A 52,541-nucleotide genomic window follows, 5' to 3' on the forward strand; every position below is an offset into this window, starting at 1 on the left:
CGCTTTCGCCGTGGTGGATGCGGGCGCGCCCGGTGTCGATATCCTTTTGGAAAACCGCCCCATCGGCCAGACCAACCGCCGCGGCAAGATATTGCTTCCGAACCTGCGTTCCTATGACGTCAACAACATCACGCTCGACCCGAGCAATCTTCCGGTCGACGCCCGCATCGACCGGACGAAACAGACGGTCAGGCCGACGCAACAGGCCGGCGCGGTGGTCAATTTCAAGGTGGAAACCGAGGGTCAGGTGGCGCTGGTGACGCTGAAAGACGAGAGCGGCCAATTCATCGAAACCGGATCGACCGGCAAAATCGACGGCAAGCGCGATTTCATCGTCGGTTATGACGGACAGGCCTATCTCGAAAATATCAGCAAGACGCATCGGCTCCGCATCATGCAGCCGACGAAGGGCGAATGCGAAGCCCAGATCACCGTGCCTTCTGCCGGCAATTCACGCGCAACTTTCGAAACCCTATGCAGGAGCATTCCATGAAGGTCCTGACCCGCACCGCCCTTGCCATCGCCGCTTTCCTCCCGGCTTCACCGGTACTGGCGCAAAGCTGCACCTTCAGCATGTCGGATATGAATTTCGGCTTCGTCAATCTTGCAAGCGGCAGCGCCGTGGACACGACGGCGACATTGTCAGTCACCTGCTCCAACCCCCTGTCGCTGGCGCTTTCCATCCGCATCTGCCCCAACATCAATGCCGGAAGCGGCGGGCAGTCGGGCGGCATCCGTCGCATGCTTCAGGGCAGCAGCATCCTCAATTACCAACTCTACCAGAACGCGGCGCGGACAACCTCATGGGGATCGGTCACGCAGCCCGCACTCGGCTCGCCTCCGCCAATCGATATGGCACTGCCGCTCCTTATCAACACCACGAGCCGTACGGTCTATGGCCGGATCAACGCCGGTCAGGCCTCGGCAGCGCGCGGCCTTTATCTTTCCAGCTTCGCCGGCGCGGAAACGAGCTTCACCTATACGACCTTTACCCTGCTTGCACCGAGCTGCTCTTCCGTGACCCAGAACCCCACGCAGGTGCCGTTCAACGTGTCGGCCGCCGTGGCGCCCACCTGCATCATCTCGGCCCAGAACATCGATTTCGGCAGTCACGGGGTGCTGAACACGGCAGTCAATGCGACCGGAGCGATCAATCTGACCTGCACCACCAATCTGAACTACAGTGTGGCGCTCAATGGCGGCCTGAGCAACAGCCCGCCCGCCACGCGCCAGATGGTGCAGGCGGGTGGTTCGATAACCTATGGTCTCTACCGCGATGTGAACCGCACGAATGTCTGGGGAAGTGCGGCGGGCGAAATAGCCACCGGCACCGGAACGGGCAGCCTGCAGACATTGACAGTCTATGGCCGCGTCCCGGCGCAGAACACGCCAGCGCCGGGAAACTACTCCGATACGGTCGTCGTGACGGTGAACTACTGAGCGCCTGAACGCATCTCTGACTTCCCAAGTTCCAGCCGCCTTTCGATGCCAATGGCGGCGAGGAACGCCTCATCGTGGCTGACCACCAGCAAGGCGCCGTCATAGGCCTGAAGGCCAGCCTCCACGGCCGCAATGGAATCGATATCCAGATGGTTGGTCGGCTCGTCGAGGATCAGCAATTGCGGAGGCTGCGGGCCTCCCAGAACACAGGCGAGACCGGCCCTGAGCATCTGCCCGCCCGAGAGCGTTGAAACGATCTGCAACGCGGCATCGGCACGAAACATGAAGCGCGCAAGCGCAGCCCTGCAGGCATTCTCCCCGGCCTGCGGGTTAAGGCGAAGGAAGTTGTCGCGGATGGACAGGCTCGCGTCGAGCAGGCTGACCTGCTGGTCGAGAAACACGGCCTTCACCCCGACATGCACCGCGCCTTCGAATGGCGGCAATTCCCCGGTGATCACCGAAAGCAGCGTCGTTTTTCCCGATCCGTTCGGACCGGTGACGGCAACGCGTTGCGGCCCGATGATCTCGAAGGACAGATCGCGAAGCACGGGATGTTCGGCCTGATACCCCGCAGTCAGATTTTGCAGGCTGAGCACGGTTTTTGTCGCGTGCAGCCCGCTGGGCGGCAATGTGACACTGACGCCCTGCAGGATTTCGATCCGCTCACGCGCCGTCTTCAGGTCTTCCGTCGCCTCGGCTGTCAGGCGGCTGGCCAGGTGGGCGTTGTCGCCGCTCGTCTTTTCGGCACGCCTTTTCATCGCACCGACAAGGATACGAGGCATGTCTCCCCTCGCCGCTTTTGCAGCACCCCTGCTATCGCGGCGGGCTTTACGCTCAAAGGCTTCCTGCGACCGGCGCTTGACATCCGACAAACGCTTTTCCGCATTCGCAAAGTCCTGTTCGGCGGCGGCCAGTTCCAGCGCTTTTTGTGCGCGGTAGTGGCTCCAGTTGCCGCCGTAACGGGTGGCGCCGAGCGTGGTCATTTCCACAATCGCATCGAGGGTTTCGAGAAGCTCCCGATCATGGCTGACGACGATCGCTCCGCCGCGCCAGCCCGACAGAAAATCGGCAACGAAAAACCGTCCGTCCCGGTCGAGATTGTTCGTCGGTTCGTCGAGGATCAGGAAATCCGGCGCGGCATGGATTTGAGCAGCGAGTGCGACCCGCGTGCGCTGTCCGCCGGATAGCGCCGAAAGCGGCGTGGAGGGCAAGGCGTCCAGCCCGACCTGCGCGAGCGCTCCGGCAATTTTCTCCTCCAGCATCCAGTCGATGTCTTCAAGCTCTTCCAGAGTGGCCGTTCCCGCCTGCGCACGGGCAAGCACGTCCAGCGCCTCGCGCGCTTCGAACAGGTCGGCGACGGTCTCGTCGGACACAACCTGCACGCTCTGGCGCAGAAGATTGACGCTGCCCGAGACGGACACCGTGCCCGCGGACGGCGACAGTTCGCCGGCGATCAGTTTCAGAAGCGTCGTCTTGCCGACACCGTTACGCCCAACGAGGCCGGTGCGTTCGGGTCCGAAGCGAAGATTTATGTTAGAAAAGAGCGGATGACCGTCAGGTGTCGACCACGAGAGGTCCGAGAGAGTGATGGAATGCGGCATGGATATGGGTTTCCCTGATGACAAGGCGTTGCGGCTTTGTGATCGGGTGGAAATCCATGGTTCACCGTCCTGTTGGTGTTGCGCAGAACACGCCCTTACGCGAAAAAAGCGGCGTGTTCGTGGCGCGGGGTCAATGTTCGGGAAGGGAACGCCGGGAGGATGCCCCCGGCGTTTCGTTTTTTCAGGCCACCAGGCCCTTGGTCAGCTCCAGCGCCTGCCGTTCGAACAGCCGGCGGTAGATGCCGCCATTGAGGCGGATCAGCGCCTGATGGTCACCCTCTTCGACAATCCTGCCCTTGTCGAAGACCAGCAGCCGGTCCAGCGCCCTGACGGTGGAAAGCCGATGGGCGATGACGAGCGTGGTGCGGCCGACCATCAGCCGCTCCATCGCCTGCTGGATCTGCACTTCGCTTTCGCTGTCGAGGCTGGAAGTGGCCTCGTCCAGTATCAGCACCGGCGCATCCGCAAGGAATGCACGGGCGATGGCGACGCGCTGACGCTCACCGCCGGACAGCTTGACACCGCGTTCACCCACCATCGTCTCATAACCCTTGGGAAGGGACATGATGAAATCATGGGCGCTGGCCTGTTTCGCCGCCTGCTCGATCTGACGCCGCGTGGCGTCCGGCCGGCCATAGGCGATGTTTTCCGCCAGCGTGCGGTGGAACAGGATGGGCTCCTGCTGCACGATGGCGATCTGGCCGCGCAGGCTCGATTGCGTGACGCCTGCGATATTTTGGCCGTCGATGCGGATCGCGCCCGACCCGATGTCGTAAAGCCGCTGGATGAGCTTGACGAAGGTTGTCTTGCCCGAACCGGAATGGCCGACCAGACCCACCCGTTCACCCGCCTTGATGGTGACCGAAAAGTCATCGTAAAGCGGCGTGGGATGCGCGCCATACTGGAAGGTGACGTGATCGAAGACGATCTCGCCCTTTCCAATTTTGATAGGCCCCGCATCCGGCCTGTCCTCGATGCCGAGCGGCGTCTTGTCCAGCAGCACCAGCTCTTCCATGTCGTTGACGGCGCGTTGCAGGTTGCGGATATCCTGCCCCACATCGCGCAGATAACCCTGCAGCACGAAGAACATCGCCAGCACGAAGGTAATGTCGCCCGGCGTCGCCAGCCCCTTTTGCCACATGATGAGGCCCGTGCCCAGAATGCCGGCCTGCATGGAGACCATCATGAAGCTCTGGATCGTACCGTTGAGCGTGCCACGCTTCCATGTCCTGCGCGTGCGGTTGTCCCACTTCAACAGCACATGGCCCAGCCGCGTTTCTTCGCGGGTCTCGGCGCCAAAGGCCTTGACCACCGAATTGCAGCTGATGGCATCCGCCAGCGCGCCGCCAAGTCTGGTATCCCAGGCATTGGCAAGCCTTGCCGCCGGCGACACATACCCCATGGAAAGGCCGACCGTAACGCCGATATAGATCAGCGATCCGAGACCGACGATCAGGCCCATGACCGGCCAGTAGCTGCCGAGCACGATGGTGGCGCCCACCAGCATGACGATGGATGGCAAAAGCGCGACGAGCAGCAGGTCGTTGAGCGAATCCAGCGCCCACATGCCGCGCGTGATCTTGCGGACCGTGGAGCCGGCGAAGCTGTTGGCATGCCAGTCGGTGGAGAAGCGCTGCACCTTGTGGAAGCCGTTATTGGCGACATCCGCCATGATTTTCAGCGTCAACCGGATGATGCCGTTGAAGATGAACCAGCGCAGCACAACGCTCACCAGCCCCAGCGCCACCACGATGACGAAGGCGCGCAGCGCCTTATCCGCCCCATTGCTCACGCTGGCGCCACCGGCAATGGCATCGACGATCTGGCCGGAAAAGACCGGCACCATAACTTCGGCCAGCGTGCTGGCAATCACCAGAACGATGATGAAACCCACCAGCGCCGGCCGATGACGCCAATGGTTGAAAACAAAGCCGAGCACATGTCGATAGGCATCGGCGCGGAAATCGAGCTTCTTGCGAGTCATTTTTACCAGCCCAGCGCCATATAATCGGCGACCGGTCCTCAAAACGGAAGTTGGATGGCACAGCCCGGGCGGGAGACGAAGTGATCCCGTCAGATCAATCGGGCTATGGGGGAAAGTAAAACCGCATGTCGGGCGCGCTCAGGGCGGGCCGCGAATGGATATGACCTAGTGTCGGGTCATTCCCTGCGGGAGGGTTTCGAAGAATGCTGGTGTCATGCAACGCCTCCCTTTGTTCGATCTGACGCGGTAGTGAGATTTGTAACTCAGCCGTCGGAGCTTGCCAAGCGGGTTTTTGCAACCGGCTGGTGAGTGATGCGGAATGGCCACACCGGTTGGGTGCGTCACTATGAATCGCGGCCGATGCGACAGCGGCATCGGCCACGATTTCGTCAGGTCGTTATTTCCGTCCGCAACCGGCAGGATGTGCGGCGGAAAATCGGATGGTATCTGCCGTTACCGGTCAGTCCATCTGCACATTCGCGTCCTTGACCACCGGTCCCCACTTGGCGATTTCCGCCGCAACGTGGGTTTTCAGCTCATCCGGCGAAGAGGCGACGATCTTGGCGCTGAATTCCGCCATGCGTGCGGCAACTCCCGGATCGGCAAGCGCCTTTTTGGCCGCGGCATTCAGCTTTTCGACCACCTCGGCCGGCGTGCCGGCAGGCGCAAAGAGCGCATTCCAGGTGTAGGTCTCATAACCCGGCACCGTCTCGGCGATTGTCGGCAGATCCGGGAAGGACGAGGCGCGCTCCTTGGTCGTGACGCCGAGCGCCCGCAACGTGCCGGATTTGATATGTCCGGACGACGACGGCAGATTGTCGAACATGATGGAAATCTGGTTGCCGAGCAGATCGTTGAGCGCCGGGCCTGCGCCCTTGTAGGGAACATGCTGCATGCTGACGCCGGCCATGCTCTTGAACAGTTCGCCGGAAAGATGCAGCGGGGTGCCATTGCCGGAAGAGGCATAGGCATGTTTGTCCGGCTCGGCCTTCAAGAGGGCAATCAGTTCCGCCACGCTGTTGACGTTGAGCTTCGGATTGACGACCAGCACATTCGGCACCACCACGAGCAGCGAAACCGGCGTGAAATCCTTTTCCGGATCGTAAGGCTTGGTCTTGAGAATGAGCGGGTTGAGGGCGTGGGTGGCAACCGTTCCCATCAGGATCGTATAGCCGTCAGGATCGGCGCGGGCCACGCGGTCGGCACCGAGATTGCCGCCGGCCCCGGCGACATTTTCAACGACGATCTGCTGGCCGAGCTCATCACCCATCTTCTGTGCGATAACACGCGCGACCACATCGGTGGAGCCGCCCGCCGCGAAAGGAACGACCAGAGTAATCGTTCGATCGGGGAAGCCCTGCGCGAGCGCAGCCGTTCCCAGCATGCCGAAAGAAACCGCCGCCGCGGCAAGTTTCAAAACCATGCGCCGTTTTGAAGACCGGTAAATCATGAACCCTCCTGTAACATGGCCTCCTCGCCATGGGCGCATAGTAGCTAAAATGCACCTTAGGGCAACCCGCAGGCGGCCGGCCGCTGCCGGCAGGTTTCGGGAGAAAGAGGATCGTTATGATTTCAGGCGCTCTTCGACAACCCGCCAGTTGACCAGCTTGTCGAGCACGGCGCGAATATGCTCGGCCTTGCGATTTTCATAATCGACGTAATAGGCATGCTCCCATATGTCGATGCCGAGATAGGCCGGGCGACCGACAGCGACGGGATTTTTGCCGTCCTCATATCCGATCAGCGCGAGCCGGTCGTCGTCGCCGCGCGTGAGCCACACCCAGCCGGTGCCGAAGACCGTATCGGAAACATCGACCGCACGTTTGATGAAACCATCATAGCCACCGAAGGTCTCGTCTACCGAAGCGGCGAGATCGCCCGTCGGCCGGTTCGGCCCGCCCGGTACGAACTGATCCCAATAGGCGACATGGTTCCACGCCTGTGCGGCATTGTTGAAGATCTTGACGTCGGCCGCCTCTTTCGACTTGGCGGATGTCGTCACGATATCTGCAAGCTCCATGTCGGCATAGGGCGTGCCGGCGGCAAGCGCATTCAGCTTGTCGTAATAGGCCTTGTGGTGTTTTCCGTAATGAAGACCCACCGTTTTCGCCGAAATCACTGGCGCGAGATCGGCATCGGCGAAAGGAAGTTTGGGCTGCATCAAGGGCAGTGCGGCACGCGCGACGTGCGGGCGGGGAAAGATTGCAGCGGCGGCGGTTGCTGCACCGGCGGTGAGAATCGTGCGTCTGGTGATGTCCATCGTATCCTCCTTATGAACGGTGATACGGGACTAACCCCGAACTGCCGTCCGGGTTTCCTCACATCGAAGGCAATTCTGTCTAAGCCCATGCTGATTTGCAGCAGGGACGCTGTATTCACACCTTCCCCGAGAGCGGAAGGACCTCACCGGCCCATATGAGAAAGGCCCTCCCGACGTGGAGAGGGCCTTGCCCGATCAGTATCGATAATAATCGCGACGATCGCGGTAGTCGCGATAATCTCTGCGGTCGCGCCACTCACGCCATTCGCGTCTGGCCTGACGCTCGCGCCATTCACGGCGAGCTTCCCAGCGGTCGCGCCGGTCCCAGCCGCGCTCATAACGCGGTCCGTTCGGACGGCAATAGCCGCGCGGGGTCAAATGGAAGCCGCGTCCACAGGCATAATCCACCTTTTGAATGTGGGATGCCGAAGGTGCAGACGGTTGACCGACAGGCATGGCGTTGGCGCCGGTGCCGGTGCCGAACAGGGCGCCGAGAATTAATCCGGCGGTTAGAATCATCTTGCGCATCTTATCTCCCTCCTTGTGGGATGAGAGGATTTAGCGCCCCGCCGGGTGAACTGCGGCTGAATGAATCGTGATCTTTTCGTGGCAGCAGGCCACAGTTACGCCGAACATTTCGGCCGCTCGGCGGAACCCTGCGGAGGTTCGGACATTTACCAGTGCAAGCCAAAAAAGGGAGAGCACCAATGGATTGGAACCGCGTTGAAGGTAACTGGAAGCAGATGAAGGGCAAGGTCAAGGAGCAGTGGGGTAAACTCACCGACGACGACCTCGACGTCATCAACGGCAAGCGCGAACAGCTCGAAGGCAAGATTCAGGAGCGCTACGGTTACGAAAAGGACCGGGCCAGGAAAGACATCGACGACTGGTATGGACGTCAGCCCTGGTAAGACAAGACCCCGCTTCGGCGGGGTTTTTCTTTGCGGCAGATTCTCCGGTCAGCTGGCCGCGGCCAGAACGGCAGCAATAACGATCAGCAGAGGTCCCATCCATCTGAAGTGACGAACAACCGGCGGCTGACTGACCATGTTTTTTGACAGCGGCAGATAACCGAAGCCGACACATGTCATCCATAGGCCGGCACAGAACATGATAAGTTCGTCGATATAGGCTGCAATCATCGCTCCCCTCCCTCCAATCCAATCGCGATCACTCTACCTGCCCGGCAACGCCTTGAGTAGGGCCTGCTTTCGAACGGCGACACGAACAGTGTGCGCCGGCGATGCTGTCGGCAGCAACCGTCACGAAAGCGTTATGGAAAGACATTAGAACCGCCGCCGGCCCGTTCAAAAAATGCACGGCTGTGCAACGACCGGCCAGAGCCTTCCCCATCTTCCCCGGGGTCAGCGCTCAGCAGTTCCACTCGCGCCGAAAACATCGGAGACATAGATGAAACGCCGCACCTTTATGATGTCCGCCGCAGGCGCCGCCGCCGGTCTCGCCCTTGCACCGCGCATAAGCTTCGCCGCTCCGGGCACGATCGACTGGTACACCAGTTCGGATACGAATATCCTCGATTTCTGGTCCAATACGATCAAGCCCGCCTTTGAAGCCGCCAATCCCGGCCTGAAGCTCAACCTCGTCGATGCCGGCGACAGCGCGGGTATCACCGCCATCGGCGAGCGCGCCATCGCCGCAAAGCAGACGGGCACCGATCCGCAGGCCGATTATTTCGAAACGGCCGATCCGCTGCTGCCCACCGGCGGCATCGATGCCGGCATCTATGTGAACATGGCGAAAGCCGGCCTCTCCAACTATTCGCGCGTCAATCCGCTTGCCATCCGCAGCGAATATAGCCTGCCCTATCGCGGCAGCCAGGTTCTGCTCGCCTATGACACCAGCAAGCTCAAGCCGGCGGATGCACCGAAGACCTGGGATGAGCTCGTCAAGTGGATCAAGGCCAATCCCGGCCAGTTCGTCTATAACCGTCCCGACAAGGGCGGCTCCGGCGGTAACTTCGTCCGCCGCGCCATCCACCAGGCCAACGGCCTCGACCCCAAGGCCTTCACGGTCGATAATTACACGCAGGAAGCCGGTGACAAGGCTCTCGGCAAGGCATGGGCGCTGCTGAACGATATCGCCCCGTCGCTCTATGACAAGGGCGCATATTCCTCCGGCAACACACAGTCGCTGCAGCTGCTTTCGCAGGGCGTCGTCACCATGACCCCTGTCTGGTCCGATCAGGTGCTGAAGGCCATCGATCAGGGCGTTCTGCCGCAAGAAACTGGCCTCGTCCAGCTTCAGGATCTGGCGCTTTGCGGTGATTTCTCGCGCGCCGTGGTGCTTGCCAACGGCGCCAATCGCGATGCTGCCCTGAAGCTCGCCAATTTCGTGCTGTCGGAAGAAATTCAGGGCGCGATCCTCACCGAACTCGGCGGCTTTCCCGGCGTTTCCTGGGACTATGTGCCGGCCGAACTGCGCAAGCGTTTCGCCGACATCATCCCGCAGACCATTCCGACCTTCCCGGCCGGCGAATGGGAAACCGCCATCAATGATGGCTGGTATCGCAACGTCGCTCCCAACGTCGACCGCAAGTCGTGACCGAGGTTGCGGAAGGAGCGGTTCGCCCGCACATCGACAATTCGGCAGGCAGGAGGCCAGTCGGCCTCCTGCTCGTCGCCATCCCCGTGTTCCTGATGATCTGGCTCGTCATCTGGCCTGCCATCAACGCCATCGGCCGCACCGTCTGGCGCACCGGAGCGAACGGTGAAACGGGTTTCGATCTTTCAAGCTACGGCTTCTTCTTCTCGGACCGCTACAGCCTCGACAATCTTGCCGTGACGTTGTGGACGACCATGGTCTGCGCGATCCTCCTGCTCGTAATCTGCCTGCCGATCGCGCTCTACCTGCGCTTTTCGCAAGGTCGCCTTTCGGCTTATGTGCAGGCGCTCGCCATCTTCCCGATGTTCGTGCCCTCGATCATCCTCGCCTTCGCCTTCATCCGTGTCCTCGGGCCCAACGGCATGGTGGATATATTGCTCAATGCGGTCGACCTGCCGAAAATCCGCACGCCCTATCTCACCCCGTGGGGACCGGTCATCGGTCTCGTCTGGGACAATATTCCGCTGACCGTTCTCATCCTGCTCGCGGGGCTTGGCAGCGTCGCCAACCAGTCGGTGGAGGCAGCGCGGGATGTGGGCGCAAATGCGCTTCAGGTCTTCTGGCATATCATCCTGCCGCGCATTTCCAATTCCATCCTCGTGGCGCTTTCCTTTTCGGTGCTCGGCATTTTCTCCTCCTTCACCCTGCCCTATCTTCTCGGACCGGCCTCTCCTGAAATGCTCGGCCCCTTCATGCAGCGCACGCTGCGCGAAGTGCAGGATCCCATCGGCGCCATGACCCAGGCCGTCATCGCTTTCGGTTTCTGCATCGCATTCGGCCTGTTCTACGTGCGTTCGGTCGCACGCAACCAGGGGAAATGACATGACGACCCTCACGCCGGCGCGAACGCGCATGGACTGGCCCGGCATATTTTTCGCCACCCTTCTCACCGTCGCCATCGTCGGGCCGCTGCTTGTCGTGGGCACCTGGGCATTCACCGAGGTCTGGCGTTTTCCCAACGTCATTCCCCAGCAGTTCGGTTTCCGCTTCTGGGGCCAGACGCTCGGCCGCGCCGACGTGTGGAACGCGCTGATGCTGAGCCTGCGGCTGACAACGGTGGTAACGCTGCTTTCAGCGATGATCTGCCTTCCCGCCGCCTATGCCTTTGCGCGCATGAGCTTTCCCGGCCGCAACCTGCTGTTCTTCTCCTTCCTTGCCGGCCACGCCTTCCCGAAATTCGGGCTTCTGGTGGCGATTGCCGCCATTTTCCTGCAGCTCAACCTCATCGGCACGTTCTGGGGCGTCGTTCTCATCCAGCTAGTCGGCACGCTGATGTTCATGATCTGGATTCCCGTGGCGGCATTTCAGGCTGTCGACCGGCGCATGGAAGAGGCGGCCCGTGATGTTGGCGCCAGTCCGCTCAGGGTCTTCTGGTCGATTACGCTGCCGCAGGCGGGACCGACCATCGCCGCCGCCGTGCTGCTGAGCTTTGTCGGCACTTTTTACGAGACGGAAGGTGCATGGCTGATCGGTGCGCCCGGCATCCGAACGATGCCGGTGCTGATGATCAGCTACATCAACAACCAGATGGTCATCCAGTATGGCGCGGTCCTGTCCGTCCTGCTCTGGGTGCCGTCCTTCATTGCCCTCATGTTCGCCCGCCGCGTCATCGGTGGCGGCGCATTCGCCCGCGGTTTCGGCGGTTAGGAAATCATCATGTCCGTACTTCACATCCGCCAGGTCACGAAAACCTATTCCGGCGGGACCAAGGCAGTCGACAGCTTCTCGCTAGATGTCGCCGATGGTGAACTCGTCTGCCTTCTCGGCCCCTCCGGTTCGGGCAAATCGACGCTGCTGCGCATGGTCGGCGGCTTCGAGCAGCCGACGGGCGGGCAGATCACCATCGATGGCGAAGACGTCACCCACCTGCCGCCGGAGCGGCGGCCGACCGGCATGGTGTTTCAGAGCCACGCGCTCTGGAGCCACATGAACGTCTTCAAAAACCTAGCTTTCGGCCTCAAGCTGCGCCGCATGCCGGCTGCCGTCATCAGAGAGAAAGTGGAGGCCGTGCTCGAGCTCGTCGGGCTTTCCGGTTATGGCGAGCGCGCTACCGGCCAGCTTTCCGGCGGCCAGCAGCAGCGCGTAGCGCTCGCCCGCTCGCTGGTTCTCGAGCCGAAAATACTTCTGCTCGACGAACCCTTCGCCAGCCTCGACCAGCATCTGCGCGAGCGGTTGCGGGAAGAGGTGCGCGATATTCAGCAACGTCTCGGCATCACCACGCTGTTCGTCACCCACGGCCAGGATGAGGCCCTTTCCATGGCCGACCGCATCGTCGTGATGGCGAACGGCAAGACCGAACAGATCGACCGGCCGAACGTCATCTACCGCGAACCGCAGACCCCGTTCGTCGCCGGCTTCATCGGCACCATGAACCTGATAGAGGGCGCGGTTTCAGACGGAAACTTCATGCGCGCCGACTTCAGCCTGCCGCTTCCGGTCTCCGACGGACCGGCCATTCTCGCCGTTCGCCCGGAAGCCATCGATCTGACGATTTCCGAAACGCCGGAAGCAAATGTGCACCGGGTGACGGATTATGGCACCCATGGCCTTGTCGACCTTGATCTTGCCGATGGTACAAGGATCAAATCCATGGTCGCTCACCCGGATATGTTCCAGACGGGACAGGGCGTACAGATTTCGCCCCGTGCCGTCACGGCCTATCGCGACAACCGCCCAATCTACCGGAGCTGACATGAGCCAGCCGATCCTTATCGACCGCGACGGCCATAGAACATGGCTCAAATGGCATCGCGCCCGCCGCCGCGCTGGCGATCCGGTCTTTACCGGCGAGCGCATCATCGAGGCGATGCGGCTCGGTGCAAGCATCGAGGTCGATCTCGTCATCCATGCCGACCATGGCTGCGCCGTCCTGCATGACCGGACGCTGGAGCGGGAGACCACCGGCACCGGCCGGGTGCGCAACACATCCGCCGCCACCCTGCGTAAGCTCCACCTGCGCGACAATGACGGCCAGCCCATCGATGCGAAGGTAATGCTGCTCGAAGACCTTTGCGCCCTGCTTGCCGAGGGCACCGTTCATCCTGACGCCCTGCTTCAGCTCGATTTCAAGGAAGACCGGCAGGCGCTTACCCCGCAGGTGGTCGCCGGCTTCGGGGCGAGCGTTTCGCCAATAGCAAAGTCGGTGATCCTGTCGGGCGGCGATTTCGACGCCATCGCGACGCTTGCCGGCTCAGCCCCCGGCCTTCGCACCGGATATGATCCCTGCCATCGCGGCACGCTAGCCGCCCTGAAGGCAAGCGGAAACTATCCGAGCTTCATCGCAGACGCCCTTGCCACGGCCCCCGATGCCGACATGATCTACCTCGCCTACGAGATCGTGCTTGCCGCCGAGGATGCGGGTGTCGATATCATCGCCCCCATCCATGCCGCCGGCCGCCGGGTCGACGCCTGGACGATCAACAGCGTCACACCGCAATCCATAGAACAGGTGAAACGCCTCCTGCGGCTTAAGGTGGACCAGATCACCACCGACGATCCGGAAGGGCTCGCCGAGGTTTTCAGCCGATGACAGTCAATTACAGCACCATCCTCAACCATATGGTCGCCACCGCCCGCGAAGCCGGCGCATTGACGCTCGACCATTTCAGGCGCTTCCGCGAGATCGAAATCGGCGTCAAGGGACCGGGAGACTTCGTTTCCGATGCGGACAGGGATTCCGAAACGTTGATCCGCGACCGCCTGCTCGGGCAATATCCCTGGGCACTGACCGGCGAGGAATTCGCGCCTGTCGAAGGGGCGGATCAGGATCACCGCTGGCTGGTCGACCCCATCGACGGCACCACCAATTTCATCTTCGGCCAGCACTATACAATTACCATCGCGCTTCGCCGCGGCAATGAAACGATCTGCGGGCTGGTCTACAATCCCGTTTCCGACGAGATGTTCACCGCGATCAAGGGAGACGGCGCCTATCTCAACGGCGAGCGGCTGCGGGTCAATGCCAGCACCGATGTCGCCCTGATGTGCGTCGGCACCGGCCTGCCCACGCCCAATCTCCAGCTTTATCCCGGCGCCTATCAGCGCCTCGACGCCATTCGCGCGCCCATTGGCGCGGTCCGCGTGGTCGGCAGCGCCGCCAATTCCTGCGCTTACGTCGCCTGCGGCCGGCTGACCGGCTATTATGAGGAAACGGGCTTCGTGGACACGGCAGCCGGCATTCTGCTGGTGCAGGAGGCCGGCGGCATCGTGACCGACTGGTGGGGCCGCGGACCCGAGTTCTATGAAAAGACCGGTACGCTGATCGTCGCCAATGCCGCGACCCATGCCTATCTTATGGAGCACCTGCGCGGCGTTCCGCCCAAGAACCCCGCATAGCGGCTTCTTCTTCGGAGCATTCATACAGCAGCCGTCGTCTCAGGCCACCTGCACCAGGTGGCCGGGCGAAACCGTCCTGTAGTTTCGCACCGGCGTTTCATATCCCATGGCCCGTATCGGGCTTTTCAGCTCGTCATTGGATATGCCGCGCCTTATCCCGCGCCTTGCCGGGTCCGGCACCGGAACGGCGGACATCAGCTTTTTCGTATAGGGATGCTGCGGATTGTCGAAAACCGCCGCGCGCGGCCCGATTTCGACAATCTCCCCGAGATACATCACCGCCACACGATGGCTGACGCGCTCCACCACCGCCATGTCATGGCTGATGAACAGGAAGGCGAGGTTGAGGCTCTGTTGCAGGTCGAGCAGCAGGTTGCAGACCTGCGCCTTGATGGAAACATCGAGCGCCGAGACGCTCTCATCGGCGACGATAACCTTCGGATCGAGCGCAAGCGCACGGGCAATGGCAATGCGCTGGCGCTGGCCGCCCGAAAATTCATGGGGGTAGCGGCTGGCCATATCGGCGGACAGGCCTACCTTTTCAAGAAGATCGGCAGTCTTTTCCTTCGCCTGTCTGCTGCTGCCGAGTTTGTGCTTGATGAAGGGCTCGGAAATAGCCGTGCCTATCGTCATGCGCGGATTGAGCGAGGAGAACGGGTCCTGAAAGATCATCTGCACGGATTTGCGCATATTGCGCAGGCCGACCGTATCGAGCCGCATCACGTCGTAACCATCGAGCGACACGTCGCCGGCCGTCGGCTCCACAAGCCGCATGATCGAGCGGCCGGTGGTGGATTTTCCGCAGCCGGATTCACCCACCAGCGACAGCGTTTCACCCTGAAACAGATCGAAGGAGACGTTTTCGACGGCGTGAACCGCACCCGTCTGGCGTGCCAGCAGGCCGGAACGGATGGCAAAACGCGTCACCAGGTTTCGGACCGACAGAACCGGCGTCTGCCCGCTCGCAACTGTTCCGGCCACCTCCTGCGGCTCGCTCGAAAGGCCGGTTTTCATGTCGAGCACCGGAAACCGTGTCGGCCATTGCCGGTCGCGCATTGAGCCGAGCTTCGGCACCGCCGAAAGCAGCGCCCGCGTATAGGGATGCTTGCCACGCCGGAAGATGTCCTCGGTCGGTCCGGTCTCGACTTCATCGCCGCGATACATCACGATCGTCCGGTCGGCGATTTCGGCCACGACGCCCATGTCATGGGTGATGAAGAGGACGGACATGCCCTCCTCTTCCTGCAACAGTTTTATCAGGTCGAGTATCTGGCCCTGAATGGTGACGTCGAGCGCCGTCGTCGGCTCGTCGGCGATCAGCAGTTTCGGTCGCGAGGCGAGCGCCATGGCGATCATCACCCGCTGGCGCATGCCGCCGGAAAACTGGTGCGGATATTCGTCGAAACGGCCGGAGGCGTTGGGAATGCGGACCTTTTCCAGAAGCCGCACCGTCTCCGCCCGCGCCTCCTGCCTCGAAAGCCCCTTGTGCCGGATGAGCACTTCGGAAATCTGGCGGCCGATGGTGAAGATCGGATTGAGCGAGGTCATCGGCTCCTGAAAGATCATCGAGATATCGTTGCCGCGCACGCCGCGCATTTCTCTTTCGGAAAGCGCAAGAAGATCGCGCCCGTTGAGCAGCACTTCCCCCTCGATCCGGCTGGAGGCCGGAGCAAGCAGGCGCATGAGAGACAGCGACGTCACCGATTTACCGGAGCCGGATTCACCGACAATCGCGACGGTTTCGCCGGGCGCGACATCGAAGGACACGTTGCGCACCACGCTCTTCCACGCGCCATCAACGAGGAAGGAGGTGTTGAGGTTACGGACGGAAAGGACGGGTTTTGTCTCCATGGTGTCACCGCCCTACCGCATAGGCCTGCATCAGCCGCGGTGTTGCGGCGGCGCGCAGTAGGCCGTCCGCATCGCGACGCGCGGCGGTGAGCCGCCCGACCGACCATGCATCGGCAACCGTGACGCGGTGCCCGCGGCGGCGAAGCTCCTGCAGGGTCGCTTCGCCCACCGTGCTCTCCACGGTGATTTCACCCGGCGAACTGGTGCGTGGATAAAACGAACCCGGAAAATGCGCGGTGTGGAACAGCGGCATATCGATGGCGGCCTGCAGGTTCTTGCCGTGATGGGCATATCGCAGGAAGAAGGGCAGCTGCCACTGGTCCTGCTGATCGCCGCCCGGCGTGCCGAACACCATGGAGGGACGCCCCTGATGAAGCGCAAGCGAAGGCGTCAGCGTGGTGCGCGGGCGTTTGCCCGGTGCAAGTGAGGTCGGCAGGCCTTCCTTCAGCCAGAACATCTGGGCGCGGGAATTGAGCGCAAAACCAAGGCCGGGCACGATGGGCGACGATTGCAGCCAGCCGCCCGACGGCGTGGTGGAGACCATGTTGCCCCAGCGGTCGATGACATCGATATGCACCGTATCGCCGCGCTTCTCCGTCAGATGCGACATGGTCGGCTCGTAGACCGTGCCGGTGCCGCTCATCTCGGCCAGCATGGCCATGGTGGCGTCCACCTGCTTTTCGTAACCCGGCACGGTGCCGGGGCGCAGTTCCAGCGAGGCCTCGCCGCTTATCAGCGCGCGGCGTCCGGCATTGTAGCTTTCCGACAGGAGATATTCCGTCGGGATCTGCCCGAATTCCGGATCGCCGTAATAGACCTCGCGGTCGGCATAAGCGAGCTTCATGGCTTCGACGATGGTGTGGATGAAATCGGGACCGGAGGGGTCCATGGCCGCAATGTCGAAGCCTTTCAGAAGCGCAAGCGATTGCAGCAGAACCGGACCCTGCCCCCAGGCGGGCGTCTTGGCAATCGTCCAGTCGTGATAGTCGAGCGTCTGCGGCGCTTCGACGGTCGCGCTCCACCCGGCCATATCCTGCGCCGTCAGCACGCCCTTGTGCCGTGCGCCGCTGGCATCCATGACTTCCACTGTCCTCACGTAACCGTCGATAGCTTCCGCTACGAAACCCCGATAAAAGGCATCGCGTGCCGCCTCGATCTGGTTTTCGCGGCCGGAACGCGCTTCGGCTTCGGTAACGATCCGCTGATAGGTCGCGGCCAGAACCGGATTGCGGAAATTGGCGTGAGGCTCGGGTGCCGCGCCACCCGGCAGCCACGTCTCATGGGATGTCGGCCATTCCTTCTCGAAGAAATCGGCCAGACCCTTGATGGTGGCGGAGACGCGCGGCAATGTCGGATGCCCGTGCTCGGCATAGTAGATGGCGGGTTCCAGCACGTCGCGCACGCTCATCGTGCCATAGTCGCGCAGCATCAGCATCCAGCCGTCGAAAGCGCCGGGAATGACGGTGGCGAGCAGCCCGTCGCCGGGGATCAGCTTCAGCCCTTCCGACGTGTAATGTTCAATCGTCGCACCGCTCGGGGCCGGGCCCTGTGCGCAGATGACTTCCACCTTGTCCTTCTGCTTCGAATAAAACACGGCGGGCATATCTCCGCCCGGACCGCACAGATGCGGCTCGACGATCTGGAGGACGAAACCGGTGGCGACGGCCGCGTCGAAAGCATTGCCGCCTTTTTCGAGGATCGCCATGCCGACGGCCGATGCGATCCAGTGCGTTGAGGTGACGACGCCGAAGGTGCCAAGGATTTCAGGGCGTGTGGTGAATTCATTCATTCGGATATTTCCTTGTAAAAGATCATGCTTCGCGCGGATCGAGCGCGTCGCGCAGGCCGTCGCCCAGAAGATTGAAGCCGATGACGACGAGGAAGATGGCGATGCCGGGCCACATCGTCATCCACGGCGCCTGGCTGAGGAAATTCTTCGCGGTATTCAGCATCGAACCCCAGGAGGGCGCAGGCGCCTGCTGGCCGAGGCCGAGGAAAGAAAGGCTCGCCTCCGCGATGATGGCGGTCGCCACCGTCAGGGTCGCCTGCACGATGATGGGGGCGAAGACATTCGGCAGGATGTAACGCGTCATGATGTCGATTTGGTTGAGGCCGATGGACCTGGCGCCTTCGACATAATCTTCGGTCTTGACCGCCAGCACCTGCCCACGCGTCAGCCGCACGAAAATCGGCATAGCGGAAAGGCCGATGGCGATCATCGCATTGGTGAGGCTCGGGCCGAGGAAGGCGGCAAGCGCAATCGCCATGATGAGAAACGGCATGGCCAGCAGCGCTTCGGTGATGCGGGATATGACCATATCCACCCAGCCGCCGAAATAGCCTGAAATCAGGCCAAAGGGCACGCCGATGACCACGGCGATCATCACCGAGACCACGCCCGCCATCAGCGAGGCGCGCGCGCCATAGATCATGCGTGAAAGGATGTCTCGGCCGAGATCGTCGGTGCCGAGCCAATGGGCGGCCGAGGGCGCCTTGCGGATGGCCGACCAGCTGGTCGCCACCGGATCGGCAATCGGCAGGATCGGCGCGGCGATGGCAAGGACTGCGAAAAACAGCACGATAACCATGCCGACAAGCGCCGATTTGTTGCGCTTCATCTTCTTCCAGGCGCGGCTTTCCTGCCGCGTTACCGCTACGGAGAGGTTTTGATCGAGAACGGTCATGATATCGGGGCCTCAGATCGTCGCCCTGAGGCGGGGGTTGAGCAGGACATAGGCAATGTCGGCCAGAAGGTTCATGAGGATGAAGCCGACGGCGGTGCAAAGAACGATGCCCTGCACGACGGCGTAATCACGGGTGAACACCGCATCGACCGTCATCTTGCCGAAGCCGGGAATGGTGAAAATCTGCTCCGTCAGAACCGCCCCGGCCAGCAATTCGCCGAAGAGCAGCGCCAGCAATGTGATGACTGGCAGAAGCGCGTTGCGGAAACTATGCGACAGGATGATCTCGCGCGGAGAAAGACCCTTGGCGCGGGCGGTGCGGATGTAGTCGGAACTGAGCACCGCCACCATCGCCGAACGTGTATGGCGCATCAGCGTCGCCGCAAGCGCATTGCCCAGCACGAAGGCCGGCATGATCATGGTTTCGATGGAGCGGACGGGATCGACAAAGATCGATTCATAACCGGATGCCGGCAACCAGCCGAGTTTGACCGAAACCAGCAGGATCAGCATGATGCCGAGCCAGAAGTTCGGGATGGAGAGGCCGGAAAGCGCCACAATATTGGCCGTGTAGTCGATCCATGTGTTCTTCTTGACGGCGGCCAGAATGCCGATGGGAATGCCGATGACCATGGCAAAGAACATCGCCATAACCGCCAGTTGAATGGTGACCGGCAGCTTCTGGCCGATAAGCTCCAGCACCGGCTGGTTGGTGCGCAGCGAAATACCGAAATCGCCCGTCACCACGCCGCCCAGCCAGTTGACATATTGCAGCGGCACAGGGTCGTTCAGGCGATATTTCTCCCGCAGGAATTCAATCGTCGCCGGATCGCGCTCCTCGCCAGCCATGGCAAGGACCGGATCGCCCGGCAGCAGTTTCTGCAGCGAGAAGACGAAGATGGAGATGATCAGAAGCGTCGGGATCGCGACCAGCAGTCGCTTGCCGATATAAACAGGCATGGCATGGCCCTCGTTCGTGCCAATTCGTGAGGGCCGCACGGCAAGGCCGTGCGGCACATGCGAAGCGTTCAGTCCTTGGAGACGCCGAGAAGGCGGATCATGCCATCCGGCGACGGCGCCCAGCCCTTGACCTTGTTGGAAATGGCATAGGCATAGGGCTGGTGACCGAGATAGATGATCGGCATGTCATCGTTGAGGATGACGCTTGCGGCATCGTATTTTTCCTTGCGCACCGCATCCTCGGTCGAGGCGCGGGCCTCGTTCAGCAGCTTGTCGACCTCGGAATTGCAATATTTCACATCGTTGATGCCGCCCTTGCAGGTGACGAACTGATGCAGATTGCCATCCGGATCGATACGTCCCGACCAGTCGGAACGGCTGAGCTGGTAGTTGCCGGCCGTCTGTTCGGACAGAAGAGTCGCGAATTCCGTGGCCTTCAGGGTGACGTTGAAGCCGGCCTCGGCCACCATCGACTGGATGACCTGCATCATCTGCGTCTGCGTTGTGTTGTTGGCGTGCTGAAGCTCGATGTCAAGCTTTTCGTAACCCGCCTCCTTCATCAGCGCTTTGGCCTTGTCGATATCGCGCGCCGGCACCGGCAGATTCTGGTTGAACCACGGGCTTGTGGGCGGGAAGGCCTGATTGCCTGCCTTTGATGTGCCCTCAAAGACGATCTGGCCAATCGCTTCCCGGTCTATCGCATAAGAAAAGGCCTGACGCAGGCGCTTGTCCTTGCCGAGCGGATTATCCGCACGCGAACCATTGTTGATATTGACATACATGGCCATGTAGCCCGGTCCGATGACATCCGCATAGGTCAGATTGGCGTCGTTCTTGACGGACTCGGCATCGGAGGCCGAGATGCGCTCGGCGATATCGAGGTCTCCGGAGCGAAGATTGGCAAGCTTCACGGTCGTATCGGGGATCGGCAGATAAACGACCCTGTCGACCAGAATTTTGTCCTTGTCCCAATAATCGGCGAATTTCTCGAGCACGATACGGTCTTGCTGGATGCGCTCGACGAATTTGAACGGTCCCGCGCAGACCGGCTTCGAACCGAAATTCGCGCCCAGTTCCTTGGCCGCCTTCGGCGCGACGATCATGCCGGCGCGGTCGGAAAGCTGCGCCAGCAGCGTGACGTCAGGCGTCTTCAGGGTGAATTTGACGTCCAGAGGCCCGGTGGCCTCGACCTTTTCGACCGAGGAAAGCTCGCTCTTGCGGCGGGATTCCGGCAGGGTCATGTTGCGCTCGATGGTGGCGACCACAGCCGCCGCATCCAGTGTCTCGCCGTCGTGGAATTTCACGCCGTCGCGGATCTTCATCGTCAGCACCTTGCCGCCCTCGGACCAGGCCCATTCGGTGGCAAGCTGGGGAACGATCTTCATGTCCTGCGAGATGTCGACGAGCTTGTCGCACATGGCGGTATAAACGATACGACCGACGAAGGTGCGCGATTGCGCGGGGTCGAGAACGTCGGCGTCATCGTTAAGGCCGATGCGCAATTCGGACGAAATAGCCGGCGTGGACAGGAATGCACCGGCCAATAAGGCGGCGGTCAATATCTTGATTTTCTTCATGTTCTATCCTCTGGTCTGGTTATCTTTGTTTTTCATTGGCCGGCCCTGAAAGGCCGGCAGCTCTGCCCTGCTGCCTATGAGGCCGGCGTGAGCGGATTATCGGCATCGCCCGTGCTGCGGGCGGCAATGTCTTCTCCGGTTTTCTCCTCCAGAAAGCCGAGCGAGGTGGCGCGGATCAGCCTTTCCTGATGCATGAGAAGGTGCTGGCGCATCGCTTCGCCGGCTCTTGCGGGGTCGCGATCGGCGATGGCATCGACGATCGCTATGTGCTGCTCGAAGGAAGCCTTGCCGTTCGTGCCGCTGCGGCGCGCCAGTTCCCGTATCGATTGCCATGCATCGTCCTGGCGAATGCGGTTGACGACATCGAAGATGGACAGGAACAATTTGTTGCCGGCGCTCTGGGCGATCTGGCGGTGAAGCGAACCATCCCACAACTCCTTGGCGTCGGCATCCGTGCTCTGGCCGGTCTTCTGGACGAGGGCGCGCATGCGTTCCACCTCGGCGGGTTTGGCGCGCATGGCCGCAAGCTGCGCCAGCTGCGGCTCGATGCGCAGGCGCACTTCCATAATTTCCATGATATCCGTGCCGGCGACCAGTTCCGTCACTTGGGCGGACCAATCGTCCGGCTTTTCACCCACAAAGGTTCCCGCCCCCTGCCGTCGCCAGATCAGACCTTCGGCTTCCAGAACCTCAAGAGCACGACGGACCGCACGCCGGCCGACATTGAAGGTTTCCGCGAAGGCCCGCTCCGTCGGCAGGCGACGGTCTTTCGCAAGATCCTGCGTTTGAATGTACTCCCGCAACTTCGCCAGCGCGTAGTTGGAGTTATCGTTGGGGTTCACCGTCAAGTCGCACCATTTACTGAACCAATCCTATATTGGTTCATTTGGTGAGAAATTTTTGCCGTCGTCAAGCTTATTTTTGAGCGGCAATAATTGGCGCTCAAAATATGGGCATACGGCTTTTTTTGAAGGTGAAGGGTGGGCGTCATAGACGCACCCGCCCCTCCTAAAGATCGATGGAGAGCCTGATGCGCCCCGACAGGCGCTCGCCGGGGGCAACCGTCGCGAGACCCGGCCCTTCCCGTTGTAACTGCGGCAAACCAAGCGCTCCGGCGGCCATGGAAACGGGCTCAAGACAGAGATAGCGCTCCATGCGGTGCACGGCGAGATGGCCGAAAACGGTATCGGCTTCGAGCCGTAGTGAAAACCTGTCGAAGTCTACCTGTGCGCTTGACCAATCGGTGAAATGCAATGTGTATCCCGTTGCGGCGGGAATGGCGGGTTTCGGGCGAGGTGCCGGCGGCTGGCCGGTTGGCACGTTCTGCGCGTCCAGAGGATATTGCAGTTTGGCGTCCGTCCGCGCGTCGCAACCGAGCCCGGCGGCAAAATAGGGATGCCAGCCCAGCGACATCGGCGCTGGCCCATTCGCGAAATTGGTTATCGACAGTTCGACGGTAAGGCTGGCATCTTCCAGCAGAAAAGACTGCTCGGCGCGGAAGGAAAAAGGCCACTCTCCGTCAGCCTCGTAGTCCAAGACCAGTGAGACCCAATCCGAAGACAGATATGAAATCTCCCACGGCCGCCGATGAGCCGGGCCATGCATGGCGTCAGGCGCAAGCGCCGGATGCGGCAGCAGGTCATGGCGGACACCTGCGTGGACGAAGGACCCGCCATAGAGCCGGTTGTGATAGGGAAACAGCGGATATGCGCCAGCCCTCGGCCAATTGAACGGCTCGAACTCCTGCTCCGTTGTCGGCACCAGAATATCGCCGTAGTCGAAGTGCCGCAGATGGGTTATTCTGCCACCCCAGGCGGGGCGCAGGCAGGCAGAGAGCCGCCCGCAGGCAATCGCAACGGTTTCAGGCGAAGGCATAGGAGCCGTCAGGCCGTTTCGGCACCCGTCTTTGCCAATGAACATAGCCATCTTCCTGCATGGCTTTTTCATCCATCTCGACACCCCAGCCGGGGCGGTCCGGCCTCAGTTCCAGATATCCGTCCTTCGGCAGATAGGGGTCGACGACATAGCGGGTTTCATCCTCGCGTTTTTCAAGATCGGTGCCGCCATAGACGTAGCATTGCCCTTTCGGCAGCCGGTATTCGAGAATGCGGAAATTCTGCTGGGCGGCGGAGAAGTGCACATTGACGGCGGTGGCGAGCGGTCCCATCGGGTTATGCGGCGCGATGCTGACGAAATGCGCTTCCGCCAGCGTGGCGATGCGGCGCATCTCCGAAATGCCGCCGACGACGCAGATGTCGGGCTGGATGATATCCGCACCCTTTACTTGAAGAAGGCGAAGGAACTCATTGCGATTATAGAGACTTTCACCGGTTGCCAGCGTGCAGTTCAGCCCCTGTTTCAGGTCTCCCCACATCTCGATATTTTCCGGACGCAAAGGCTCTTCGAAGAACAGCGGATCGTAAGGGGCAAGCGCGTTGCCAAGCTGGCGGGCGGCCGCTGGCTCGAAAATCTTGGCATGGGCGTCGAAAGCGATGTCGTAGTCGGGTCGCACCGTTTCGCGAAGCGAGCGGAAATATTCGGCGGAACTGCGCACCACCTCCCCCCAGCGATGGGCGTGAATATCGACGCGCCATGGGCTGAGCTTGAAGGCTGTGAAGCCCCAGTCCTCGTTGAGACGGTCGAATTCCTCCTTTGCCGCCGGCGCATCCGGGGCCGTATAGACACCGGCATAGACCTTGATACGGTCGCGTACTTCGCCGCCCAGCAGCTTGTAGACGGGCACACCCGCCGCCTTGGCTGCGAGATCCCAGAGGCAATGATCGAGCGCCGAGATTGCCGACAGACCGAGCGCGCCGGGCGGAAAGCGGTTCTGCTGGAGCAGGAGATTATAGAGATACTCCACCCGTGTCGGGTCTTGCCCGGCAAGGAAGCTGTAGAGGTAGTCCAGCATCGGTGGTAAGGCGAGATCGGGGCCATGATTGTAACATTCACCCCAGCCGGTCAAACCGTCATCGGTATCGAGAGCGACGATGACGCGGGGCCGGTCCTTGTCGCGGGTGACGAATACCCGCATGCGATCGATTTTCATGCTTTTAGTCTTCCTCGTGAATGACAGCGTGCAACAGACCCGGCACTATCGGGCCACGGCCCCGTTCTTGACTTCTGATGGTTCGACGTAGCGGAATCTGCGGGTACGATCCCGGTCCCGCGGGTCCGGGCGTGGAATGGCGGAAAGAAGCGCCTGCGTGTAGGGATGATCCGGCGCATTGCAGACCTTTTCGGCGTCTCCCACTTCCACCAGCTTGCCGCGATACATCACCCCGACGCGGTCGCACATATAGCGGATGACGCCGATGTCGTGGCTGATGAAGATATAAGCGAGCCCCAGCTCATCCTGCAGCCGCATCAGAAGATCCAGCACCTGGAACCGCACCGAAACATCGAGCGCCGAGGTCGCCTCATCCGCCACGATGATGCGCGGCTTCAGGGTGATGGCGCGGGCGATGCCGATGCGCTGGCGCTGGCCGCCGGAAAAGGCGTGCGGGTAACGTTCACGCCCGGCCGGATCGAGACCCACCTGCTCCATCAGGGCGCAGACGCGTTCATCGAGTTCCCTGCCCCTGGCAATGCCGTTAACCAGCAACGGCTCGCCGATGACCTGCGCCACCGTCATGCGGGGATTGAGCGAGCCGAACGGGTCCTGAAACACCATGCGTAATTCGCGCCGCGCGGCTTTCAGCTCCGCACCCTCGATTTTCGCCAAATCGACCACCGTACCATCCGCACGGCGATAGAGCATTTCGCCGCCGGTCGGGTCGTAGAGACGCATGATGGAGCGGCCCATCGTGGTCTTGCCGGAGCCGCTTTCGCCGACGATGCCGAGCGTTTCGCCGGGAAGCAGCCGGATCGATACGCCGTCCAGCGCCTTCATCTCGCCGAAATGCATGGAGAGGTCGTTGACCTCGAGGATGGGCGCGGCCGCAAGATCGAGCGGCGGGCGGGCCAGGCGGATTTCCGCCTTCTGCTCCAGTTTCAGCACCGAGCCGATCAGCATGCGGGTATAGGGATCTTTCGGATTGTGGAATATCTCGTCGACCGTGCCATATTCCCTGGCGACGCCGTGATGCATGACCAGCACGTCATCGGCAATCTGCGCCACCACGCCCATGTCATGAGTGATGAACAGCACCGCCATGCCGTGCGCCTTTTGCAGCCGCGATATCAGGTCGAGGATTTCGGCCTGTGTGGTGACATCGAGCGCCGTCGTCGGTTCGTCGGCGATCAAAAGCTGCGGTTTGCAGGCCAGCGCCATGGCGATCATCGCGCGCTGGCGCATGCCGCCCGAATATTGGAAGGCGTAACGATCCAGCGCCTTTTCGGGATTGGGGATTTCCACCTGCCGCAACAGTTCGATGGCCTCGGCCCGCGCCTCAGCCTTGCTCATTTTCAGATGCAGGCGCAGGACTTCGGTGATCTGGTCACCCACGGTATGCACGGGTGAAAGCGACGACATCGGCTCCTGAAAGATCATCGCGATATCGGCGCCGCGCACCGAGCGGATGGCCCGGCTGCGCGGATCGAGCTTTGCCAGATCGAGAGACGTGCCGTCGGCGCGGTTGAGGATGATCGAGCCGGACGCAATGCGGCCGGGGCTGTCGATGATCTGCAGGATCGAACGGGCGGTAACGGATTTGCCGGAGCCGCTTTCACCGACGACGCAGAGCGTCTTGCCGGGATCGATGGAGAAAGACAGGTCGTTGACGGCCCGGAAAACGCCGTTTCTGACCGGAAATTCGGTCACCAGATTACGGACTTCAAGCAGCGGCTTGGCTGGCTTCATGGAGAGAATGTCGCTCATCCGGGGCCTCACTTATTATAGGGGTCGGCTGCGTCGCGCAGGCCGTCGCCGAGCAGATTGAGCGCCATGACGGCAATGACGACCGCCACACCGGGCAGGAACAGCCAGGGTGCAGTCGCAATCGAGCGGATGTTCTGCGCCTCGCGAAGCAGCACGCCCCAGGAAATGGTGGGCGGCTGGAGTCCGAGACCAAGGAAGGACAGCGATGTTTCCGCAAGGATCATCGCCGGCACCGCAAGGGTGACAGAAGCGATGATATGGCTCGAAAAACTGGGCAGCATATGGCGGAAGATGATGCGCCCTTCCGGCACGCCATCCAGCCTGGCCGCAGCCACGAATTCTTCGGTCCTGAGCGACAGGAACCGGCCGCGAACGACGCGGGCAAGCTGCGCCCAGCCGGTCAGCGACAGGATGATGGTGATCATCATATATTGCAGCGTGGCAGGCCAGCCCTGCGGCAGAGCGGCGGCCAGCGCCAGCCAGATGGGAATGGTGGGCAGCGACAGCACGAAGTCGATCACGCGCTGCATGACGAAATCGATGCGGCCGCCGTAATATCCCGAAATGCCTCCGAGAACGACGCCAAGCAGCAGTGAGAAGAACACGCCGACAAGACCGATGGACAGGGAGACCTGCGCCCCCTGCACCACGCGGCTGAAGACATCTCGGCCGAGACGATCCGCACCGAAGAGGAAGAGCGGGCGCGTTTTATCGGTGGAGGCCAACAGATGTATATCCGTGGTGAACAGGCCAAATACGGAATATTCGTAACCGCGACCGAAAAGCTGGACCGGAATTTTCTTCGCCGTATCTTCAACGAAGACCGCCGCCAGCGTTTCAGGATTGCGGGTCAGCTTCAGCGGATAATAATGCAGCCCGAGCGAGAAACCCTCGGTGGTATCGATGAAATGGACGCGCTGCGGCGGATGGAAGGTCGCCCGCGCATTCTGCAACACCGGATCGTTGATGGCGAAAAAGCCGGGCACCAGCGCGACGATATACATGGCGACGGTGATGAACAGGGCTGCCATCGCCAGCTTGTGGCGCTTGAAGGCCCACCAGATGAGCTGCCACTGCGAGGCGACGGCGGCGCGGTCCTGCCGGGCATTGGTGGTCATGGTGATATCGCTCATGGCGCCCTCCTATTCGAGCCGGATGCGCGGATCGACCAGCGCAAGCAGGATGTCGCTGATAAGCGATCCGATCAGCGTCAGCGCGCAGATCAGCAGCACGAAAGCGCCGGCGAGATACATGTCCTGCGCCATCAGCGACTGCAAAAGCAGCGGCGCGGCCGTTGGCAGGTTGAGCACGATGGCGACAACCACGGAGCCCGAAATGAGATTGGGCAACAGCCATGCAATGGTGGAGATGAACGGATTGAGCGCAATTCTGAGCGGATATTTCGTCAGCAGCTTGAACTCCGACAAGCCTTTTGCCCGCGCGGTGGTGACATAGGGCTTGGGCAACTCATCCAGCATATTGGCGCGCATGACGCGGATGAGGCTTGCGGTGGAAGACACCGCGAGAATGGCGACCGGCAGCCAGATATGGGCCATGAGGTCCATCATCTTGGCGATGCTCCATGAGGCGGTCTCGTATTCGGCTGAAAACAGCCCGCCGACATCGGCCCCGAACTCCACCGCCGCGACATACATCAGCACCAGCGCCAGCAGGAACGAGGGTATGGAAAGGCCGAAGAAGGAAAAGGCGGTGAAAAGATAATCGCCAATCGAATATTTGCGCACGGCGGAGAAGACGCCGATGGGAAGCGCGATGGCCCAGGTTGCAAGAAGGCTTGCGATGGCCAGAACCAGCGTCAGCGCCATGCGCTCCCAGATGAGGCCTGAAACCGGCTGCTGCCATTCGAACGAAATGCCGAAATCGCCGCGGCTGACGATGCCCCATATCCATTTCAGATATTGCACGATCATCGGGTCATCGAGACCGAAACGTTCGCGCAGCTGCGCCGCCGTATTGTGGTCGATGACCTCGTTCGAGGCGGCCAGTGTGGCGATATAGGTCGTCACATAGTCGCCGGGAGGCAGCTGGATCAGGACAAAGGCAAGGAAACTGACGGCAAACAGGGACGGTATCATCCACAGCAGGCGTTTTACGATAAAAAGCAGCATGTCGTTCTCGCAATCACATTGTGCCGCACGCGCCGCCCTCCACTAAGGAGGCGGCTGTGGGTGGTCGAAACAACCTGAGAGGCGTCGCCGCGTTGCGGCAGCGACGCCCATGTGGCGATATCAGCTTGTGAAGGTGAACTGTTGCGGCAGCGCCGGGCCGGGATTGGGCCACGACCAGCTGTCGGGTTCGGTCTCGGGCACGTTGCGCAGATTGTTGCGGATGATGCCGAAACCGCCCACCGCAAGGCAGAGGCCGATTGTCTCGAACTCTTCCGCCGCAATGTCGAAAATCTGCTTCATCTTCTCGCCGCGCTTGGCAAGGTCGGCCGTCGAGCGCGCCTCATCGAACAGCTTGAAGCGCTGCTTCTGGCTTTCCGGCGGCTCTTCGCCCTTCTGGCCATTCGACGTGTACCAGAGCGCCCACGGAATAGCGTAACGCGACCCCTGCGGATGGAAGGCGAAGAAATCGCGCGGATCGAGCATCGGATCGAGACCGCCGGGACCGGGCCAGACGGCGGCATCATGGGCGTTGTCATCGCCGCGCGTGTAATAGAGCGCGCGTTCGATGGTGTTGACCTTGATGTCGACGCCGATCTGCGCCCATTGCGCCTTCACCAGTTCCAGCGCATCGACCAGATCGGGATAGAGCGTCGGGATGACGTCAATCGAGAAGAAGACGGGCTGGCCGTCAGGCCGCAACCGCATGCCGTTGCCGTTCTTCTTGTCGTAACCGGCTTTGTCGAGAAGCTCGTTCGCCTTGTCCGCATCGTATTCGGTGAATTGCCGCGCCAGCTTTTCATTGTACCAGGGATGTGTCGGGCGCGGCCCGGCCTGATAACCCTCGCTCTGACCGAAATAGACGATGTCGATGATTTCCTGCCGGTTGAGCGCGATGGACAATGCCTGACGGAACGACTTGTCGGCGAACATCTTGCGCATTGCCGGGTCTTTGTGGGTGATGTTCAGGTAGATCTGGCACTGCTGCGCAGCAGACGGCACCAAAGTCAGCAGGCGGTAGTCACCTTTTTTCATGTTCTGCGACAGGGTCGGCTTGTTGGCGAGAACGCTGATATGGCGCTCCTGAATGTCGATCTTGCCGGAAATGACGTTCAGCATCAGCGATTCGACATCCTGCGAAATGCCGAAATTGATTTCGTCGATATAGGGCAACTGGTTGCCTTCGGTATCGACCTGCCAGAAGTAAGGGTTGCGGGTCATAACCACGCGTGTCGCACCGCCGGAATAGGGTTCTTTCACCACCCATGGATCAAGCGTCGGCTTGTCGACATTCGACCAGCGGGACGGAATTTCGATATCGCCGCATTTGGCGCGGAACAGCTCGGTCCAGCTGGAGACACCCGCCGCCTTCACATCGGCATCGAGCGCCGTGTTGTATTTCGGCAGGAACTTGCTGCAATAGTGCTTGGGAAACAGTGTCGGATGCTGGCCGAGCGGCGTGGCGAGGTTTTCGAGATAAAGCGCATTCGGCGCGGCGAATTTGAACTTTACCGTAAAATCGTCGACTTTTTCGACATCGACCGCCTTGCCGGCCACGGAAAGCTGCGCCGGTGTGGCGCTGTAAAGCTCCTTGTTCTTGATGCAGTCCTCGATGGCGAACACCACGTCATCGGCGGTGAAGGGGTGGCCGTCCGACCATTTTGCGCCTTCCAGCAAATGGAAGGTGAATTGCGAGGCATCGTCGTTGACTTCCCATTTCACCGCAAGGTTCGGCAGAACCTCGGTGAAATCCATGTTCCAGCGGACAAGGCCCTGATTGCCGACCATGCGCAGGATGCCGTTATGGTCCGACGAACCGCGCAGGCCACGGCGCAATGTGCCGCCATAGGTGCCGATTTTCTCGTGCGGCGTCACCACCATCGGATTTTTCGGCAGACGTTCGGCCAAAGGCGGCAATTTGCCGTCCTTTACCAGCGCCTCCAGTTCCGGCGCCTGCTTGCCGGCGGCAGCCCGCGCCGAGGTCCCGATGACGGAAAGGGCGGCCACGCCGCCAACACCCGCCATAAAGGTTCGGCGCGTTACGCCCAGTGAAAATGCTTCGCCATCGCGCATCGACAATCCTCCCAAAAAATCACCGGCAGCGAAACGGCTTCCACCGAACCGCGACGGCCCTCCCGGCCAGCCAGCACGCCGATCCTCCATCGGCAGGGGCAGACCATATGAGCGTTTTCAGATGATTACAAGTATTGACAGATTTTTACATCTTTTTTATTTGTAGGCCGGTTTTCAGGATCAGGCTTGAAGAAAAAATCGACACGACAGCCCTCTCGCTCACAAAAACCCCGGTATTTCTGTTGCGATTGAAATGCAGGAAACCCATTAACTTCAGCGATTTGCAACGGAAGGGCTGCTGATGGACAATCACACTGCATCTGCCGCCGCTCGAGGCGAGACTCGGCTGAGCGACATCATCTACGAAAAAATCGTGGGCATGATTTCGGACGGGCGGTTTCCCGTGAACGAGCGGTTGCCATCGGAACAGAATCTGGCGTCGCTGTTTGGCGCGTCGCGGCCGGTTGTGCGGGAAGCGCTGGAGCGGCTTCGGAACGACGAGCTTATCGTTTCGCAAAAGGGATCCGGCTCCTATGTACGCCAGCAGCCGGATTCTTCCGTGTTGCAACAGGTGCCGGTCGGCTCGCTGGCCGACGTGCAGCGTTTTTTTGAGTTCAGGGCCGGATTGGAGGCTTCCGCGGCCGAGCTTGCGGCGCGCAACTGGCAGGCAGCGGACAGGGTGCGTATCGAGCAGGCGATAGCCGCGCTGGAACAGTGTCTCGAGCGCAACGATCTCGGCGCGGAGGAAGACTTCGCCCTGCACGAAGCCATCGCGAAGGCGAGCCATAACCAGTTCCACATCACGGTGCGGATCTGGTTCAAGCCCCATTTCGCCATCGGCCAGTCGGTGACACGCAGCCTCAGCCTCAAGCGGACGCCGCAGCATGTGCGCGAAGTCCAGAACGAGCACACGGCCATCGTGGAAGCGATTTTTGCGCGGCGTGAGCAGGCCGCGCATGACGCGATGAAAGACCACATATTGAAGGCGCGCGCCCGCATGTTTCAGGGCGTCGGCAGCTAGGCCGCACCCTGCAATGTCGAAAACAGAATCATAAAGGGCGGATGAGGGAGAGGAACCAGTGAGCCAGCCACACGTCATAGAACCGAAGCTCCGTTCCCTGATCGATACCCCGCTGAAGGTCGGCGAATCGCCTGCCTGGGACGAGCGAACCGGCGATCTGTGGTTCGTCGATATTCTCGCGCCTGCCATTTTTCGCCTGCATCCCGGTGGAAAACTCGACAGATACGACATGCCCGCCCAGGTGGGCTGTCTCGGCCTTTGCGACAATGGCTTGATCGTGGCGGGCCTCAAGACCGGTGTGCATCTTCTCGATCCCGCGAGCGGCAAGCTCGATCTTCTCTGCGACCCGGACGACGGGCGGCCCGACAGCCGCCTCAACGACGGAAAGGTCGGTCCGGACGGCCATTTCTGGGTGGGGACCCGCGACGAGGCCGCGATACAGACAGGCAATGCCCGCCTCTATCGCGTCGCCCCGGATGGCGGCATCGAATGCATCATCGATGGCGACATGTTCACATCGAACGGGCTTGCCTGGAGCCCGGACGGCAGGCGCATGTACCATTCCGACAGCAGCGGCCTCATGTATCAGGCGTTCGATTTCGATGTCGCGACCGGCAGGCTCGGCCCGGCCGAACGCCTGCACGATTTCGCGCCGGATGAAGGCAGGCCGGACGGTGCGGCGACCGATTGCGAAGGCTGTTACTGGAGCGCCGGCGTTCAGGCGGGACGTCTCAACCGTTTTTCACCGGACGGCGAATTGTTCGAGATTTACAGGCTGCCATTCAAGGGGCCGACCATGCCGTGTTTCGGCGGTCCCGACCTCAAGACGATATACCTCACAAGTCTCGTCACCGAGACGGACGGAATAACCACCGCAGGCACGGTTGTCGCATTCGATGCCCCGGTCGCCGGCACACCCGTTCACAAATTCTCCATCTGAAGATGACTTTTGATCTTAAGGAACCCAGTTGATGACGACATTCGATTTTCGCCAGGCCCTGCAGGGCATCTCCGGTGTTCCGGTAACGGCTTACGATGCAAGCGGCGAAGTGGAGACCGGTGTTACAGCCGAGGTTTACGCCCGCGTCGCGAAGGCAGGCATCCACAATATCGTTGCGGCAGGCAATACGGGCGAATTCTACGCCTTGACGCCCGCGGAAATTCTGAAGGTTTATGAGGCTGCGATAAAAGGCGTCAGCGGCAAAGCCCCGGTTACGGCGGCGATTGGCCGCTCGCAGCGCGAGGCGCTCTCCATGGCGCGTCAGGCAAAAGAAATGGGCGCATCCGCCGTCATGTCGCATCAGCCGGTCGACCCTTTTGCAGCCCCGCAATCGCAGATCGACTATTTTATCGGCCTTGCGGAGGGCAGCGAATTGCCGCTGGTCGCCTATGTCCGGGCGGACGGCTTTTCGGTCGATGACATGGTAAGGCTCGCCGGCCACCCGAATGTCGCCGGCATCAAGTTCGCGACGACCGACATCATGCTTCTGTCGCGCGCGATTGCCGCTTCCGATCCGAACGGCGCTCTATATGTCTGTGGACTGGCTGAAAGCTGGGCGCCTGCCTTCGCGGCGGTTGGTGCGCGCGGCTTTACATCCGGTCTCGTCAATGTCGCGCCGCAATTTTCGCTGCAGGTTCATGACGCTCTGACGGCCGGCAATTTCCCGGCCGCACGGAAGATCATCGAAAAGATCGAATTGTTCGAACGGCTGCGGACACGATATCGCAACGGCGCGAATGTGACCGTTGTGAAGGAAGCCATGGAAATTCTGGGGATGACGGTTGGCCCCGTGCGTGCGCCGGGACTTGCCCGTCTGGACAAAGAAGACCGCGCAACACTCGAAGGACTGCTTGCCAGCTGGCGTTGATGGACGCCTTACCGGCAAGCTGCACGTTTTCGCTTTTATCAGATCATATGCCGGCCATGCGCCGGCATATGCTTTTCGGGCCTGATGGCTCAGCCGAACAGCGCAAGGCTGCTCTTCACGGTAACCCATACGCCCCACAGAAGCGGAATACCGACAGCAACCCAGGCAAGTGCCGCCTTGGTGTCCAGCCCGCCACGTCCGATGCCGAAGGAGCCTGTCGGGCCGGCATTTGCGGCCGCCGTCTTTGCCTGCAGCGTCGCGACCTCCGCATCCGACATGAACCACTTGTCCGAAAGCGGCCGCACGAAGGCATTGGCCACGAGGCCGATCGCCAGCATGCCCGCCAGAATATACATCGTGCTGGTGTAGAGCGCGGGTCCTGGCGCCACGCCCGCCGCGATCTGCGCCTCACGGATGTAGTTGACGACGACAGGGCCGGCTATGCCCGCAGTCGCCCACGCCGTCAGCAGGCGGCCGTGGATTGCGCCGACGAACTGCGTGCCGAAAATATCCGCAAGATAAGCGGGAATGGTCGCAAAACCACCGCCATACATCGACAGGATGATACCGAAGGCCAGAACGAAGAGCGCCTTGTTACCCATCGTCGCAAGCGTCGGCGCCAGCGCATAAAGAATGATGCCGAGAATGAAGAAGCAGAAATAAGTGTTCTTGCGGCCGATCTTGTCGGACATCGACGCCCAGAAGAAGCGGCCGCCGATATTGAACAGGGAAAGCAGCCCGGTGAAACCGGCAGCAATCGCCGCGATCTGCGCCTTCTGCCCTGCATCGAGATCCGCAAAACCCACACCCGGCAAGCCGATCAGCGATCCTGCGAAGATTTCCTGCAGCATGGGCGAGGCCATGCCGATGACGCCGATACCCGCCGAAACGTTGAGGCACAGCACCGCCCAGATGAGCCAGAACTGCGGCGTCTTGTGCGCATCGCGCAGATGTACATGGCGATGGGTTATCATGGCGCTTTTGGCGGAAGGCGCGGTCCAGCCTTCCGGACGCCAGCCCGATGGCGGAATGCGGTAACCGAAAGCGCCCGCCATCATGAAGACGAAATAGATCAGGGCCATGACCACGAAAGTCTGCCAGACGCCGACCGAAACGTCCGTCTTGAAGTTGTTCATCAGCAGATTAGCAAGCGGCGCGCCGATCATCGCACCACCGCCAAATCCCATGATCGCCATGCCCGTCGCCATGCCGCGACGGTCCGGGAACCATTTGATCAGCGTCGATACGGGCGAAATATAGCCAAGGCCGAGGCCGATACCGCCGATGACACCGGCGCCCAGCCACATCAGCCACAGTTGATGCGTGATGACGCCGACTGCCGCCACCAGAATGCCGCCGCACCAGCAGCAGGCGGAAACGAAGCCGGCCTTGCGCGGCCCCACTCTTTCCAGCCAGCCGCCCCAGATGGCCGCCGAGCAGCCGAGAAGAACGAAGAAAAGCGTATAGATCCAGCCAAGATCGGCCACGCGCCAGTTGCACTCAGTGGTGAACAGCGCACCCAGAAGGGTAAGGCTGGAGCAACTGGGGTCCGTGGCCGGCAGCGCCTTCGACAGCGGCAGCCAGAACACGCTGAAGCCATAGGCCATGCCGATGCATAGATGAATGGCAAGGGCCGCCGGCGGCACCAGCCAGCGATTGAAACCCGGTCTTGCGATTATTCGTTCGCGGTCCAAAAACCCGGCTTGCGCCGCCTCTCCCGCTGTCGCACCTGCTACTGCCATTGACATTACCTCCCTCGTGGATGTCTGGACATGTCACGTTCGCCCCGCCGGGCGAACATCGATATCGCCGAACGTCCCCCGTCCGGCCGAAAATGTGATTATCCGGTCACGCCGCTCAAGCCTCTGTGCTTTCCGGGACGCTCGGTTCCGAAAGGGACTCACCCGCAATCGGTCCTTTGCCGCCCGGCGCGCCCTTGGCATCGTCGCCGAGGCCCACGGCATCGGCCGCCGGATCATCGGGCCGCTTGATCTTCTTCGACGCGGCAAGCACAAGCGGCAGAAAATCACCTGCCCCGGCATCCACCATCTCGAAGAACCGGCGTCGCATGCGCGGTTCCCAGAACTTGTTGATGTGGGTGGCGACACCTTCGATGCGAATATCTTCCGGCTGCGACAGAAAAAACGTCGCGATCTGGTTCGCCATTCTCACCAGCTTTTCATCGGTGTGGTTGAGCAACATGACCTCTTCCCCCGCGCCGGCTGCTGGCCGACGCCTCTGTGTGTGACAAGGCCGGGCGCATCCGGCCCTCCTTATTCCGCCGCTTCGAGCTTGCCGCTGATCCGCCGCGAACGGCGGCCAAGCGCATCATATTCCTCCTGCCATTCCGTCGGCCCGTTGGAAGGCGATACCTGCACGGCGGTCACCTTGTATTCTGGGCAGTTGGTCGCCCAGTCGGAAAAGTCGGTAGTGATGACGTTCGCCTGCGTGCCGGGGTGGTGGAAGGTCGTATAGACCACGCCTGGCGCCACACGGTCGGTGATCAGCGCCCGCAGCGTCGTATCGCCCGACCGGCTGGCGAGCTTGATCCAGTCGCCATCCTTCACCCCGCGCTGTTCGGCATCGTGCGGATGGATTTCGAGCCGATCCTCCTCATGCCAGACGACGTTTTCAGTGCGCCGTGTCTGCGCGCCGACATTATATTGTGACAGGATGCGGCCGGTGGTGAGCAGCAGCGGGAAACGCGGCCCAGTGCGTTCGTCCGTCGCCACATATTCGGTGCGGATGAACTTGCCCTTGCCGCGCACGAAACCATCCACGTGCATGATCGGCGAACCATCCGGGAATTTCTCGTTGCAGGGCCACTGCACCGAGCCCTTCTCCTCCAGATAGTCGTAGGAAACACCGGCAAAGCTCGGTGTCGTCGCCGCGATCTCGTCCATGATCTCGGACGGATGCGCGTAATTCCACGCAAGACCCATGGCCTGCGCCAGCTTCTGCGTCACTTCCCAGTCGGCATAACCGTTCTTCGGGGACATAACCTTGCGCACGCGGTTGATGCGGCGCTCGGCATTGGTGAAGGTGCCGTCCTTTTCAAGGAAGGTGGAGCCCGGCAGGAAGACATGGGCGTAATTTGCCGTCTCGTTCAGGAAGAGATCGTGCACCACGACACATTCCATCGCGGCGAGACCGGCCGAAACGTGCTTCGTATCCGGATCGGACTGGAGAATGTCCTCGCCCTGAATATAGATGCCCTTGAAGCTGCCATCCACAGCCGCATCGAGCATGTTGGGAATACGCAGCCCCGGCTCGTTGTTGAGCTTCACGCCCCAGAGTTTCTCGAAGATGTCGCGCGTGGCATCGTCGGAAATATGCCGATAGCCGGGAAGCTCGTGCGGGAAAGACCCCATGTCGCAGGAACCCTGAACATTGTTCTGACCGCGCAGCGGATTAACGCCTACACCGGGGCGGCCGATATTGCCGGTCGCCATGGCCAGATTGGCGATTGCCATCACCGTGGTAGACCCCTGGCTGTGTTCGGTGACACCGAGCCCGTAATAGATGGCGCCATTACCACCCCTGGCATAAAGGCGTGCGGCACCGCGCACCTCTTCTGCCGGCACACCGGTGAAGCTTTCGGTTTCTTCCGGGCTATGCTGAGGCTCGGCAACAAAAGCGGCCCAATCCTCGAATTCCGACCAGTCGCAGCGCTCGCGAATGAAGGCTTCGTTGAACAGACCTTCCGTGACGATGACATGCGCAAGCGCCGTCAGCACCGCAACATTCGTTCCGGGCTTCAGCGGCAGGTGGAAGGACGCCTCCACATGCGGCGTGCGGACGAGATCGATACGGCGCGGATCGATGACGATCAGCTTCGCGCCCTGGCGCAGCCGCTTCTTCAGCCGCGAGCCGAAAACAGGATGCCCATCCGTCGGATTGGCGCCGATCACGAGCACCACATCGGACTGCTCGACGCTATCGAAATTCTGCGTGCCGGCGGAGGTGCCGAAAGCCTGGCCGAGACCGTAGCCCGTCGGCGAATGGCAGACGCGGGCGCAGGTATCGACGTTGTTATTGCCGAAGCCGGCGCGGATGAGTTTCTGGACGAGGAAGGTTTCTTCGTTCGTGCAGCGGGACGAGGTGATGCCGCCGATGGATTCCCGGCCATATTGACCCTGGATACGCCGGAACTCCGAGGCAACATGGGAGAAAGCCTCCTCCCACGTGACTTCCCGCCATGGATCGCTGATCTTTTCGCGGATCATCGGGTTGAGAATGCGGTCCCTGTGGGTGGCATAACCATAAGCGAAACGGCCCTTGACGCAGGAATGGCCGCGATTGGCCTGCCCGTCCTTCCACGGCACCATGCGCACCAGCTCTTCACCGCGTATTTCCGCCTTGAAGGAGCAGCCGACGCCGCAATAGGCGCAGGTCGTGACCAGCGAATGCTCCGGCTGGCCGATTTCGATCACCGATTTTTCAGTGAGCGTCGCGGTCGGACAGGCCTGCACGCAGGCGCCGCAGGAAACGCAATCTGAATCGAGGAACGCCTCATGCGCGCCGGGCGACACACGGCTTTCAAAACCGCGCCCTTCGATCGTCAGCGCGAAGGTGCCCTGCACTTCTTCACAGGCGCGCACGCAACGGGAGCAGACGATGCATTTGGAAGGATCGTAGGTGAAATAGGGATTGCTTTCATCCTTCGGCATCCAGCGCGCGTTAAGATCGCCATCGCCAGTGCGGGCCTTGACGTGGTTGTCGCCCTCGTAACCATAGCGCACATCGCGCAGGCCAACGGCGCCGGCCATATCCTGCAGTTCGCAATCGCCATTGGCGGCGCAGGTCAGACAGTCGAGCGGGTGATCGGAGATATAAAGCTCCATCACGCCCTTGCGGATCTGCTTCAACCGCTCCGTCTGCGTGTGCACGACGAGACCGGGGGCGACAGGCGTAGTACAGGAGGCGGGGGTGCCATTGCGGCCCTCCACCTCGATCAGACAGAGGCGGCAGGAGCCGAAGGCATCCACCATGTCGGTGGCGCAGAGTTTTGGAACATCGATACCCGCTTCGCGCGAGGCGCGCATGATCGACGTTCCCGCAGGCACAGTCACCTGCCTGCCGTCGATGGTGAGCGTCACCATATCCGTTGCGTGGGATTTGGGGGTTCCATAGTCGAATTCTGTTACAAGGGCCATGGTCTTACTCCGCCGCTTCAACACGTGGGATGGGGGCAAAATCATCAGGGAAATGCCGGAGTGCGCTCATGACGGGATAGGGCGTGAAACCGCCGAGCGCACAGAGCGAACCGAATTTCATGGTTTCGCAGAGGTCTGCGAGGAGTGCCGTATTTTTCTCCGGCTCGATGCCGAGCGCGATCCTGTCCACCGTCTCGACGCCGCGTGTGGAGCCGATGCGACAGGGCGTGCACTTGCCGCAGCTTTCGACGGCGCAGAATTCCAGCGCGAACCGGGCCTGATGCAGCATATCGGCGGTATCGTCGAAAACCACGATGCCGGCATGGCCGATCAGGCCACCGGCGGCCGTGAAGGCTTCATAGTCGAAGATCGTGTCGAACAGCGAAACCGGGAAATAGGCCCCGAGCGGACCGCCCACCTGCACCGCCTTGACCGGGCGGCCGGTGATCGTGCCGCCACCGATATCATTGACCAGCTGCCCGAGCGGCAGGCCGAAGGCGGTCTCATAAAGCCCGCCATGCCGGATGTTTCCGGCAAGCTGGATGGGAATGGTGCCATGCGAGCGGCCGACGCCGAAATCGCGATAAAACGCCGCGCCGCGATCCATGATGACCGGAATGGAGGCGAGCGAAATCACATTGTTGACGACGGTGGGCCTGCCGAACAGGCCCTGCAAAGCAGGAAGCGGCGGCTTGGCGCGCACGGTGCCGCGCTTGCCTTCCAGACTGTTCAGAAGCGAGGTTTCCTCGCCGCAGACATAGGCGCCGGCACCCATGCGCACTTCGAGATCGAAAGCTCGCCCGGAACCAAGCACGGATGGGCCGATGATGCCTTCGCGGCGGGCGATTGCGATTGCCTGCTCCATGACCTTGATGGCGCAAGGATATTCCGAGCGCGTATAGATGAAACCTTTCGTCGCGCCGACGGCGAGGCCGGCAATCGCCATGCCTTCGATCAGCACGAAGGGATCGCCTTCCATGATCATGCGGTCGGCGAAGGTGCCGCTATCGCCCTCATCGGCATTGCAGACGATATATTTTTGGTCGGCCACCGCATCGGCGACGGTCTTCCATTTGATACCGGTCGGGAAACCCGCGCCGCCGCGTCCGCGCAGGCCGCTTTCGGTCACTTGCGCAACGATATCGGCCGGCGCCATGGCGACGGCTTTTTCGAGGCCTTTCAAGCCCTGATAGGCGCGGTAATCCGCAAGCGACAATGGATCGCTAACGCCGCAGCGGGCAAATGTCAGGCGCGTCTGGCTTTTCAGGAACGGAATGTCCTTCGTCGGCCCGAGACAGAGACGATGCTCGCCGCCGGTGAGAAAACCCGCATCGAAAAGCGAAGCAACGTCGCTGGCCTTGACCGGCCCGTAGGCAATACGGCCATGTTCCGTGCGCACTTCCACCAGCACTTCAAGCCAGAGCATGCCGCGCGAGCCATTGCGGACAATATGAACCTCGAGGTTGCGGCTGGCCGCCTCGCGGCCGATTGCTTCGGCGACACGGTCTGCGCCAACGGCAAGCGCGGCGGAATCGCCTGGAACAAAAACGGTGACACTCATCGGCGCGCCTCCGCCAGAATGTCGCCAAGACAGTGCTCATCCAGTCGCGCATGAAGCTCGCCATCCAGCATCAGCGCGGGCGCCTGTGCGCAAAGCCCGAGACAGAAGACCGGCTCCAGCGTGACGGAACCGTCGGCTGCGGTTTCGTGCCAGTCGAGGCCGAGCCGGTTCTTGATGGTTTCCGCAAGAGGCTCGCCACCCATCGACTGGCAAGCCTCGGCGCGACAGAGCTTCAGCACATGCCGGCCGGACGGATGATCTCGAAAATCGGGATAGAAGGTCACGACGCCATGGACCTCGGCGCGCGATATATTCAGCGCGGATGCGACGATCTGCTTGGCGCTTTCCGGTATGTAGCCGAATTCTTCCTGCACCGCGTGCAGAATGGGCAGCAATGGCCCCTCCAGGTGGAGAAGTTCGTCAATGATGGCGGAAACACGAGCCGCCTCATCTGCGGCAACCGCACGGATATTCATAAGCCAGTCCTCCCAAACCGACAGGGGCAGGTATGGCGAACGGCACATGTTTCAGTGCCAGCGCAGCCCCTGCATGGTTCGGGAGAATGGCGAGGTCGGCCGGATCAGGTCAATAATGTGTTTTCGTCAACCGATAGGAAATTCCTATCAAAAGCCATCGCCGCTGCGCGCTGACGCGCCTCATGAAGAAGCGCAGAAACGAGTGGCGTGTGCGGTTCACGATAGGTCGCGATCAGCCCCACCAGATGCTCCGCATCCGGCTCGGTAATCGGTATCATTCTGATCTGTTTTGGAAAACCGAATGATTCCGCTATGTTACGCGGCATTATTGAAGCCCATTGTCCGGTTCGGATATGCGAAAACAGCACAATCATGGAGTTGGACTCCAATGTCGGCTTCACCTCAACGCCCGCTTCCGCCATATGCTTGTTGATGATGCGGCGGTTCTGCATATCCGAAGTCAATAGGCATAACCTAAGACCGGAAACCTGCTTCCAGGTAACGCTTTCCTGATCGGCGAGCGGCGTTCCGGCTGCTGCAATCAGGTGATATCGCTCGGAATAAAGCGGCACCGTGGTCACTCGGCCAAGAGGTTCATTGTCGAGATAGCTGATTCCCGCGTCGATCTCGAGGTTTTCGATCTGGCTCAGGACCTGAAGCGAGGTGCGTGACGTCACGGAAAAGGTCACGTCGGGATGCCGCGCCTGAAAGGATTCCGTCAATCGCGGCACCATCGCAAGCGCCGTCGGAATGACCGCAAGGCGGATGTGGCCCGCCAGACCCTTGCGCGCCGCCCGCATTTCCTCACGCATGGTGCGCGTATCGGCGACGATGCGACGCGCCCACTCGAGAACGCGCTGGCCTTCTGGTGTCAGCCCCTGATAACGCGCCGCACGCACCACAAGAACGACACCAAGCTGGTCCTCCAGCTGCCGGATCGCGGCCGAGAGACTGGGTTGGGAGACGCCGCACTCCTCTGCCGCGCGGCCAAAATGTCCTGCGCGCGCCAATGCAATGAAAAATTCCAGCTTGTCGATCATGCGTCCTCCCGCGTGGCTCGCAACCCTGCGGAGGGTTCGAGCAGGAGAACACTAGAACGAGGCAGGGAAGCCCGCAAATGAATGCCGTTGTTTTCCTGAAAACCGTGCCGGGTGACAAGACTGGATTCTGTCAGGCACGGGCAGTCATGGGCGCAACGTTCGGTCAACCACTCCAACCGCACTGGACGCAGCTTTATCGCGGCATTGACCCATCCGTCGTTTCGCCTGACCTGCCGCACAGCGCCGGGAAGCGAAACCAATCGTCATCGCCGTCGCGATGCCCTGCCCTCTCATTTTCTCGAGTTTGCGGCGGCAGGCAAAAGGTATTCGGCGCTTCAGTCGCAGGAACCTTCACTCGCCATCCGGCTTGATGAAGTCGGTCATCGCAGGCGCCTTGAGGACGAACTGGCGATCCGAGCTGATGTAATTATCGGCATGCAGGCGCGCGATCGGCTGATATCGGTCCGGATCGACATAACGCCCTTCCGCATCGAGACAATCCTTGTGGACATGCATTTGCACCACTTCCCCCAGAACAAGGGTACGGCGTGGATAATCGATCAGGCGCTCCACACGGCATTCGAAGGCGCAGGGCGATTCCGCCGCAAAGCTTGCATCGATCTTGCTGCAGGGCGTGGCCGTCAGCCCGGCAATCGAAAGTTCATCGACCTCGCTGTCGAAACCGAGGCCGCAAACGAGCATCTGTTCGGACAGAGCCATATCGACCATGTTGATGACGAATTCGCCGGTGCGACGAATATTGGCCATCGTATCCTTCTCCTCGCCCGTCACACGCGGCTGGATGCCGAGAACAACGATCGGCGGATCATGGGAGAAAACATTGAAAAAGCTCATCGGCGCGGCATTGTTGTGACCAGCGGCCGAGCGCGTCGTGACAAGCGCTATCGGCCGTGGACCGATAAAATTGGTCAGCAAACGATAACGGCTCTGCGGCTCAAGCGCGGTAAAATCGAATTCCATGGAAACACCTGATTTATTGTATACAATAATATTTCATATTGCAGACAATTACTCAATCACCCTCCTCATGGGATAGCCGATTTTGCTGTATCACATTTGCGAGCAAGGGCGGAGCAGCAAGCCAGAACGCATTCTCCAGTCAAATGGGCGGAGCCGCCATCCACGCATCGACTATAAGCGCAAAGACTCCCCGGCCTGGAGGGGTCCGGGGAGCAAACCTGACATCATGTCAGGAACTTTGACTGGAGCTAGTTACTCACCCGTTCGGAAACGGGGTGGATCTGAGTTGTCTAACCCTACTATGCTTTTTGTAGACTATTAGAACGCGCGCTCGAGACGAACGAAACCGGTCCAGCTGTCGCCAGCACCACTGTCGCGACCTTCGCGGCCGTCGACGTCCTGATAGGTAACCGCAACCTTCGTGGAGAGGCCGGAAGTGATCTTGTAGCCAGCAGCGACGCCAGCACGCCATGCATCGCGGTTGCCTACGAAGTCGTTGTTTGCGCCGATGTCGATCGTGCCAAAATACTGGAAGCCGGGGGTGATTGTCAGCTTGTCGGTTGCCTTGATGGCGTATTCAGCTGCAACGGACCATTCGGATTCTTCGTAGTAGTAGTTGGCGCCGGAAGCCCATACGCCGGAGAGGCCGAGGGTGCCCGGACCGATGTCAGCCGTGAGGATTGCACGGATTGCACCGTTTTCCTGGTTGGTGTCGTACGCGCCTAGCAGGTTGGCCTTAACGCCGCCGAACTTGCCGCCGATGATAGCACTGACGCCGACATCGTTCGTGTTGGTCTTGAACTTGCCACCCTTTGAAACGCCAAGCTCTGATGTACCCTTGCGCGAGCCTTCCAGCTCTTCAGTAGCGGCACCAACGTAGAAGGAGCCGGCGTCGTAGGTGTAACGGATGGCGTTCAGACGGGTGCGGTTGGAGCTGAGCTGGTCATACTCGCCAGAGAGACCGTCATCCCACCAGTTGTAGTAAAAACCGACCTTCAGGCCGCTGAGTTCGATGAAAGCCTGATCGAGAACGATGTTACGGTCGGTGTCGTTGTCGGCCTGGCCGCGCAGACCGATGTAGCCGCGCAGAGCGCCGAGTTCAGTGTCGGTGCGGGTGTCGATGTTGAACTGACCGCGCGTCGCAGCATCCCAGTCGGAAGTGCCGGACTGGTTGCGACCGAAGTCCGTCTGGAAACGGACGTAACCGTCGAACTTCAGGCAGGTTTCGGTGCCGGGGATGTAGAAGAAGCCGGTGCCGAAAGCGTCGCAGACGCGAACATATTCCATGGCTTCCGGCTCGGCAGCGACGATGGCGTCAGCGGCCTGTGCGCCGGATACTGCTGCGAGAGCCGCAGCGGAGCCGATGAGAAGGCTCTTGATGTTCATTTGTAATCTCCAGTCAAAAATTTTTCAACGAATGCGCAAATTTGAGGGCTGGTCTTTCCCTGCCGCCCGCTTCCCTGCGCTGATTCAGCAAATGACAGAAGTTGCCGCAGACTCGCAATTTAAATCGACAAAATACAAATACAGACAAAGTACACAATTCAATTTCGTAGTAAAATTACAACAATTTAATAGTTTAAAATATAATATTTATTATTATTATTTCAAAATAATAGAATTTATTACTTTTAAATATTGTCTTCAATTAATAAATTATAAGACACAAAAACAACAAACGCTCCAGTCAGGATCGGGAAGCGTCAACACGCGCGGGCATGGGGAAGCAAAGTGGTTTTCGTCGAGGAAAAGGAAAGGACGCAGGCGGCAAAACGTCCGCCCGGCCTCTCAGAAAAGCCATATCTGGCAACTCTGAAACAACCGGTCGCCCGTGGCAGCCTATAGGCGGCCTTCGGGTAGGCCGGTCGCGAATATCGTCGTCTTCGCCAGCATGTCTTCGATCGCCTCTGCCGGCACCGGGCGGCTGAAGTAATAACCCTGACCGTAGGGGCAGCCGGCATCACGCAGAAATGTCGCCTGGTCGCCGGCTTCCACACCTTCGGCAATGACATCGATGCCCAGAGACCCGGCAAGCTGGATCATGATCGAGACGATGGCGCTGTCCTTGGTCTTTTCCGGCAGATGGGTCAGGAACGAGCGGTCTATCTTCATGCAGGACAGCGGGAATGTCTTGAGCATGCCGAGGCAGGAATAACCGATACCGAAATCATCCAACGCCAGGCTGACACCCATCTGTTTGATGGCCCGCATGATCCGCACCGATGTTTCAACATCCTGAATGATGAGCGTCTCAGTGATTTCGATTTCCAGCAGGGATGGCGCAAGGCCGGTTTCCTTGAGCACCGACCTGATCTGCTGCACCAGCCCGCCCTGAAACTGCCGCGGAGAGATATTAACCGCCATTTTGACGGGCGACAGGCCGGCGGCGGCCCATGCCTGCGCCTGACGACAGGCCTTTTCGAGAATGCTTTCTCCGAGTTCGACGATGAGCCCGGTTTCTTCCGCAAGCCCGATGAACTCCGCAGGACCGAGCAGACCTTCCGTGGGGTGCTGCCAGCGCACCAGCGCCTCCACGCCGCTGATCCGGCCGCTGACAAGATCGACCTGCGGCTGGAAGTGCAGCACGAACTCGTCCCTCTTTACTGCCTTTCGCAATTCCTCGATGCGGGTGAACTTCTTTCTCAGATCATCCGCCATATTCGGGGTGAAGGTGGCAATGCTATCGCGCCCGGTATGTTTGGCTTCATACATGGCGAGATCGGCCGCCGCGACGATTTCCGCCGTGGTTTCCCCATGCTCCGGGAAAAAGGCCATGCCGATGCTGCAGGTGACCTTGATATCGTAATTGCCGATACGCAAGGGCTGCGAGACAGCGGCGCGGATGCGCTGCAGGCGGTTTTCGACATCGTCCCTGCGCTCTTCAAGAATGATGACGAACTCGTCGCCGCCGACCCTGAGAACGAGATCGTTCTTCCGGAGGCTTTTCGCAATGCGCTCGGCGGTTTTCGACAGCAATGCGTCGCCGATGCTGTGGCCGAGCGTATCGTTGATCTGCTTGAAATTGTCGAGATCGAGAAAACCGATACCGACCCTTCGGTTCGCCTTTGCCGCCGCCGCCAGTATTTCCGGCAGTCTCGTATCGAGGAAACGGCGGTTCGGCAGCCGGGTCAGCATGTCGTGATCCGCCAGGAAGGCGATATGTTCCGCCGCCCTTTTGCGGTCGATCGCCAGCCCCGCCATGCGCGCCGCCGCACCTATGAACTCCACCAGCGCCGCATCCGGCTGGCGGCCGGCCAGCATGCACCAGACGAAACCATGCGCCTTGCCTTCGCTGGCGGGAATATCGAAACTGAAGGCCATGTGTTCTGCCGGATGGATAAGGCTCTCAGGATCGCTGACACTGGAGACAAGTGCGACCAGCCCCTCCTGCTGCGCAAGCGCCGGCGAGGCGTAAACGGAAGGTTCCCCTTCCGCCGCATCGAACACCCGCACCGCGCAGGCCAGTCCGGTCGCGAGATTTTCGATGGCCTTGACGAATTCCTCAAGAAAATCCTCGATACGCGCTGCCGCGACGATCATTTCCAGAATATGCGCCTGCGCCTGAAGCAGTCTTTCCGAGGCCTTTTTCTGGGTTATGTCCCGCGAGGCGCCGACCACGCCGATGATGTTGCCGGCCTTGTCCTTCAGCGGCACGCGCGACATCATGAGCCAGCGGTCGATATCCCCGCGCATGGCGCGCTCTTCGTAACCGAGATCCGGTTCGCCGGTGCGCATCACTCGCGCCTCGGTATCGGGAATGCCGGCACGCCGCGCCGCTTCGCCGTGAATATCGTAGTCGGTGAGCCCGATCAGTTGCTCGACCGTGTCAAAGCCGTTTTCGGTGACGATGGCGCGATTGGCAAAAAGAAAGCGCCCTTCCAGATCCTTGGCATAGATAAAATCCGGCACGTGGTCGATCATCGCTTCCAGAAGCGTGTGCCGGTCGGAAGGATTGCTGTTTTCGCTCATGTCACGAGTGGCGGATGGCGTGACATCGCGCTTTTTTCGCGACATCCGGTTTTCTTCGGGTGTCTTCGGGCCTTTGGAACGCACCTCTCCGCCTCATCATTTTATAAGGAAGCAGAATAGTAGGATTATACGTATTATATAAATATGAACAACGGCGGGAGATTGCCGGGAAACCCGCCTTTTGCAGCAGCCTCCCCGAAGCCCTGCCGGCTTGAATCAAAACGGCGCAACCGAAGCTGCGCCGTCAAGGCCACAGGCGGCAATTCGTTGACGGTCACACCACCGGCGTCGGCAGTTCTTTGCCGGCAAAATGGGCATCGAGATTGGCGAGAACGAGATCGGCCATGGCGCGCCGCGTCTGGTGCGTGCCGCTGCCGACATGCGGGGCGAGCGTGACGGTGTCGAAGGCGAAAAGCGCTTCCGGCACGCGCGGTTCATCCTCGAAGACATCCAGCGCCGCGCCACCGATCGTGCCGCTGGCAAGAGCCTCTACAAGCGCCTTCTCATCCACCAGCGAACCGCGCGCCACATTGACGAGCACGCCCTGCGGTCCAAGCGCCTTCAGCACATCCGCATTGACGATATGGCGGGTTTCGGCCGTAGCGGCGGCGGCGATGATCAGCACGTCGCAATTGGCGGCCAGCGCCTCGATGCTGTCATAATAATCATAGGCGACATCGCGGCGGTTTCTGGCGGTGTAGGAAATGCGCGCATCGAAACCTTCGAGCCGCTTTGCGATTGCCTGACCGATGCGGCCGAGGCCGAAAATGCCGTAACGGCGGCCGGCCACGCGGGTGGAAAGCCCCATATCGCCCTTCAGCCATTGGCCGGTGCGCACATGCTGGTCGGCCTGCGGCAGCTTGCGTGCCTGCGCCAGAACGAGGCCGAGCGCGAGGTCGGCGACATCGGCGGTCAGCACGTCAGGCGTGTTGGAAACGCGGAAACCGCGTCGCTTGGCTTCGGCGAGATCGACCTTGTCGAAACCGACGCCGTTGATGGCGACAATTTCAAGATTGGGAAGTGCAGCGCCGATATCCGCCGGAAGGCCGATATGGCCGCCGGTGACGACGCCGCGGATTGAAGCACCCTTTTCAGCAAGGAACGCCGCCTTGTCAGCAGCCTCGAACAGGCGATGCACGGTGAAGCGCTGCGCGAGTTCTTCTTCCAGTGCCGGGATGAGCGGGCACAATTGCACGATTTCAGTGGTCATGAAGTTTCCTTTGCGCCGGTGAACTACTTCACATCGGCCTTGACGAATTGCCGGAGTTCCGGCGTTTGCGGGTTGGCGAAGAGTTCGGATGAACGACCCTGCTCCCAGATCTTGCCCTTGTGCATGAAGATGGTTTCGGTCGCCACGCGGCGCGCAAAGGCCATTTCGTGGGTGACGAGGATCATGGTCATGCCGTCTTTGGCAAGGTTTTCCATGACGGTCAGCACTTCCTCGGTGAGTTCTGGGTCGAGCGCCGAGGTCACCTCATCGAACAGCATCACCTTCGGCCGCATGGCGAGCGAGCGGGCAATCGCCACGCGCTGCTGCTGGCCGCCGGAAAGCTGATCCGGATAGGAATCGAATTTCTCCGACAGGCCGACGAGTTGCAGAACTTCGCGGGCAATATCCTTCGTTTCCGATTTCACCACGTCCTTGACGATGCGCGGCGCAAGCATGATGTTTTCGCCGACCGTCAGATGCGGGAAAAGGTTGTAGCTCTGGAACACGATGCCGACATCGGTGCGCAGCTTGCGCAGCGCCTTGGCATCTTCCCCGATGGCGTGACCGGCGATTTCGATACGGCCGGAATTGATCTTCTCCAGCCCGTTCATGCAGCGAAGCAGCGTGCTCTTGCCCGAACCCGAGCGGCCGATGAGGGCGAAGACTTCACCGCGGCCGACCGTCAGCGACACGCCTTTGAGGACTTCCAGAGCGCCAAAGCTCTTGTGAACGTTTTCAACGATTACTTCCGGCATGAAGCCTCCTTTCCAGCCAACGCGACAGCTGGGACAACGGGTAGCAGACGATGAAATAAAGCACGGCCACGGCGACGAAGACGCGGAACGGCTGGAACGTGGCATTGTTGATGAGCTGCCCCGCTCTCGCCAGTTCGACGAAACCGATGATCGATGCGATGGACGTATTCTTGACGACCTGAACGGCGAAACCGACGGTCGGCGGTAGCGAAATGCGGATAGCCTGCGGCAGGATGACGTAGCGATATTGCTGGGCGCGGGTCAGCGCCAGCGATTCCGACGCTTCCCATTGCTGCTTCGGCACCGCCTGGATGCAGCCGCGCCAGATTTCCGCGAGGTAACCCGATGTATAGATCGTCATCGAGGCGCCGGCGGCAAAGAGCGGCGGCAGTTCCAGCCCGGCAAGGCTGAGGCCGTAATAGGACAGGAACAGGATCATCAGCACCGGAATGCCCTGGATCACCTGGATATAAGTGCCGGCGGCAATGCGCAGCGCCTTGAAATTCGAGGTGCGGGCCAGCGCCACGAAGAAGCCGACGATGCCGCCGCCGATAAGCGCAATGATCGTCAGAAGCACGGTCCATTGCAGGGCGGTCAGCAGGAAGCCGAATTCGTTCCAGCCGAAAGTTCGAAGAGTCATGACTGCACCTCCGGCATGGCGGTCATCGTCTTGCGGGCAACGCGACGGCCGAACAGCCACATGCCGACGAGGGCAAGAATGAGCCGCAGGCTGAGCGCCAGCGCAAGATAGATGAGCGTGACGACGATATAGACCTCAAAGGAGCGATAGGTCTGCGATTCCACGAAGGCTGCGGCAGCCGCAAGCTCATGGGTGGAAATGGCCGAACATATGCTCGATGCCAGCATCATCAGCACGAACTGGCTGCACAGCGAGGGATAGACTTTGGCGATGGCCGGCACGATGATGACGTGGCGATAGATCTGGTACTTGGTGAAACCCAGCGCCTCGCCCGCCTCGATCTGCGACTTGTGCACCGCCTCGATGCCGGCGCGGATGATTTCCGTCGAATAGGCCGCGAGATTGATCGTCATGCCGATCAGCGCCGCCGTATCCGCCCCTACCCTGAAGCCGAGGCCCGGCAGGCCGAAATAGACGATGAAAAGCTGCACGAGAAACGGCGTATTGCGGATGATTTCCACATAACCGTCCACGATGATGCGGACGATGCCGCCATTGATGGACCGCAGCGAGGCCAAAAGAATGCCGAAAGCGCAGCCGAGCACGATGGACAGGACAGACAGCTTGATCGTCAGCCATATGCCGTTCAGAATCTCGTTCTGATACTGGGCGAGCGCGCCGAATTGGAATGTATAGGACATGCGTCACTCCGTTGACATTTCCCGGGCCCGCCGGAAGTCTTCCCGGCGGGCGCGTTGAAAGGCTCAATCAGAAGCTTGGCAATTGCGGCAGCGGACGGCCGGTCCACTTGACCGAGATGCGGTCGAGATCGCCGGACATCTTCATGAGATAGATGGAGGTGTTCAACCATTGGCGCAGCTCGAAATCCTCAAGCTTGGTCGCCATGGAATTGCCCTGCTGGAAGAAGGTGAAACCGACCTGCAAACCGGCTTCCGGGCGCTGCTTGATGATCGCCTCACCCACCGTGGACGGCAGGGCCACCGCATCGACCTGACCGGCGAGCAGTGCCTGGGCGCTGGTGGAATCGTCTTCGTAAACGACGATTTCAAGACCTTCGACATTGGCCTTGCGCAGCGCGGTTTCCTGCGAGGAACCGCGATTGACCGAAACCCGCTTGCCCTTGAGGCTGTCGAGATTTTCGAACTTCTGGTCCTTGCCGGAAATGATGTCCATGTTGAAGGCGCTGTAAGGCTGCGTGAACATCACGGTCTTGGCGCGCTCGCCGGTCGGCGCAAGCGTCGCAACAAGGAAGTCGACCTTGCCGGTCTGGAGTGCGGGAATACGCGCAGGCGGCGTCAGCGGCACCAGTTCCACCGGCAGCGACAGGTAGGAGCCGATGAGATTGGCGACATCGACGTCGTAACCGGAAGGATTGCCCTTCTCATCCACCATGCCCATCGGCGGCGCACCGGTCAGAACACCGATCTTGACCTTGCCGCGCGCCGTGATCTCGCTGATCGAGACGGCATGGGCGGACGTGGTTGCGGCAAGCGTTGCTGCTGCAACACCGACGGCAACGGTCATGTTCTTCAGAAATCTGGATATGCTCATGGTTTCTCCTCCAACCTTATAAGTGGCTGCCCAGAATGGAACAGCGGCCTTGCGCAAACCGAAAAATGTTCTCGATAACATTTTAACGCGATTGACTAAAAACTCCTCCCAAGAAACCGCGAAAGCACAAAACCAGATGAATCTCCTATGAAATTCAATGTTTTAGGCTGGTTATCGATTTTCCTCTGTTCGACACCGCTTCACGTTCTTGGCAGGACCAGTAATGCATGTTATCGGTATCATTGCAAGTCCGATCTACAGAACTGTTTCGGTCGGCAATCATTCGGGAGGAAACATGTATACACGCTCGGCAATTTTCGAAGGCAGGATTCACCCTGGCCGGGAGGAGGAGTTTTTCCGCATCGTTGAGGAAAAATTGCTGCCGGTCTGGAAACGCATGCCGAATGCGCAGGCCGTGCGGGTGATGCGCACCGAGCGCACGGACCCGGACGCGGCCTCAATCATCATGGTGCAGGAAATCGACTATCCGTCGATGGAAGCAGTGGAGGAAGCGCTGGTTTCCCCCGTCCGGCTGGAAGGCCGGGTGCTGACGGATGAGATGATGAGCATGTGCGACGGGCGTTTTTATCATCTGGTCTATAGCCGCGTCGCATAAATCCGGTGCACGCCGCATCGATCTGCAATCATACGGCGTGCTTTCCCTTATTGTCTTCGTGTATGTCTTGTCCTGAACCGGTTCGAATTTAGGGAGACATGCTTTGGTGGAGCGCACGCCCTTGGCCGCAGCGTTAGTCACGTCAAAAAAAGCAACCATGAGCGATGTCTCGAAACTCGCGGGCGTCTCCAAGATGACCGTTTCGCGGGTGCTGGCCGATCCCGCCCTGGTGTCCGAAGAGACACGCCAGAAGGTGATGAAAGCCATCGAGAAGCTGGGCTATGTGCCCGACCGGATCGCCGGTTCGCTATCCTCCCGCCGCACCAATTTCATCACCGCCATCCTGCCGACGCTCACCAACTCCAACTTCGCCGATAGCGCACAAGGGCTTGCCAATGCGCTGCGCGCCGCCGATTACCAGTTGCTGATCGGCTACACCATGTACGATCTGCAGGAGGAAGAACGCGTCATCCGCACCATGATGGAGCGCCGCCCCGATGCCATCGTCGTCGCAGGCACGGTGCATACCAAGATGGCGAGCGAGGTGCTGATGCGCGCCGGTATCCCGATCGTGGAAATCTGGGATGTTCCCGAACACCCCATTGACCATGCGGTCGGTTTTTCCAACTACGAAGTGGGAAGAACTGCCGCCAAGCATCTGATATCGCTTGGCTTCAAGAGAATCGGCGCGCTCGGATCGAGGGCCGATGGCGATGTGAAGGACTGGCGCGGCGAAAGCCGCCTGCTCGGTTTTGGCGCGGCCCTGCGGGAAGCCGGCATTGCCGATGATCTCATCATCCGCGAGGGCAGCGCCCCGGTCTCCTATGACCACGGGGCAAAGACCCTCGGCTCGCTACTGGCCAAGGCCCCGGATGTCGAGGCCATCTTCGCCGTATCGGATATTTCCGCCGTCGGCGCGCTGATGGAATGTCATCGACGGGGAATCAGTGTCCCGGACCGCATTTCCATCCTCGGCTTCGGCGACTTCGATATCGGCCGGCAATGTTACCCGGCGATTTCAACGATCCGCGTCGATGCCCAGATGATCGGCCGCAGGGCGGGCGAGTTGCTGCTTTCGATACTGGAGGCGGAAAAGGATGCCATTGTTCCCGAAGGCGCAAGGGTGGATGTCGGCTTCGAGCTGATCGTGCGGGAGACGACGAAGCGGTTGGGTGGGTGAGGCTCTAGCTAGAGCGGGCGCCACTTGTTTCTTCTCCCCGCCGGAGAGAAGTCCGCGGCAGCGGGATGAGCGACTGTCTTTGATGTCAAGCGTTTTGCCATGGTTTGTTGTCTCTGATGATGGCGTTGAGCATTGTCAGAAGCTTTCGCATGGTTGCGACGGTA

46 protein-coding genes (1 of these 46 only partly in view) are annotated in these 52,541 nt (G+C 60.6%); 14 read left to right on the forward strand and 32 right to left on the reverse strand.

Annotation, left to right across the window (positions count from 1 at the left end):
* Positions 1-493, forward strand: partial view of a fimbria/pilus outer membrane usher protein gene (locus tag PH605_RS19265; protein WP_142845754.1) — the end only. It extends 1,946 nt beyond the left edge of the window; 493 of the gene's 2,439 nt are visible here — the last part of the coding sequence; the start codon falls outside the window, past its left edge; it ends in the stop codon at positions 491-493.
* Positions 490-1,440 (forward strand): Csu type fimbrial protein, encoded by a 951-nt coding sequence (locus PH605_RS19270; protein WP_142845753.1) that lies wholly within the window; start codon positions 490-492, stop codon positions 1,438-1,440. Before PH605_RS19265 ends, PH605_RS19270 begins: the two co-directional genes overlap by 4 nt.
* Here the strand turns inward: PH605_RS19270 and PH605_RS19275 are convergent.
* The 5 genes from PH605_RS19275 to PH605_RS19295 form a co-directional block, all read right to left on the reverse strand.
* Positions 1,434-3,041 (reverse strand): ABC-F family ATP-binding cassette domain-containing protein, encoded by a 1,608-nt coding sequence (locus PH605_RS19275; protein ID WP_142845752.1) that lies wholly within the window; start codon positions 3,039-3,041, stop codon positions 1,434-1,436. The two genes, PH605_RS19270 and PH605_RS19275, sit on opposite strands and share 7 nt — an antisense overlap.
* 181 nt (positions 3,042-3,222) lie before the next feature.
* On the reverse strand, positions 3,223-5,025 hold the full coding sequence (locus tag PH605_RS19280) for an ABC transporter ATP-binding protein (RefSeq protein WP_142845751.1): 1,803 nt from the start codon (positions 5,023-5,025) through the stop codon (positions 3,223-3,225).
* 460 nt (positions 5,026-5,485) lie between these two features.
* Entirely contained in the window at positions 5,486-6,475 is a 990-nt protein-coding gene (locus PH605_RS19285) for a Bug family tripartite tricarboxylate transporter substrate binding protein (RefSeq protein ID WP_142845750.1), read from the reverse strand.
* Positions 6,476-6,589: 114 nt separating this feature from the next.
* Positions 6,590-7,285, reverse strand: a complete 696-nt coding sequence (locus tag PH605_RS19290; RefSeq protein ID WP_142845749.1) for a superoxide dismutase — start codon at positions 7,283-7,285, stop codon at positions 6,590-6,592.
* A gap of 195 nt (positions 7,286-7,480) precedes the next feature.
* Positions 7,481-7,813, reverse strand: coding sequence for a GCG_CRPN prefix-to-repeats domain-containing protein (locus PH605_RS19295; protein WP_142845748.1), 333 nt, complete (start codon positions 7,811-7,813; stop codon positions 7,481-7,483).
* Positions 7,814-7,992: 179 nt separating this feature from the next.
* Between PH605_RS19295 and PH605_RS19300 the strand changes: the two genes are divergently transcribed.
* Entirely contained in the window at positions 7,993-8,196 is a 204-nt protein-coding gene (locus PH605_RS19300; RefSeq protein WP_080858073.1) for a CsbD family protein, read from the forward strand.
* Positions 8,197-8,244: 48 nt separating this feature from the next.
* On the opposite strand, the gene PH605_RS19305 is transcribed toward PH605_RS19300, so the two are convergent.
* Positions 8,245-8,427: a hypothetical protein gene (locus tag PH605_RS19305; RefSeq protein WP_142845747.1), complete on the reverse strand. Its 183-nt coding sequence runs from the start codon at positions 8,425-8,427 to the stop codon at positions 8,245-8,247.
* Positions 8,428-8,695: 268 nt separating this feature from the next.
* Between PH605_RS19305 and PH605_RS19310 the strand changes: the two genes are divergently transcribed.
* From PH605_RS19310 to PH605_RS19335, 6 genes are read left to right on the forward strand one after another with little or no spacing between them, the layout of a single operon-like run.
* On the forward strand, positions 8,696-9,847 hold the full coding sequence (locus tag PH605_RS19310; protein WP_142845746.1) for an extracellular solute-binding protein: 1,152 nt from the start codon (positions 8,696-8,698) through the stop codon (positions 9,845-9,847).
* The gene (locus PH605_RS19315; RefSeq protein ID WP_142845745.1) at positions 9,844-10,728 is read left to right on the forward strand and encodes an ABC transporter permease; all 885 of its coding nucleotides are present in this window, start codon (positions 9,844-9,846) and stop codon (positions 10,726-10,728) included. The genes PH605_RS19310 and PH605_RS19315 overlap by 4 nt, the downstream gene beginning before the upstream one ends.
* A gap of 1 nt (position 10,729) precedes the next feature.
* Positions 10,730-11,554: an ABC transporter permease gene (locus PH605_RS19320; RefSeq protein ID WP_142845744.1), complete on the forward strand. Its 825-nt coding sequence runs from the start codon at positions 10,730-10,732 to the stop codon at positions 11,552-11,554.
* Positions 11,555-11,563: 9 nt separating this feature from the next.
* Positions 11,564-12,598, forward strand: a complete 1,035-nt coding sequence (locus PH605_RS19325) for an ABC transporter ATP-binding protein (protein WP_142845743.1) — start codon at positions 11,564-11,566, stop codon at positions 12,596-12,598.
* Between the two features lies 1 nt (position 12,599).
* Complete coding sequence (locus tag PH605_RS19330) at positions 12,600-13,436, forward strand: glycerophosphodiester phosphodiesterase (RefSeq protein WP_142845742.1); 837 nt, start codon at positions 12,600-12,602, stop codon at positions 13,434-13,436.
* Positions 13,433-14,242: an inositol monophosphatase family protein gene (locus PH605_RS19335; protein WP_142845741.1), complete on the forward strand. Its 810-nt coding sequence runs from the start codon at positions 13,433-13,435 to the stop codon at positions 14,240-14,242. The genes PH605_RS19330 and PH605_RS19335 overlap by 4 nt, the downstream gene beginning before the upstream one ends.
* 39 nt (positions 14,243-14,281) lie before the next feature.
* On the opposite strand, the gene PH605_RS19340 is transcribed toward PH605_RS19335, so the two are convergent.
* The 12 genes from PH605_RS19340 to PH605_RS19395 form a co-directional block, all read right to left on the reverse strand.
* Positions 14,282-16,093 carry an ABC transporter ATP-binding protein gene (locus PH605_RS19340; protein WP_142845740.1) on the reverse strand — a complete coding sequence of 604 codons (1,812 nt, stop codon included), beginning with the start codon at positions 16,091-16,093 and terminating at the stop codon, positions 14,282-14,284.
* A gap of 4 nt (positions 16,094-16,097) precedes the next feature.
* Complete coding sequence (locus PH605_RS19345) at positions 16,098-17,882, reverse strand: gamma-glutamyltransferase family protein (protein ID WP_142845739.1); 1,785 nt, start codon at positions 17,880-17,882, stop codon at positions 16,098-16,100.
* A 22-nt stretch (positions 17,883-17,904) separates the two neighbouring features.
* Positions 17,905-18,777, reverse strand: a complete 873-nt coding sequence (locus PH605_RS19350) for an ABC transporter permease (protein ID WP_161987952.1) — start codon at positions 18,775-18,777, stop codon at positions 17,905-17,907.
* A gap of 12 nt (positions 18,778-18,789) precedes the next feature.
* Positions 18,790-19,737, reverse strand: coding sequence for an ABC transporter permease (locus PH605_RS19355; RefSeq protein WP_020810606.1), 948 nt, complete (start codon positions 19,735-19,737; stop codon positions 18,790-18,792).
* A 68-nt stretch (positions 19,738-19,805) separates the two neighbouring features.
* Positions 19,806-21,314, reverse strand: coding sequence for an ABC transporter substrate-binding protein (locus PH605_RS19360; protein ID WP_142845738.1), 1,509 nt, complete (start codon positions 21,312-21,314; stop codon positions 19,806-19,808).
* Positions 21,315-21,388: 74 nt separating this feature from the next.
* On the reverse strand, positions 21,389-22,162 hold the full coding sequence (locus tag PH605_RS19365; RefSeq protein ID WP_065657709.1) for a FadR/GntR family transcriptional regulator: 774 nt from the start codon (positions 22,160-22,162) through the stop codon (positions 21,389-21,391).
* Between the two features lie 160 nt (positions 22,163-22,322).
* Complete coding sequence (locus PH605_RS19370) at positions 22,323-23,189, reverse strand: aldose 1-epimerase (protein ID WP_142845737.1); 867 nt, start codon at positions 23,187-23,189, stop codon at positions 22,323-22,325.
* On the reverse strand, positions 23,176-24,363 hold the full coding sequence (locus PH605_RS19375; RefSeq protein WP_142845736.1) for a galactarate dehydratase: 1,188 nt from the start codon (positions 24,361-24,363) through the stop codon (positions 23,176-23,178). The genes PH605_RS19370 and PH605_RS19375 overlap by 14 nt, the downstream gene beginning before the upstream one ends.
* A 45-nt stretch (positions 24,364-24,408) precedes the next feature.
* Positions 24,409-26,133 carry an ABC transporter ATP-binding protein gene (locus tag PH605_RS19380; RefSeq protein ID WP_161987951.1) on the reverse strand — a complete coding sequence of 575 codons (1,725 nt, stop codon included), beginning with the start codon at positions 26,131-26,133 and terminating at the stop codon, positions 24,409-24,411.
* A gap of 8 nt (positions 26,134-26,141) precedes the next feature.
* Positions 26,142-27,266, reverse strand: a complete 1,125-nt coding sequence (locus tag PH605_RS19385; protein WP_003521679.1) for an ABC transporter permease — start codon at positions 27,264-27,266, stop codon at positions 26,142-26,144.
* A gap of 9 nt (positions 27,267-27,275) precedes the next feature.
* On the reverse strand, positions 27,276-28,262 hold the full coding sequence (locus PH605_RS19390) for an ABC transporter permease (RefSeq protein WP_003521681.1): 987 nt from the start codon (positions 28,260-28,262) through the stop codon (positions 27,276-27,278).
* 120 nt (positions 28,263-28,382) lie between these two features.
* Positions 28,383-30,332 (reverse strand): ABC transporter substrate-binding protein, encoded by a 1,950-nt coding sequence (locus tag PH605_RS19395; protein ID WP_142845735.1) that lies wholly within the window; start codon positions 30,330-30,332, stop codon positions 28,383-28,385.
* A 301-nt stretch (positions 30,333-30,633) separates the two neighbouring features.
* Here PH605_RS19395 and PH605_RS19400 point away from each other — a divergent pair, with 301 nt between their 5' ends.
* Genes PH605_RS19400 through PH605_RS19410 form a run of 3 tightly spaced genes read left to right on the forward strand, consistent with a single transcriptional unit; the run spans position 30,634 to position 33,221 of the window.
* Positions 30,634-31,353: a FadR/GntR family transcriptional regulator gene (locus tag PH605_RS19400; protein ID WP_003521683.1), complete on the forward strand. Its 720-nt coding sequence runs from the start codon at positions 30,634-30,636 to the stop codon at positions 31,351-31,353.
* Between the two features lie 58 nt (positions 31,354-31,411).
* Positions 31,412-32,293, forward strand: coding sequence for an SMP-30/gluconolactonase/LRE family protein (locus PH605_RS19405; RefSeq protein ID WP_125146227.1), 882 nt, complete (start codon positions 31,412-31,414; stop codon positions 32,291-32,293).
* 31 nt (positions 32,294-32,324) lie between these two features.
* Positions 32,325-33,221 carry a dihydrodipicolinate synthase family protein gene (locus PH605_RS19410; RefSeq protein ID WP_142845734.1) on the forward strand — a complete coding sequence of 299 codons (897 nt, stop codon included), beginning with the start codon at positions 32,325-32,327 and terminating at the stop codon, positions 33,219-33,221.
* Positions 33,222-33,310: 89 nt separating this feature from the next.
* Here PH605_RS19410 and PH605_RS19415 read toward each other — a convergent pair whose 3' ends face one another.
* From PH605_RS19415 to PH605_RS19480, 14 genes are all read right to left on the reverse strand, one after another.
* On the reverse strand, positions 33,311-34,963 hold the full coding sequence (locus PH605_RS19415) for an OFA family MFS transporter (protein WP_142845733.1): 1,653 nt from the start codon (positions 34,961-34,963) through the stop codon (positions 33,311-33,313).
* A 115-nt stretch (positions 34,964-35,078) separates the two neighbouring features.
* Positions 35,079-35,423 carry a formate dehydrogenase subunit delta gene (locus tag PH605_RS19420; protein ID WP_065657700.1) on the reverse strand — a complete coding sequence of 115 codons (345 nt, stop codon included), beginning with the start codon at positions 35,421-35,423 and terminating at the stop codon, positions 35,079-35,081.
* A 71-nt stretch (positions 35,424-35,494) separates the two neighbouring features.
* On the reverse strand, positions 35,495-38,377 hold the full coding sequence (gene fdhF / locus PH605_RS19425; protein WP_142845732.1) for a formate dehydrogenase subunit alpha: 2,883 nt from the start codon (positions 38,375-38,377) through the stop codon (positions 35,495-35,497).
* Positions 38,378-38,381: 4 nt separating this feature from the next.
* Complete coding sequence (locus tag PH605_RS19430) at positions 38,382-39,938, reverse strand: formate dehydrogenase beta subunit (RefSeq protein ID WP_142845731.1); 1,557 nt, start codon at positions 39,936-39,938, stop codon at positions 38,382-38,384.
* Positions 39,935-40,414: a formate dehydrogenase subunit gamma gene (locus PH605_RS19435; RefSeq protein WP_065657697.1), complete on the reverse strand. Its 480-nt coding sequence runs from the start codon at positions 40,412-40,414 to the stop codon at positions 39,935-39,937. The genes PH605_RS19430 and PH605_RS19435 overlap by 4 nt, the downstream gene beginning before the upstream one ends.
* 104 nt (positions 40,415-40,518) lie before the next feature.
* Positions 40,519-41,454, reverse strand: coding sequence for a LysR family transcriptional regulator (locus PH605_RS19440; RefSeq protein ID WP_003521693.1), 936 nt, complete (start codon positions 41,452-41,454; stop codon positions 40,519-40,521).
* A 351-nt stretch (positions 41,455-41,805) separates the two neighbouring features.
* Entirely contained in the window at positions 41,806-42,435 is a 630-nt protein-coding gene (locus PH605_RS19445) for a flavin reductase family protein (RefSeq protein WP_142845730.1), read from the reverse strand.
* 318 nt (positions 42,436-42,753) lie between these two features.
* Positions 42,754-43,821: a porin gene (locus PH605_RS19450; protein ID WP_142845729.1), complete on the reverse strand. Its 1,068-nt coding sequence runs from the start codon at positions 43,819-43,821 to the stop codon at positions 42,754-42,756.
* Between the two features lie 453 nt (positions 43,822-44,274).
* Positions 44,275-46,449: a putative bifunctional diguanylate cyclase/phosphodiesterase gene (locus PH605_RS19455; protein WP_142845727.1), complete on the reverse strand. Its 2,175-nt coding sequence runs from the start codon at positions 46,447-46,449 to the stop codon at positions 44,275-44,277.
* 229 nt (positions 46,450-46,678) lie between these two features.
* The gene (locus PH605_RS19460; RefSeq protein ID WP_142845726.1) at positions 46,679-47,614 is read right to left on the reverse strand and encodes a 2-hydroxyacid dehydrogenase; all 936 of its coding nucleotides are present in this window, start codon (positions 47,612-47,614) and stop codon (positions 46,679-46,681) included.
* 23 nt (positions 47,615-47,637) lie between these two features.
* On the reverse strand, positions 47,638-48,369 hold the full coding sequence (locus tag PH605_RS19465) for an amino acid ABC transporter ATP-binding protein (protein ID WP_142845725.1): 732 nt from the start codon (positions 48,367-48,369) through the stop codon (positions 47,638-47,640).
* The gene (locus PH605_RS19470; protein ID WP_003521700.1) at positions 48,350-49,009 is read right to left on the reverse strand and encodes an amino acid ABC transporter permease; all 660 of its coding nucleotides are present in this window, start codon (positions 49,007-49,009) and stop codon (positions 48,350-48,352) included. The genes PH605_RS19465 and PH605_RS19470 overlap by 20 nt, the downstream gene beginning before the upstream one ends.
* Positions 49,006-49,710, reverse strand: coding sequence for an amino acid ABC transporter permease (locus PH605_RS19475; protein WP_104680020.1), 705 nt, complete (start codon positions 49,708-49,710; stop codon positions 49,006-49,008). Before PH605_RS19475 ends, PH605_RS19470 begins: the two co-directional genes overlap by 4 nt.
* A gap of 67 nt (positions 49,711-49,777) precedes the next feature.
* The gene (locus tag PH605_RS19480) at positions 49,778-50,581 is read right to left on the reverse strand and encodes a transporter substrate-binding domain-containing protein (RefSeq protein WP_020811663.1); all 804 of its coding nucleotides are present in this window, start codon (positions 50,579-50,581) and stop codon (positions 49,778-49,780) included.
* A 295-nt stretch (positions 50,582-50,876) separates the two neighbouring features.
* Here PH605_RS19480 and PH605_RS19485 point away from each other — a divergent pair, with 295 nt between their 5' ends.
* A complete protein-coding gene (locus PH605_RS19485) occupies positions 50,877-51,197 on the forward strand; it encodes a hypothetical protein (protein WP_003505663.1) in 321 nt (106 codons plus the stop codon).
* A gap of 157 nt (positions 51,198-51,354) precedes the next feature.
* Entirely contained in the window at positions 51,355-52,377 is a 1,023-nt protein-coding gene (locus tag PH605_RS19490) for a LacI family DNA-binding transcriptional regulator (protein WP_125146216.1), read from the forward strand.
* The last annotated feature ends 164 nt before the right edge of the window (positions 52,378-52,541 follow it).

Origin of the sequence: Agrobacterium sp. CFBP 3001, from assembly GCF_027871605.1 — a bacterium.
GTDB lineage: Bacteria > Pseudomonadota > Alphaproteobacteria > Rhizobiales > Rhizobiaceae > Agrobacterium > Agrobacterium leguminum.

Excerpts from the sequence above, each read along its gene's own strand:
- PH605_RS19275 (WP_142845752.1), bottom strand. The coding sequence starts at position 3,041 with ATGCCGCATTCCATCACTCTCTCGGACCTCTCGTGGTCGACACCTGAC.
- PH605_RS19395 (WP_142845735.1), bottom strand. The coding sequence starts at position 30,332 with ATGCGCGATGGCGAAGCATTTTCACTGGGCGTAACGCGCCGAACCTTT.
- PH605_RS19290 (WP_142845749.1), bottom strand. The coding sequence starts at position 7,285 with ATGGACATCACCAGACGCACGATTCTCACCGCCGGTGCAGCAACCGCC.
- PH605_RS19300 (WP_080858073.1), top strand. The coding sequence starts at position 7,993 with ATGGATTGGAACCGCGTTGAAGGTAACTGGAAGCAGATGAAGGGCAAG.
- PH605_RS19355 (WP_020810606.1), bottom strand. The coding sequence starts at position 19,737 with ATGCCTGTTTATATCGGCAAGCGACTGCTGGTCGCGATCCCGACGCTT.
- PH605_RS19305 (WP_142845747.1), bottom strand. The coding sequence starts at position 8,427 with ATGATTGCAGCCTATATCGACGAACTTATCATGTTCTGTGCCGGCCTA.
- PH605_RS19475 (WP_104680020.1), bottom strand. The coding sequence starts at position 49,710 with ATGTCCTATACATTCCAATTCGGCGCGCTCGCCCAGTATCAGAACGAG.
- PH605_RS19320 (WP_142845744.1), top strand. The coding sequence starts at position 10,730 with ATGACGACCCTCACGCCGGCGCGAACGCGCATGGACTGGCCCGGCATA.
- PH605_RS19430 (WP_142845731.1), bottom strand. The coding sequence starts at position 39,938 with ATGAGTGTCACCGTTTTTGTTCCAGGCGATTCCGCCGCGCTTGCCGTT.
- PH605_RS19360 (WP_142845738.1), bottom strand. The coding sequence starts at position 21,314 with ATGAAGAAAATCAAGATATTGACCGCCGCCTTATTGGCCGGTGCATTC.
- PH605_RS19455 (WP_142845727.1), bottom strand. The coding sequence starts at position 46,449 with ATGTCGCGAAAAAAGCGCGATGTCACGCCATCCGCCACTCGTGACATG.
- PH605_RS19445 (WP_142845730.1), bottom strand. The coding sequence starts at position 42,435 with ATGGAATTCGATTTTACCGCGCTTGAGCCGCAGAGCCGTTATCGTTTG.
- PH605_RS19460 (WP_142845726.1), bottom strand. The coding sequence starts at position 47,614 with ATGACCACTGAAATCGTGCAATTGTGCCCGCTCATCCCGGCACTGGAA.
- PH605_RS19310 (WP_142845746.1), top strand. The coding sequence starts at position 8,696 with ATGAAACGCCGCACCTTTATGATGTCCGCCGCAGGCGCCGCCGCCGGT.
- PH605_RS19415 (WP_142845733.1), bottom strand. The coding sequence starts at position 34,963 with ATGGCAGTAGCAGGTGCGACAGCGGGAGAGGCGGCGCAAGCCGGGTTT.
- PH605_RS19375 (WP_142845736.1), bottom strand. The coding sequence starts at position 24,363 with ATGAAAATCGATCGCATGCGGGTATTCGTCACCCGCGACAAGGACCGG.
- PH605_RS19325 (WP_142845743.1), top strand. The coding sequence starts at position 11,564 with ATGTCCGTACTTCACATCCGCCAGGTCACGAAAACCTATTCCGGCGGG.
- PH605_RS19440 (WP_003521693.1), bottom strand. The coding sequence starts at position 41,454 with ATGATCGACAAGCTGGAATTTTTCATTGCATTGGCGCGCGCAGGACAT.
- PH605_RS19485 (WP_003505663.1), top strand. The coding sequence starts at position 50,877 with ATGTATACACGCTCGGCAATTTTCGAAGGCAGGATTCACCCTGGCCGG.
- PH605_RS19340 (WP_142845740.1), bottom strand. The coding sequence starts at position 16,093 with ATGGAGACAAAACCCGTCCTTTCCGTCCGTAACCTCAACACCTCCTTC.
- PH605_RS19345 (WP_142845739.1), bottom strand. The coding sequence starts at position 17,882 with ATGAATGAATTCACCACACGCCCTGAAATCCTTGGCACCTTCGGCGTC.
- PH605_RS19435 (WP_065657697.1), bottom strand. The coding sequence starts at position 40,414 with ATGAATATCCGTGCGGTTGCCGCAGATGAGGCGGCTCGTGTTTCCGCC.
- PH605_RS19380 (WP_161987951.1), bottom strand. The coding sequence starts at position 26,133 with ATGAGCGACATTCTCTCCATGAAGCCAGCCAAGCCGCTGCTTGAAGTC.
- PH605_RS19490 (WP_125146216.1), top strand. The coding sequence starts at position 51,355 with ATGAGCGATGTCTCGAAACTCGCGGGCGTCTCCAAGATGACCGTTTCG.
- PH605_RS19280 (WP_142845751.1), bottom strand. The coding sequence starts at position 5,025 with ATGACTCGCAAGAAGCTCGATTTCCGCGCCGATGCCTATCGACATGTG.
- PH605_RS19420 (WP_065657700.1), bottom strand. The coding sequence starts at position 35,423 with ATGTTGCTCAACCACACCGATGAAAAGCTGGTGAGAATGGCGAACCAG.
- PH605_RS19330 (WP_142845742.1), top strand. The coding sequence starts at position 12,600 with ATGAGCCAGCCGATCCTTATCGACCGCGACGGCCATAGAACATGGCTC.
- PH605_RS19335 (WP_142845741.1), top strand. The coding sequence starts at position 13,433 with ATGACAGTCAATTACAGCACCATCCTCAACCATATGGTCGCCACCGCC.
- PH605_RS19400 (WP_003521683.1), top strand. The coding sequence starts at position 30,634 with ATGGACAATCACACTGCATCTGCCGCCGCTCGAGGCGAGACTCGGCTG.
- PH605_RS19295 (WP_142845748.1), bottom strand. The coding sequence starts at position 7,813 with ATGCGCAAGATGATTCTAACCGCCGGATTAATTCTCGGCGCCCTGTTC.
- PH605_RS19385 (WP_003521679.1), bottom strand. The coding sequence starts at position 27,266 with ATGAGCGATATCACCATGACCACCAATGCCCGGCAGGACCGCGCCGCC.
- PH605_RS19410 (WP_142845734.1), top strand. The coding sequence starts at position 32,325 with ATGACGACATTCGATTTTCGCCAGGCCCTGCAGGGCATCTCCGGTGTT.
- PH605_RS19390 (WP_003521681.1), bottom strand. The coding sequence starts at position 28,262 with ATGCTGCTTTTTATCGTAAAACGCCTGCTGTGGATGATACCGTCCCTG.
- PH605_RS19480 (WP_020811663.1), bottom strand. The coding sequence starts at position 50,581 with ATGAGCATATCCAGATTTCTGAAGAACATGACCGTTGCCGTCGGTGTT.
- PH605_RS19350 (WP_161987952.1), bottom strand. The coding sequence starts at position 18,777 with ATGACCGTTCTCGATCAAAACCTCTCCGTAGCGGTAACGCGGCAGGAA.
- PH605_RS19470 (WP_003521700.1), bottom strand. The coding sequence starts at position 49,009 with ATGACTCTTCGAACTTTCGGCTGGAACGAATTCGGCTTCCTGCTGACC.
- PH605_RS19285 (WP_142845750.1), bottom strand. The coding sequence starts at position 6,475 with ATGATTTACCGGTCTTCAAAACGGCGCATGGTTTTGAAACTTGCCGCG.
- PH605_RS19370 (WP_142845737.1), bottom strand. The coding sequence starts at position 23,189 with ATGCCTTCGCCTGAAACCGTTGCGATTGCCTGCGGGCGGCTCTCTGCC.
- PH605_RS19465 (WP_142845725.1), bottom strand. The coding sequence starts at position 48,369 with ATGCCGGAAGTAATCGTTGAAAACGTTCACAAGAGCTTTGGCGCTCTG.
- PH605_RS19270 (WP_142845753.1), top strand. The coding sequence starts at position 490 with ATGAAGGTCCTGACCCGCACCGCCCTTGCCATCGCCGCTTTCCTCCCG.
- PH605_RS19450 (WP_142845729.1), bottom strand. The coding sequence starts at position 43,821 with ATGAACATCAAGAGCCTTCTCATCGGCTCCGCTGCGGCTCTCGCAGCA.
- fdhF (WP_142845732.1), bottom strand. The coding sequence starts at position 38,377 with ATGGCCCTTGTAACAGAATTCGACTATGGAACCCCCAAATCCCACGCA.